The sequence below is a fragment of the Cohnella rhizoplanae genome, from assembly GCF_948329515.1.
GTDB lineage: Bacteria > Bacillota > Bacilli > Paenibacillales > Paenibacillaceae > Cohnella > Cohnella rhizoplanae.
In genome coordinates this window covers 57672-113878 of record NZ_CAOJCN010000012.1, presented here as the reverse complement: position 1 = coordinate 113878, position 56207 = coordinate 57672, and the positions used below count along the sequence as shown (strand labels likewise).

Here is a 56207-nt window from a genome sequence, read left to right as displayed (position 1 = left end):
AGAAGGCGTCCCGCACCTGTCCGAGAATCTGCGTCTCGCCGATGACCATCGAATCGAGGCCGCAGGCGACGCGGAACAGGTGACGGTTAGCCAGGTCGTCCTCGTACATGTACAGATGCCGGTTAAACATCTCGCGGGGCAGATTAAACCACTGCTCCATAAAGGTTCTGATATAATGTCCGCACAGCGTGTGGCGGTCGACCACCGCGTACAGTTCGGTGCGGTTGCAGGTCGCGACGACGACGCATTCCAGAATGCCCGTTGTGGCCTTCAGGGCATCGAGCGCCAGCGGCAATTCCTCGTCCGGAATCGCGAAGCGTTCCCGGACTTCTACCGGGGCCGTCTTGTAATTCAAACCGACGACGATCAGATGCACGGGACTTCACCTGCCTTTCCTGAGGTCATGACGCTTCATACGTGGGAACAAGCGCGCCCGGCCTGTCCGCTAACTAGCATATATTATAGCACAGCCTGGCGTGCCGGCCTTGAAGATTTGATGAAGATTTTGCGACATCCCGTCGATTCGGATACTGCCTATTGTCGACGTTAATTCCATATTCTATTCTCGCCGCGGACTCGTGCGATTGCATTTAAAAAGCCATGGGGTCACGGCCCCATGGCTAACATGCTTGATCGTCGTCTGTTAGTCGCTCTACTACTCTTACACCAATTCGGCTTGCTTGATAGCCGGTTCTTCGACCTGCATCTCGCCGACGCCGCGAATGAGCTTCTTGGCGTAAGTGCTCTTAGGCTTCAGTACATTGACCATGTAGTCGATCGCGAGCTGCGGATCGACCGTCTCGCCGCAAGTGTAGCAGTCGATCGCGGCAAAACCCCGCTCAGGATACGTGTGAATGGAGAGATGGCTCTCCGACAGCATAACGAGAACCGTCGCGCCCTGCGGCTCGAATTGTTTGGCTTGAACCGAGAGAACGGTTGCTCCGCAAGCTTCGGCTGCCTCCACCATGTGCGATTGGAGAAGTTCAGCGCTGTTCAGAAGATCGAAATCGACCCCCCAGGTATCAACCGCAACGTGCCGTCCGAAAGTAGAGTATTCCACTGTTCGGTTCCCCCTTCCTAGGAATAAAATGTGAAGCTGATTTCATCCGCTAGGACCTACGTCATTCACTTCTCGAGGGAATCTGCAGAACAATCGCATTCCATTCCTGAGTGAATCCTGGTTCCTATTGTTTTGTCAACGAAACTAAAAATAACATCTATCGGGTTGAATTGCAACTACTTTTTTAGCGACTTTCGCCCCAACGGACGCGCAGACCATAATAATAAAAAACCCGCCTTCAGAGGAGGCAGGTTCTTCAGGGGATTCGTATAGTAGGATTAAGCTTCAAGCGCGAACAGCAGCCGGCTGTGATGCCGCAGACGCTCGTCGATCTCCGCGATGTCGGCCGCGTCCGTCCGCGCGTTGCGCAGGTCGAGCAGCTCGTTGACGGCTCTCCTGACGATCGCGATCTCATCCTCGACCGCGCACAGCTTGTAGCGGGACTCCATCTCGGATAATGCGCTAGTATGCTCGAATACGGTGCGGATCGCGTCTTCCTTGCACTCGACGATGCGCACGACCTTGCCGCCTAAATAATGATAAACCATCGTAAAACCGGGATAAATCCGATTGACGACGGCATCCCCCTTGAACGAGGACACCAATTTGCGCAGCGCGTCGGTGAGACCGGGCTGGACGACTCTGCAGGATAAAGAGCAACGGTAGCGGCCGCCGTGACGCTCAAAGGTTAAACGGATCGTCTCGCCGCCAGCTTCGTCTTCTAGAACCATTTCTTGGTTGCCGTTCTCCAGCACAAAAACTTGCTGGCGCAGCTGCTGCGTTCCGCATAGGGAGGTTAGGCTTCGCATCTCGGCTTCTGTCAATGTCAGACTGGCGTTTACATACTCTGTGGCTACCCGCTTAGCCATAAAAATCTCCTCAATTCCATTTTGTTCACGAAGGTGATGATTCCTTGCCTTCTTAATTATACGACATCCGGATCGATCTCATCTTCCGAAGAAAACCCGATTTAGCCGAAAAAAGCCGTAAAAATCGATTCCTCCCGGCATTGAGCCGTACAATTAACCGTTATCCTCGGTTTCCTGCCGTTCATGCTCCGATTCAGAAGGGGAAGCAACGGGAATATCCGCAGCGTGGGCGATTATGCGCCATAACTCATCTCTACCCTCTCCGGTCTCCGATGAAAACAAAACGAGAGGCGCGCCCTTCGGCATGCCGAGCGTCTCCCGCATGATCCGGCCGTGCTTGGCCACCTGATTGCGCGAGAGTTTGTCGGCTTTGGTGCCGACGACGCAGAGCGGAATGTCGTAATGGGACAGCCACTCGTACATGGAAATATCGAGCGCGGTAGGCGGATGCCGAAGATCCATCAGCTGGATGACGAGACGAAGCTCCTCGCGCTGGCGCAGATAGTTCTCGATCATGCGGCCCCAGGCCTCGCGCTCGGACTTGGACACCTTGGCATAGCCGTAGCCCGGCACGTCCACGAAGTACATCTCTTCATTAATCTTGTAATAATTGAGCTGCTGGGTCTTGCCGGGCTGCGAGCTGGTGCGGGCCAGGTTGCGCCGGAGCAGCAGTCGGTTGATCAGCGAAGACTTGCCGACGTTGGAACGGCCTGCCAGAGCGATCTCCGGCAAGCCGTCAACGGGATATTGCTTGGGTCCTACTGCGCTGATGATAAATTCGCTGGACTTGATCTTCATATGAAACGGTACACTCCCGTCAATGCGCCCCCATCGGGGGCAGCTCTTCCCTGCCGCTCTCCGGCGGCAGCGTTACTTCGGCCGCGAGCGGCTCGTTGCCGCTGGGCAGGTCGCTCAGCTTGGTGGACATCGCGTGCTCGAGCACTTCGTCCATATGCGCGACCGGGATGAAGGTCATCTCGCTGCGCACGCTGTCCGGAATGTCGCGAAGATCGCGCTCGTTGTCCTTGGGCAAGAGCACCGTCTTGATGCCCGCGCGGTGAGCCGCGAGCGACTTTTCCTTCAGTCCGCCGATCGGCAAGACCCGTCCCCGGAGCGTGATCTCGCCCGTCATGGCGACCTCGCGGTTCACCGGACGGTTCGTCAGCGCCGAGATCAGCGCCGTGGCGATCGTGATGCCCGCCGATGGGCCGTCCTTCGGGATGGCGCCTTCGGGAATATGAATGTGAATGTCGTTTTTCTCGTGGAACTGCGGATCGATGCCGAGGGCGATCGAGCGGCTGCGCGTGTAGCTGAACGCGGCCTGCGCCGATTCCTTCATGACGTCGCCCAGCTTGCCGGTCAGCGTCAGCTTGCCGGAGCCCGGCATCACCGTCACCTCGATGACGAGCGTGTCCCCGCCGACCTCGGTCCAAGCCAGTCCCGTGACCGCGCCGATCTGGTCCTCCAGCTCGGCCATGCCGTAACGGAACTTGGACGGGCCGAGGAACTCCTTAAGCTTCGCCGCGTCCACGACCACGGACTTGGTCTCCGGGTCGCCAACGAGGATCTTCGCCGACTTGCGGCAGATGGCGGCCAGCTGCTGCTCCAGATTGCGCACGCCAGATTCGCGCGTGTAGCCGCGCACGAGCTGCATCAGCACGTCTTCTTCGATCTGAAGCTGGTCGTCCTCGAGGCCGTGATCGCGCTTCTGCTTGGGCAGCAGGTGACGCTTGGCGATCTCCAGCTTCTCCAGCTCCGTGTAGCCCGGGATGTAGAGAACCTCCATCCGGTCGAGCAGCGGACGTGGGATCTGATGGGCGACGTTGGCCGTCGTCACGAACATGACGTTGGACAGGTCGAACGGCGTCTCGATGTAGTGGTCGCTGAACGTGGCGTTCTGCTCCGGATCGAGCACCTCGAGCATCGCGGACGACGGATCCCCGCGGAAGTCGCTCGCCATCTTGTCGATCTCGTCGAGCAGGAATACCGGGTTCATCGAGCCTGCCGTGCGCATGCCCTGGATGATACGGCCTGGCATCGCGCCGACATAGGTCCGGCGATGACCGCGGATCTCGGCTTCGTCGCGTACCCCGCCGAGCGAGATGCGTACGAACTCGCGGCCCAGCGATGCGGCGATCGAGCGGCCGAGCGAGGTTTTGCCGACGCCCGGAGGCCCGACGAGGCAGAGAATCGGCCCCTTGAGCTTCTTGACGAGCTGCTGCACGGCCAGATATTCCAGCACGCGCTCCTTCGGTTTTTCGAGGCCGGAATGCGCCTCCTCCAGAATCTGCTCGGCCTTCGAGAGATCCAGATGGTCCTCCGTGAAGTTATTCCACGGGAGGGCGAGCAGCCATTCGATATAATTGCGGATAACGGCGCCCTCCGCGGACGAGGCCGGCATCTTTTCGAGGCGGTCGATTTCTTTTTCCACTTTGGCCGCGATCTTCTCCGGAAGCTTCTTCTCTTCAAGCTGTCCGCGCAGCTCCTCGACCTCGCCGGCCCGGCCTTCCTTCTCGCCGAGTTCCTTCTGGATCGCCTTCATCTGCTCGCGCAGGTAGTATTCCTTTTGCGTCTTCTCCATCTGCTTCTTGACGCGCTGGCTGATCTTGCGCTCCAGCTCCAGCACCTCGCGCTCGTTGTTCAGGAAATCGAGGAGCTTCTCCAGCCGGCTGCGCACTTCGACCGTCTCGAGAATCTCCTGCTTGTCCTTGATCTTGAGCGACAGGTGGCTGGTGATCACGTCGGCAAGGCGTCCCGGCTCGTCGATATCGGATACGGCGGCGAGCGTCTCGGGCGTGACCTTCTTGGAGAGATTGATATAATGCTCGAACTGGCTCAGCACCGCGCGCATGAGCGCATCCAGTTCGGAATCGTTCGAATCCGGCTCCGGGAGTTCCCGGGCGACGACTTCGTAGAAGCCGTCATTGGGCAAATATTGCTCGATCTCGGCGCGGATGACGCCTTCGACTAGCACGCGGATCGTACCGTTCGGCAGCTTCAGCATCTGCCTGACCTTGGCGATCGTGCCGACGCGGTAGATGTCCTCCTGCGTCGGTTCTTCGATATTGATCTCCGATTGCGAGCAGAGCAGGATCATGTGATCGTCGATCATGCATTGCTCGAGCGCCTTGATCGACTTCTCGCGGCCTACGTCCAGATGCAGCACCATGCTGGGGTAGACGAGCAGCCCGCGTAGAGGGAGCAAGGGCAGTGAACGGCTTTTCGTCTTGTTCGAAGCCATAAGGACGGCACCTCCTCAAGCCTAGCCGGTAACGGCATGGCCCGGTATGGTTAGAGTCGCCAGAAGCCTGCGGCGAACCCTGTAGTCATTGTATCAAAAGAAATTGCGCGCCGCAAAAAACGGCCCGCGCCGATAACGCGGCGATGCTTTAAGCGAGCGCCGCAGCACGGCGCGATGACGTGACGGCGGCGCAGCTAGAGCGACGATGCGAATCGCCCGCATGACGCCGGACGAACAAGGGGCGCCGCCCCGTGGGACGGCGCGGATACCCGCGTTCGGGAGCTACATGCCGGCGCCGGGAGCGGGTCTGCCATCCCCATGGAGCGGTGGACGGGCGCCTTCCGGCGTCGCCTGCGACGCGGGGGAGCCGGCGTGCAGAATGGACAACGGAGCCGCCGCAGCGTATCCGTCGGCCGGCAGCGGCCGCTCGGCTGACTCGAGCTCGCCCGTCAAGCGCAGCGGAGCCGAGCCGAATACGCGCACGAACACTTCCTCCACGGTCTCGACCGGTATAACCTTGACGCCCTGCAGGCCTTCGAAGATGGCCTGCCAGTTTTCCTTCGGAATCAGCACGGTGTCCGCGCCCGATTGGAAGGCGGCCTCCACCTTGGCCAGCACGCCGCCGACAGGCTTGACCCGACCGTGAATACTGATCTCGCCGGTCAGCGCGAGCTTGTTGTCCACAGGCTGGCCGGTGATGGCCGAGGCGATCGCCACGGCCATGGCGATGCCGGCGGACGGTCCGTCGATCGGCGTCCCGCCGGGAAAGTTGATGTGCAGATCGTAATTCTCCGGCCTGAGGCCGAAGGTCCGCAGGACGGTGAGCACGTTCTCGACGGAGCCCTTCGCCATGCTCTTGCGGCGCAGCGTGCGCTGACCGCCGCCGATCTCTTCTTCCTCCACGACGCCCGTGATCGTATATACGCCTTTGCCCGGAACAGCCGGGATGGAAGTGACCTCGATCTCCAGCAGCGTGCCCATGCTCGGACCGAACACGGCCAGGCCGTTGACGAGGCCGACCGCGGGCTGATCCGGCACCTTGCGGTCCGGACGCGGAGGCAGTTGGCTGCTGTTCACGACCCACTCGAGGTCCGACGCCGCGATTCGCTGGCGATTCTCCGACAGCGCGAGTCCTGCGGCCAGTTGGATCATATTCACGGCCTCGCGACCGTTGGTCGCGTATTGCTTGACGACTTCCACCGCCTCGGGATCGCTCGGCATGCCGAGCTTCGCGATCGCGTTCTGCGCGATCTCGCCGATCTCGCCGGGCAGCAGCGGCCTGAAGAAGATCTCCATGCAGCGGCTCCGCAGCGCGGGCGGCAGCTCGCTCGGCGAACGAGTCGTGGCGCCGACCAGCCTGAAGTCCGCGGGCAGCCCGTTTTGGAAGATGTCATGAATGTAGAGCGGAATGTTCGGATCCTCCGCATGATAATAGGCGCTTTCCAGGAATACCTTGCGGTCCTCGAGCACCTTCAGCAGCTTGTTGATCTGGATCGGGTGCAGCTCGCCGATCTCGTCGATGAACAGAATGCCGCCGTGCGCCTTGGTCACCGCGCCCGGCTTGGGCTGCGGGATACCGGCGACGCCCATCGCGCCCGCGCCCTGGTAGATCGGATCGTGCACGGAGCCGATCAGCGGGTCGGCGATGCCGCGCTCGTCGAAGCGGGCGGTCGTCGCGTCGATCTCCGTAAATCTCGCCTCGAGGCGGAACGGTGACGAAGGATTTTTCTTGGCTTCCTCCAATACGACGCGCGCGGCGGCCGTCTTGCCGACGCCCGGGGGACCGTACACGATGACATGCTGGGGATTGCCGCTGCACAGCGCGGCCTTCATCGCGCGCAGCCCTTCGCGTTGTCCGACGATATCGTTCATCGAGACGGGTCGCGTCTTTTCGGAGAGCGGCTTCGTCAGCGTGATGGATCTCAGCTTGCGCAGCTTGTCCATCTCCTTGCGCGACTCCCGGTCGACGGCCGTCTTGTTCGTTTTCTGATTGCGGAGCAGATTCCAAAAGTAAATCCCGATTACGACGGCAAAAAAAACTTGAACGAGCATCAAAACGGTGCCCAGTGCCATATCCCTCATCCTCTCTACTAGCGTCGTGGGTCCCCATGTCCATCCAACAGGCAAGCTGGCAGCATAATTCATAGTATTGCCCGTTTGCAGACGGATATAGTCATGCGAGGATGAGGTTGGCAAAGGACGGCGCCCGACGGACAAAAGCGCAGCCGGACCTTCTGTCGCGAACGCGCCGCAGTGCGTAATTCGATTAGACGGCAGCCGCAGCCCTCTGCTGCATGCTCAGCCGTTGGACCATGGCCAAGCAGGTCTCGGCGCATTTGAAGCAAGCCTCCGCGCATCGCTTGCAGTGCTCGTGCTCATGCTTCGCGCAGGTCTCGCCGCACAGCTGGCACGTTTCCGCGCAGAGCATGCAGAGCTCGGCGTAATAACTGCTGCGCAGCGTCATGGCGTGCGCCGCGAATGCGCACAGGTCCGCGCACTCCCTGTCCAGGCGGATGCAGTCTCGCATCATGTCGATCCCATCTTCTCGCAGACAAGCGTCGTAGCATTCGTTGCACGCTTCCGCGCAGGCCAGGCAAGTCTCGATGCACGCTCTCAAATCCACGTTCGTCGTCATGTTCGTCATGCGGCATTCCTCCGTTTCGGTTGAGGCGATTGGGCGACGCGTTCTATTCTTTACCCGTTCGCGCGTTACGTTACACCGCCGGATATGCATGCGACAACGAACAGCGCCCTCCCCGCAATCGGGAGGGCGCTAGCAAGTATGTGTCTTTATTCAAGAAATACTGGCGCCGGCCGCGATGCCCGGCTTGGGCAGGTGCTGCTTGCGCCCCGGAATCTCTCCCGTCTCGTTGTAGACGGCCGCGATGTGGTCGATCTCTTTCTTCAATTCGCCGACGAGCTCGGCCTCCGGCACCTTGCGGATCATCTCGCCGTAACGGAACAGCATGCCTTCGCCGCGCGCGCCCGCGATTCCGATGTCGGCTTCGCGCGCTTCGCCCGGTCCGTTGACCGCGCATCCGAGTACGGATACCTTAATCGGCACCTTAAGCTTGGACAGGTACTCCTCCACCTCGTTAGCCACGGAGAACAAGTCGATGTCCAGCCGCCCGCACGTCGGACAGGAGATCAGCGTAGGGGCGTCCGTGATCAGCCCGAACGTCTTGAGCAGTTCGCGCGCGACCTTGATCTCTTCGACCGGGTCGGCGCTGAGCGAGATGCGCATCGTATTGCCGATGCCGGCGTTCAGCAGCACGCCGAGTCCCGCCGCGCTCTTGACCGTACCGGAGAAAAGCGTGCCCGCCTCGGTAATGCCCAGGTGCAGCGGATATTTAATGACTTCCGCCGCCTTGGTATAGGCCTCGATCGCCATCGGAACGTCGGATGCTTTAAGAGAAACGATGATGTCGTGAAAGTCCAGCTCTTCGAGAATGCCGATATGAAATAACGCGCTCTCCACCATCGCGTCGGCGGTCGGGTAGCCGTATTTCTCGAGCAGGTGGTTCTCCAGCGAGCCGGCATTGACGCCGATGCGGATCGGAATGCCTTTGTCCTTGCATGCCTTGACGACGGCCTCTACCTTCTCCCGGCGGCCGATGTTGCCCGGATTGATCCGGACCTTGTCGATGCCGTTCTCGATGGCCAGCAGCGCGAGCCTATAATCGAAGTGAATGTCGGCGACGAGCGGAATGCTGATCTGCTTCTTGATCTCCTTGATCGCCTCGGCCGCTTCCTTATTGTTCACCGTGACGCGGACGATCTGGCAGCCGGCTTCCTCGAGACGCTTGATCTCCGCCACCGTGGCCGCGACGTCGGCAGTCTTCGTCGTGCACATGCTCTGCAGCACGACCTGATTGTTGCCGCCGATCGTCAGATTGCCGACGCGGACCGGCACGGTATCCGTACGCAAATACATGATCAACATTCTCCCCGTATATGCCAAAGTCCACCCCGCCTCCGCACGGCATACGCGAGGGGGCGGGGTGGAACTTGAGCGGAATAGAGGCGCTTATGCGCTCTCTTCTTTTTTCTTGGTTTTCTTGTTCGTCAGCTCGGGCGCGATCTTATCCCGCACGACCTTCTCCGTAATGACGCAGGTGTTGACGTCGTCGCGGGAAGGCACCTCGTACATCACCTCGAGCATGATGCCTTCGATGATGGCGCGGAGACCGCGGGCTCCCGTGTTGCGCTTGATCGCTTCGCGAGCGATCTCTTCAAGCGCGCCCTGCTCGAAATCGAGCTTGACGTTGTCCATCTCGAGGAGCTTCTGGTATTGCTTGACCAGCGCGTTCTTCGGCTCGGACAAGATGCGCACCAGAGCGGGTTCGTCGAGCGGCTCCAAGGAAGAGATAACCGGCAGACGACCTACGAACTCGGGGATCAAGCCGAACTTCAGCAGGTCCTCGGGCTGCACGAGAGACAGATATTCGCCTGGCTTAAGCTCCTTCTGGCCTTCGAGCGCCGCGCTGAAGCCGATGACCTTTTTGCCGATCCGGCGCTTAATGAGCTGCTCGAGACCGTCGAATGCGCCGCCGCACAGGAACAGAATGTTCGTCGTATCGATCTGGATGAACTCCTGGTGCGGGTGCTTGCGTCCGCCCTGCGGAGGCACGGATGCGACGGTGCCTTCGAGAATCTTCAACAGCGCCTGCTGGACGCCTTCGCCGGATACGTCGCGGGTAATCGACGGATTCTCGGACTTGCGAGCCACCTTGTCGATCTCGTCGATATAGATAATGCCGCGCTCGGCCTTTTCTACGTCATAGTCGGCAGCCTGAATCAGCTTGAGCAGAATGTTCTCGACGTCCTCGCCCACGTAGCCGGCCTCGGTCAGGGAGGTGGCGTCCGCGATCGCGAACGGAACGTTCAGGATCTTGGCCATCGTCTGCGCGAGCAGCGTCTTGCCCGAGCCCGTAGGGCCTACGAGCATGATGTTGCTCTTCTGAAGCTCGACGTCCTCGATCTTGCTCTGGGAGTTGATGCGCTTGTAGTGATTGTAGACGGCGACGGACAGCGACTTCTTCGCCTGCTCCTGGCCGATGACGTATTGGTCGAGAATGTTGCGGATCTCGATCGGCTTCGGAATATCCTTGAGATCGAGCTCTTCCTCGTGGCCGAGCTCCTCCTCGACGATCTCCGTGCATAACTCGATACACTCGTCGCATATATAGACGCCCGGTCCGGCTACCAGCTTGCGAACCTGATCCTGCGACTTGCCGCAGAAGGAACACTTCAGCTGGCCCTTCTCGTCGTTGAACTTAAACATGTAATCACTCCTTATACGTTGGTCGGAGAAGAGATGACCTTGTCGATGAGCCCGTAAGCCTGGGCTTCGTCAGCGCTCATGAAGTTGTCGCGGTCGGTGTCCCGTTCGATCTTCTCATAAGGCTGGCCGGTACGCTCCACATAGATCTTGTTCAGCTTCTCCTTGGTCTTGACGATCCAATCGGCGTGAATCTTGATATCCGAAGCCTGCCCCCGCACCCCGCCGAGCGGCTGGTGGATCATGATCTCGCTGTTGGGGAGGGCGAAGCGCTTGCCCGGGGCGCCCGCCGTCAACAGCAGCGATCCCATGCTCGCGGCCATGCCGACGCAGATCGTGCTAACCGGAGGCTTGATATACTGCATCGTATCGTAAATACCCATGCCGGCCGTGACCGAACCGCCAGGGGAATTAATGTAAAGATGGATGTCCTTCTCCGGGTCTTCTGCGGCGAGGAACAACAGTTGGGCCATGATGAGATTGGCGACATCGTCATCAATCGCACTGCCCAGAAATATAATTCTGTCCTTCAGCAACCGCGAGTAGATGTCATAAGACCGCTCGCCGCGGTTGGTCTGTTCTACGACCATAGGGACCAATGCCATACGCGCCAACCTCTTTTCTGAAATGGACTTCGCGATTCGGTAATATTCTAACATGTTCATACCCGAATGTCATGTCGGCGGAAAAAGCCCGCGGTTCGAGGATATGTAGGGTTAAAAATGAGGCACGCGATGATCACGTGCCTCATGATTATAAGCCGGAGGGCGGCCTCGTACCGGGCCTCTCGGCAGTTTATGCGGTCTTGCCGTTCTCCAGCAGGAACTTGACGGCCTTGCGGACCTTGAGGTCGGCGTTCAGCGTGTCGATGTAACCGTTGGAGCCGAAGATCGTGCGCAGCTCGTCCGCGGAGCGGTTGTACATGCCCGAGAGATTGTCCAGCTCTGCGGACAGCTCCTCCTCGGAGATCTCCAAGTTCTCTGCGTTCGCGATCGCTTCGAGCACCAGATTGTTGCGGACGCGCTTCTCGGCGTCGACGCGCATCTGGCCCTTCAGCGCTTCCTCGTCCTGGCCGCTGAACTGGTAATAAAGGTCCAGCGTCATGCCCTGCATGCGCAGGCGGCTCTCGAAGTCCTTCAGCATGCTGTCGATCTCGGACTGGATCATGGCATCCGGAATCTCGAGCTCGGCGCCTTCGGCGGCCTTGTCGATCAGGGCGTTTTCTTTGGCGGCTTCGGCTTCTTTTTCCTTGCGTTCCTTCAGCTTGCTCGCCAGGTCCGCTTTGTATTCGTCGAACGTGTCGAACTCGCTGACGTCCTTCGCGAACTCGTCGTCCAGCGCCGGCAGGTTCTTGCGCTTGATCTCATGCAGCTTGACCTTGAACACGACTTCCTTGCCGGCCAGGTTCTCGGCTTGGTAGTTCTCCGGGAACGTGACGTTGATCTCCTTGTCCTCGGCGATGTTCAGGCCGACGACCTGCTCTTCGAAGCCGGGGATGAACGAACCGGAACCCAGCTCGAGCGAATAGTTCTCGCCCTTGCCGCCTTCGAACGGAACGCCGTCGAGGAAGCCTTCGAAATCGATGATCGTCGTGTCGCCGTTCTGCGCGGGACCTTCGTCGACGACGACCAGCTCGGCATGGCGGTTCTGCAGGCGCTCGAGTTCGGCTGCGATCTCTTCTTCCTTGACTTCAGTGTCGGCGGCAGGCACTTCGAGGCCCTTGTACTCGCCGAGCTTGACTTCGGGCTTAACGGTTACTTTGGCTTTGAAAATGAAGGTCTGTCCTTTGCCGAACTGCTCGACGTCCACGTCCGGACGGTCGACGGGCACGATGCCCGTCTGCTCGACGGCCTCGCTGTATGCGCCCGGAAGCAGAATGTCGATCGCGTCCTGGTAGAGGCTCTCGATGCCGAAGCGGGATTCGAAAATGCCGCGCGGGACTTTACCCTTGCGGAAGCCGGGTACGTTTACTTTTTGAACGACTTTCTTGAAGGCTTTGTCGAGCGCTTCGGCGACCTGCGCCTCGTCGATCTCGACTTCAAGAACGCCGAGGTTCTTCTCTATTTTTTCCCATTTTGCTTGCATAATATTCAATCCCTCCGAAGACGTCTTGCCGCCAGATGCGGCCGATTGACATAAACCATTCTATTATAGAACAACTCTCGCAGCGAATTCAAGGCAAAAAAGGATACGGTCAGCCCTTATCCGCGCCGTAAGCCCGGAGCCACCGCAGCGCCTGCTCGTACCGGAAACGCAATTCGCCCGTAATGCCGTACTGCTCCCGCGTCCACTCGTCCCCGGCCTGGCCGTGGAGCTTCTCCAGCAGATGCTGGTGCAGGGCGGCCGCCCACAGGTCCGCCGCGCCGTCGTCCGCCTCCATCATCCACTTGAAAACGTTGGAGCCGTACGCCGCCTGCACGCATTCGCGCCACATCTCGTCCGCGAAGTAGGACAGCGCAGGATCGGACACCTCCGCCATTCGGCCCAGCCTCTCCGGCACCTCCAGCACCGCCCGGGGAAATTCCTCGAACGACAGCGGCGTCGCCTCGATCTCGAGCGTCAGCGCCTCGCCGTCCCGCAGCACGACGGCCGGTCCCTCGGCGCCGAACCCTCGCAGCAGTTGAAGCGCGCGGAATTGCACGAGCGGATGGCGCTCGCGCTCGGACAGCCATCGCCGCAGCGCCTCCTCCGTCTCGGGGCCCGGAAGATGGGCCATCTGGCCGAGCGCGAGCAATTGCTGCTCCGGATCCTCGTTATCGAAAAGAATAGAGATCAGCCTCGGCAAGTAAGCCGGATCCTCGGCCGCGCGGTCCAGCACGCGCTGCCTGAGCACCGCGTCGGCCTGCTCGTCTTCCTCGGCGCCGTCTTCGGCGTCCGTCGGCAAACCCTCGGCGGTCGCCTCGGGGAACGCCGCGTCCAGCCAGCCGAGCAGCGCCTGCCATTCGGTATGGTGGCGTTCCGCCTCTCCGCCGCACTGCAGCAGGAAATTCAGCAGCCCCTTCGCTTCCCCGTAGCGCTCCGTCTCGAGCATCCGCGTCAATTGTATCTGATAATAGTCCAAGGTCTTGGGAAACAAGACCAGATTGTCGCCGGTGAAGTCCGACACGCGCGCGAACCCCTTCCTCCATCGCTGTCCATACGCTACCTGGATCCGTCCGATGCATCGAATTATATCACGAAGACGCTGCAAATAAAAAAGCGGTCACGTTGCCTAAACCGGTCAAGCTATGCTATTATACTACTGCCATGCGGGTGTAGTTCAATGGTAGAACGCCAGCTTCCCAAGCTTGAGGCGTGGGTTCGATTCCCATCACCCGCTCCAACCCCTTAACCGACCGGCCTCTGCAACCGCAGGGGCTTTTTATTTTTCCGCCGACCGACAGAAGAAAGGAGGCATCCCGCCTTGCCAATCAGACCTGCCGGACGCGCCGACGCCCTGGCCGTATCCCGGCTCGTGCTGCTGGCGATCGGCGACATCGCCTGCAAGCTGACAGGCCAAAGGGGCGAAGCCGCCGTGGTCGCGAAGCTGATCGAGTATTACCTTAAGCCGGGCAACCGGTTCAGCGCGGAGCGTCATGCGCTGCTGACGGCGGAGAACGGAGAGATCGCCGGCACCATCCTGTGTTACGGCGGCGCGGAAGCACCTGCGCTATACGCGCCTATCGCCGATCAGCTGCGCAGCGACGGCTGCGGCGATGTCGTACAGGACCGGGAGGCCGACGCGGACGAATATTACATCGACGCGGTCGCCGTCTTCCCGGCGTATCGGGGCCGCGGCTACGCCAAGGCGCTCATCGGCCGTGCCGAGACCGACGCGGCCCTCGGCGGATATGCCGGAATCGCCTTGAACGTCGACGTGGACAATCGGGACGCGCACGCCTTGTACAGCCGTCTCGGGTTCGAGGAAGACAAGCGCATCTCGATCAACGGCCATCCCTTCCGGCATATGCGCAAGCTGCTTCCGGGACCTGGCGGCCAAGCGGACGATTTTTAATTTTGGACTTGAGCGAAGCCCCGCCCCTGTGGTAATATAATCAGGCTGTGTCCCAATAGCTCAGCTGGATAGAGCACACGCCTTCTAAGCGTGCGGTCGGGGGTTCGAATCCCTCTTGGGACGCCAGTTCTTACTTCCCCCCCTTTAACGAATGAATCCCCGCATCCTCCTTCGAGAGGACCGCGGGGATTTTTTGTTATTACCGCTCCATGTCGGACAGGCCCGGGCTATGCTCGTTCGGCATATCCGGCATCTGCGGCACGGGGAAGCCTTGGGGAGGCGGCGTGACCGCCAGCGGACCGCCGTTGCGGCTCGGCGATTGCCCCTGGAAAACCTCGGCGGCACGATGAGGATCGAGGCGGAAGTTGAACAGGGCGTTGTGGAAGCCCATGTCTACGAATTTGCGGCATTCCGGATATTTGTTGATATCGTAATTCGGAATGGGCAGCGTCTTGCCCCAGTCGACGCCAAGCGTCTCGAGCGCCTTCGCGAATGCGTTTTGATGGGCATTGTCGCGCACGATGAGGAAGGCCAGCGTTTCCCGGAACGTCTGGTTCGAGCTCATCTCGTAAATTCTCGTTTTTTGCAGCACGCCCGTCGACTCGAGGACCAGGTTGTCCAGCATGTCCGCGATCAGGTTGCCGTGGCTGTACACCCACGAGCCGTTCCACGGGTTGCCCGACGCGTCTACCGGCAGAGAGCTTTTGGCGCCCATGATAAAATGATGCGGGTTGGCGTGCTTGATCGCTTCGTCAAGCGGCGCTTGGTCCATGCCTGCGTCGCCCGGCTCAGACAGGCCGGCGTCGTTCAGCAGCTGGTTGATCGTGTTCTGCACGAGCTCCACGTGCGCGATCTCCTCCAGGAACACGCCGCGCAGCAGGTCGCGGTACTGTTTGTCTTTCCCCCTGAAGTTCGAGCTCTGGAAGAAAAATTGCATCATGGTGCGCATCTCGCCGAAGCGGCCTCCCAGCGTCTCCTGCAGCACCTTGGCGGCAGAAGGATCGGGCTTGTCCGGCTTAATCATATTAATGAGCTCTTCCTTGTAATAGTACATGCGGTAGCCTCCAGTCGGACACGCCGTCCCGTTTGTTCGAACTGGGGTTATCCTTATCGTCGTCCCCTGTTTTTATTCTCAGTAAAGAAAAAGAAAGGATCCCCGGCTTCCGCATAAGCGGAAGTCCCGGGGATCGTCTATGCTCCCGGCTATACCGGCTTAGAGCCCGCCCTGGAACGTTTTGCGGTAGCAGCTGCGGCACACCGGCTTGTAATCGTCGTTGCCGCCGATCATGATCTGGTCGCCTTCGCTGACGGGCACGCCGTTCACCGAGCGGACGACCATCGTGGCCTTGCGGTCGCAGTGCCAGCAGATCGTCTTGATCTCCTCGATCTTGTCGGCATTGACGAGCAGGTTGTAGCTGCCCTCGAACAGCTCGTTGCGGAAGTCGTTCTTGAGTCCGAACGCCATCACGGGGATATCGAGTTCGTCGACGATCCAAGTGAGCTCCAGCACCTGCCTCTTGTTCAAGAACTGGGCTTCGTCCACGAGAACGCAGGAGATGCGCTGCCCCTCGCCGCTCTGCTCGCTGCGTACCAGCTCGAACAGATCGGTATCCGCCTTCACCGGAATCGCGGGACGGGTCAGCCCCGTGCGCGATCCGACGATGTTCTCGCCGATGCGCGTATCGATGGCCGGCGTAAAAAGAAGCACGCGCTTGCCTTGTTCTTCGTAATTGTGGGCGACTTTGATGATTTCGATCGATTTGCCGCTGTTCATTGTGCCATACTTGAAGTATAAGTGTGCCAAAGCCGTAAGCCTCCAGGATGCCGTGATCTAGCGCTCAATCGCTACGTTACATTATAGCACCGATTGACGGATGCGGTGACTGCGCGGGGCGGGGGCAGCATATAATCGTAAACGGAGGTTTTCCTGCAATGGGCGCTTGGCTGATCTACGCACTGCTCTCCGCCGCCGCCGCCGCGCTGGTGGCGATCTTCGGCAAGATCGGACTTCAGAACATCGACTCGAACGCGGCGACGGCCGTACGTTCCGTCATCATGGCCGCGTTCATGCTGGGCGTGGTCGTCATCCAGGGCAAATGGAGCGAGCTGGGGACGATCTGGGGTCACAAAAAAGCATTAGCCTTCGTCGCGCTCAGCGGCGTGGCCGGCGCGGGGTCCTGGATGTTCTATTTCCTGGCGCTCAAGTCCGGCAAAGTCGCGCAGGTCGGTCCCGTCGACAAGCTCAGCGTCGTCATCGCCGCGCTGCTCGCGTTTCTTTTCCTCGGGGAAAAAATCTCCCTGCTGAACGGCATCGGCATCGGTCTGATCACGGTCGGCGTCATTCTGACGGCGCTGAAGTAGGCGCCTTCGCGCGAAAACGCCGAGGGCTCGGCATATGCCGTTCCCCGGCGTCTTCGTATCGGCATTCATCGCCCGTTATCGATTGTGAGGCGTCGCTGGCGCGTTTTGCGCGGGGTGGTTGCCTTCCGTCGACTTGATTACCGCTTCCGCGAATTGTTCGCCTTGTTCGGCGTAGCTGTTGCCTTTGTTTTTCTTTCTTTTGCCCGGCATGTTCGTCCCCTCCTTTCCGGTATGGACCGGCTCCCATTAGACGAGCGCCCGATCGAGCGCTTCCCGCACCTCGCCGATCGCGGCGATCTGCCTGCCGAATACGTGACGGTCCTCGAGCGCCGCGTGATCCGGTCCGCCGAACAACTGCTCCGTCACGTCTTCGGCCGCGGCATAGACCGGGAGGTCGACGACGCCTATCAGGCCAGGCTCGAGATAGGAGTCCTCCTTCATCACGCGGACGAGCTGCAGGCGACCGTCGTCCTCCTTGCGGAAGTAAGCGAGCAGCCGGGGCGCGCGGGGATGGTCGGTGTGCACCTCCACCTCGCCGTACAGCTGCCTGCCCCTCGCAAGCACCCTCCGAAAAGCGGCGTACCTGATCGTCAACATGGCCGCATCCCACTCCTTTCGGCGTCCGTTCTTATTTTTTCCGCAAGGACAGACATTTTACTCTGAATTCCGCATACACATCTTATGATTGGTCCTGCCCCATTCTTTAGGCAGCCAGGCAGATACCAGCGGGGAGGTTGCGATAGGCCATGTGCGGAATAACAGGCTGGATCGATTGGAATCGGGACTTGACGCAGCAGGCCGACGCGCTCGAGCGCATGACGGAGACGCTGGAGCTGCGCGGCCCCGACGCTTCGGGCACGTGGCTGTCCCGCCACTGCGCGTTCGGACACCGCCGGCTGTCCGTCATGGACCCGGCGAACGGCGCGCAGCCGATGGTGCGCCCGTCCAAGGAAGCGGACGACCACGATTGCGTCCTCGTCTATAACGGCGAATTGTACAATGCCCCCGAGCTCAAAAAGGAACTGCTCTCGCTCGGCTACGCGTTCAAGACCAGCTGCGATACGGAAGTTCTGCTGCAGGCATACGTGGAGTGGGGACCGGCTTGCGTGGAGCGGTTCAACGGCATTTTCGCGTTTGCCGTCTGGCATTCGCTGGATCAGACGCTGTTCGCCGCGCGCGACAGACTCGGCGTTAAGCCGTTCTTCTACCGCCGCGACGAAGGCCGGCTGCTGTTCGGCTCGGAGCCGAAGGCGATCCTGGCCCATCCCGACGTCGAGCCGGAGATCGACGGCGAAGGACTCGCCGAGCTGTTCGTGCTCGGCCCGGCCCGCACGCCCGGCCACGGCATCTGGCGCGGGCTGTCGGAGCTCAAGCCGGGGCAGACGCTTACTTACGACCGGAACGGCCTGCGTATCCGAACTTACTGGCAGCTCGAGAGCCGGGAACACGAGGACGACGAGGCAACCACCTCCGCGCGCATCGGCGAGCTGCTCGCGGATACGCTCGAGCGCCAGCTTGCCTCCGACGTGCCCGTCTGCACGCTGCTCTCCGGCGGACTCGACTCCAGCGCGCTGACGGCGCTGGCCGTCGCTTATTACGATCGTACCGGCCAAGGCAACGTCGATACGTACTCGGTGGATTACGTGGACAACGACAAGCATTTCAAAGCGCATGACTTCCAGCCGAACGCCGACGCGCCGTGGATCGCGCGCATGGTCGAGCATTTGCGCACGGCGCATCATTCGATCCAGTTCGATACGCCCGAGCTCGTCGACGCGCTGGAGATGGCCGTCCGGGCCAAGGATTACCCGGGTATGGCGGATATCGACGCTTCCTTGTACCTGTTCTGCCGGGAGATCAAGAAAGGCGCGACCGTCGCCGTCTCCGGTGAAGCCGCGGACGAGGTATTCGGCGGCTACCCCTGGTTCCACCGCAAGGATGCGCTGGAAGCCGGCACGTTCCCTTGGTCGCTGTCCGTCGATCTGAGAGAGAGCATCCTCTCTCCCGGGCTCGTAGAGTCGATCCGTCCGCGGGAGTACGTGGCCGACCGGTACGCCCAGGCCGTGAGCGAGGTGCCGCCGCTGCCCGGGGAAAACGAAGAACAGCGCCTCATGCGCCGCATGTCGTACCTCAACATCACCCGCTTCATGCCGACGCTGCTGGACCGCAAGGACCGGATGAGCATGGCGGCGGGACTCGAGGTGCGGGTGCCGTATTGCGATCACCGCCTGGTCGATTACGTGTTCAACGTCCCTTGGAAGATCAAGCAGGCGGGCGACCGGGAGAAGGGCATCCTCCGCAAGTCGCTCGAAGGCGTGCTGCCGCATGACGTTCTGTACCGCAAAAAGAGCCCTTATCCGAAGACGCATAATCCGAATTACCTGTCTGCGGTCAAAACGCGGCTGCTGGAGCGTCTCGACGATCCGTCTTCCCCGATGCTGCAGCTGATCGACCGCAAAAAAGTGCGCCATATCGCCGAGACCGCCGACGCCTCCACGAACCTGCCGTGGTTCGGTCAGCTCATGAGCGGTCCGCAGCTGTTCGCTTATCTGCTGCAGGTCGATTACTGGCTGCGCGCGTACAAAGTCAGGCTCGTCTAGCAAAAGGAAAAAGGGATGGAGCAGCGTTTCTCTCTGCTTCATCCCTTTTGCGCCTTGCTCTGGATAGATCGCCCCCTGGTCTCCGGTCAGACCTCTGTGCCGGACGCATCCAGCAGGCGAAGTAGCGCGGCCAACGCCTGTCCGCGGTGGCTGATCGCGTTCTTGTCGGCGACGGTTAGCTCCGCCATCGATCGCCCGTGCGACGGCAGCCAGAACAGCGGGTCGTAACCGAACCCGCCCTCGCCGCACGGCGAGCCGGTGATGATGCCCTCGACCTCGCCAGCCGCGCAGAGCGTGTCGCCGCCCGGCTTGTAGATGACGAGGCAGCTGACGAAGCGGGCGGCGCTAAGCGGCTCGGGCGCTCCCCCTGCCGCGTCGGCCGGCACGGAAGCGCCAGCCGCGCGAAGCTCGCGGACGAGCTTCGCGTTGTTGGCCGCGTCGCCGGCTCCCTCGCCCGCGTATCGGGCGGAGTAGATGCCCGGCGCGCCGCCGAGCGCGTCGACGCACAGACCCGAGTCGTCCGCCAGCGCAGGCAATCCGGTCGCGAGCGACACCGTCTTGGCCTTGATGGTCGCGTTGGCCTCGAACGAGTCGCCGTCCTCCACGATCTCCGGGATGTCCCGCCCGCTCTCGATCTCGGTCAGATCGGCGACCTTCACGCCGAGCTCGGCGAATGCCGCCCTGAACTCGGCCGTCTTGCCCTTGTTGCGCGTCGCGACGAGCAGCGTGTCGCCTGCCGCTAGCCTCACGCCCGCACCGTGCCGATCCGCGCCCCCGCTTCGCCCAGCGCTTGGCGCTGCAGCTCGATCAGCCGCGCGATGCCGGATTCCGCGAGCGCCAGCATGCCGTCGAGCTCGGCGCGCGAGTACGGTTTCTCCTCGCCAGTGCCCTGCACCTCGACGTACGCGCCCGCGCCCGTCATGACCACGTTCATATCCACCTTGACCTTGGAATCCTCCGCGTAGTTCAGATCCAGCAGCGTATCGCCGCCGAGAACGCCGACGCTGACCGAAGCCAGGTAATCCGTCAACGGATACTTCGCGAACGCGTGCGTGCCCGCGAGCTTGTGCACGGCGAGCGCGAGCGCGATAAAGGCGCCCGTAATCGAGGTCGTCCGCGTGCCTCCGTCCGCCTGGAGCACGTCGCAATCCAGCGTGATCGTGCGTTCGCCCAGCGCCCCGAGATCGACGACCGAGCGCAGCGCGCGCCCGATCAGCCGCTGGATCTCCATCGTGCGGCCGACCTGTTTGCCCTTGACCGACTCCCGCTGATTGCGCGAATGCGTCGCTCTCGGCAGCATGGCGTACTCCGCGGTCACCCAGCCTTTTCCTTGTCCCTTCAGAAAGGGCGGCACGCGCTCCTCGACCGTAGCCGTAACCAGCACCTTCGTATCGCCCATCTCGATCTGAACCGAGCCTTCGGCGTATTTGTTCGGATTCAGCGCGACGGCCAGCGGTCTCAGCTCGCCCCGTTCTCTCCCGTCCGATCTCATCGTTGCCATTCCTCCTTGAGCTAACGCGGCGGGACAAGCGTCCCCCCGACAAAATCCATCCCATTTTACCAGAGTGCAAAGCCAAAAGCATCTAAGGGCCTCTCAATCGCCCCGGGCGCTCCGCCAACGCATGAGTTCCCCGATTCAGGGCACGCTATCTCCCGACTGGAAATGAAAGGAGAAGGCGCAATGATCGAGGCGATCCAAGATCAGCTCGGCAATCCCTCCGACTTCACGGCCGAGACGATGGACAACGGCTACGCGAAAATGCAGATCTGCTTTTTTCCCGGCATGTGCGACATGGATCAGCTCAAAGACGCCGTGATCGTGCCTTTCTCCTACCGGTTCGACCCCGACGAGTTCCGCAGGATGCTGCACACGAGCGTAGCTTTTATGAAAGACGTCCCCGCCAACCACCTGGCCGACTACCTGCTCAAAGGCTACGTGATCCTGGGATACGAAGGTGAAGTGTTCGTGTTCCGCGCGATCCGCAGAATGCAGACGGCGCCGGACCAGACGCAAGTGGAAGCTTCCCTGCAGGGACCCCAATCCGCGTTTACCGAAAATCTCGACCTCAACCTGACGCTCGTCCGAACGCTATACAACGTGCCCGACCTATCCGTGGAAAACTACGAGCCTGGCAACCTGTCCAAATCGAAAATCGTCCTGTTGTACGACCGCACCAAGTGCAACGACGCAACCCTGAAGGAAGTCCGAAAAAGACTTGAAAACCTGGACCATGGATTGCTGCTCTCGGCCGGCCAGCTCGCCAAGCACCTGTCGCAGGCCAAATATCGGCTGTTCCCGATCACGCAGCTGACGGAGCGCCCCGACCGGCTCAGCATGCACATCAACAAGGGCAAGCTCGCCGTACTGATGGACGGCAGCCGGTTCGCCATTCTGCTTCCGGTGCACTTTTTCGATTTCATGTACGCCATGGACGACCATTACGAACCGTCCTGGATGAGCAACTTCATGCTCGGACTGCGCTATATATCGATGCTGCTGACGCTTACCCTGCCCGCGCTCTACATCTCGATCGTCTCCTACAATCCCGAAGTTTTCCGCGTGCAGCTCGCGTTCACGATCGACGGGAGCCGCGCGGCCGTGCCGTATCCGTCCTTTATCGAAGTGCTGCTCATGCTGTTCATGATCGAGGTGCTCATCGAAGCCAGTCTCCGCCTGCCCCGCGCGGTCGGCTCGACGGCCGCTACGGTCGGCGGCCTGATCCTCGGGCAAGCGGCGCAGCAGGCCGGTCTCGTCAGCAGCGTCATGATCATCGTCACGTCGGTCGTCGCCATATCCAACTTCGTGATTCCGAATACGACGTTCAGCTATTTTATCCGCATCTTAAAATACGGGTTCGTCGCGGTCGCCGTGTTCGCCGGCCTTGTGGGCGTGGTCGTGGCGCTGTTCATGATGGTCGTCTACCTGTGCAATATGCGAAGCTTCGGCGAGCCCTACTTCGCGCTGTTCCAGAGCAAGGCAAGAGTAGCCGGCAGCAAAAACAGATAAGCGCGGGAAGGGATGGTCGCCGATGATCCGGTATTACTATTATCACATCTTCTACGTGGGCATGATGAACATCATGGTGCTCGTTCCCTACGTACTGATCAGCCATCGATTCGACGGCGCCGTCTCCTCGTTCCCCCTCGCGATCGCCTGCGGAACGCTGTACAGCTTCGTGACGTCCTCCGTCTTTCAGCGTTTTCCCGGCCTCGGTCTCCCCGAGATCTACAAGCTCTTTTTTCCCGTCTGGCTGGCCAATTGCCTCAATATTATAGGCGTCGTCATATGGAGCAGCGCGGGAATCATCGTCTTGTTCTCCTACTCGAATACGATCGGCATCTTTTTCGACCCGGAGGCCAGCTCTTACCTGAATCTCGGCATCATGGCCATCGCTTCGCTCTGGGCGGCAACCCGTTCGTCCCGTTCGGTCCAATTCGCGCACGAGGTGCTGCTGGTCGTCAGCTCGCCGATCGTTCTGTGGATCTTGAGCAAGGCCTTGTTCAGCGATTGGCTCGATTGGGACGCCATTCGGCTCGTCGCCGGCGCGGGCATCCGCAAGCCGCCTTCCATGGCCTGCTTTTTCGCGGCTTCCTTCGTGTTCTCCGGTCATATGAATATCACGCTGTTCAACCGGCTCCACCCGCCCGACCTCAAGTTCCGCTTCCGATGGATGATCCCGATCGTCGGCACGTTTTTTCTGCTGGTCTCCTTCTTCGTGCCCATCGGCTTCCACGGCACGCAGGCGGTCGGCAACTACCTGTACGTATGGAGCGTCACGACGGACAGCCTCATGATGAAGTACGGCTTTATCCAGCGCGTGCTGTATTTGTTCTTGCTGCTCTACACGTTCCTGTCTCTCTTGTTCGTCATGAATACGTGGCATACGGGGATGGAGTTCTTAAAAGCCTGCTTCAAACGGTACAAGCCGCTGACGGACGAGGTGAACGTACCGGCCGTCAATTGGTGGATCTGTTCGTTCTGGGTGGTCGTAACCTTCGTTTACGCCTACTACACCAATGACCTGCTGAACCGGGTCGTGGCGGAGATGTGGCTGATCACGCATTTTATCGTCGAATCCATTCTTGTCTTTATGCTGCTGGCGTTCTGGTACATGAAGAAAAAAGGGCGCATGAGACGATCTGAGGCATCGCTGGCGCCCCAAGGCGGAGGTTCGTGACCATGACGGGAAAACGGATGCTGTCCTGCATCGTTTGTCTGACGCTCCTTCTCGTCCTCGGCGGCTGTCAGCTTAAGGACATCGACAAACGGTATTTCGTCGTCTCCGCGGGCTTCGATTATTCGAACGATCCCGCCAAGCCTTATCGCGTGACGCTCCGGCTGGCGCTTCCTTCTTCAAAGGTCGAGGAAGGCGGCGCCATGTCCGTCGTCCAGACCGTGGACGCGGCCTCGATCGCCGAAGCGGTGCGCCATCTCAAGGCGACGGTCGACAAGGAGCTCGAGTTCGGCCACTGCCGCGAGTTCGTGCTCGGCAAGGAGCTGGTCGCAAAGGACGGCATCTATAATTCGATGCAATGGCTGTCCCGCCGCCGCGATATCCAGAGCGTGTCGAACATGATGATCGGCGATCCGGACGCGCTGTCCGTGGTGAGCCTAAAGCCCAAGTCCGAGCGGTATCCGGGCAATTCCCTGTTCCTCTCCTTCGGCAACGAAGGGACGGAATCCGCCCATACGGTGACGACTTACCTGTTCGACCTGTACCGTCGCCTCTACGAGACCGGCCTGGATCCGGCTCTTCCGGTCGCGAGCGTTTTCCTCGACGCCTACAAGATCGACCGCGCCGCGCTGCTGGACAAAAATAAAGCGCGCCTCTACCTGGATCCGGAAGAGACGCTGCTGTTCAATATGACGGCCTTCGGCGTGGACAATACGATCATCGTGCTCCCGGACAAGCCGCTTAACATCGTGCTCGCGGCCACGAGAAACACCTCGAGCATCGATCTGAAGGGAGGCAGCGATCCGGTAGCCGTCGTCAATATTCGCATCGAAGGCTTCCTCGAGCAAAGCCCTCCCCACTTGCTGGAGGAGGACTGGAGCGGACTGGAGCGGAAGATGGCCAAGCACTTCGCCGAGGAAGCCGAGCGGATGCTCTACAAGATCCGCGACGCGGGAGTCGATCCGTACGGCTTTGGGCTGCACTACCTGGCCGATCGTCATAATGCCAAAGGGAGCTGGGAAAAATGGAAGAGCCTCTACCGGGAGATCCGGTTCGACGTGCGCGCCAAAGTATCCATTCAGGGTTCGGGGCTGATCCGTTAGACGAACGCGGAGCGGCCGGCTCAGCCGGTATAGGCGTTGATCTGCGTCGGACGCTCGACGGGCTGCTCGTAAGTCTCGTTGTTGGTGCCCGTCAGCTCGCTGCTGCCGTTGACGGCGACCGATACCTTGGGAGCGCCGGTCGCCTCGGTCAAGGTCAGCACCAGGCCTTCCATCATCTCGGTCGGCATCGACAGCCCCGCGGTCCAGCCTTGTTCCTGAAGCTTGACCTGCACGGTGTCCGACTTCAGGGCGAGATCTTCTACGGTGGTATTCGCGAGCATGACGGAATTCAAGCTATTCGTGTCCTGAGGTCCCTTGATCAGCTCGCCGAGCGCGGCGCGCGCGCGGTCGCTCTGCCGCTCGACCAGACGCGTCACGGGCACGAAGTAACCGTCCCCCTGCTCGTTCTTCGCGGAGAAATACAGCGTTACGGCCATCGAATCGCTGGCTTTGACCTGCGGCGAGCGCTCCAGGTTGATGCCGATGTTGCGCGTCAGCACGCCGGGAACGGGCACGCCGGTGGCCGGCAGCTCGGACATCGGCTGTCCTGCGACGGTCAGATGCACCTTGTCGATGCCCGGCAGCTCCGTCATCGTCCAGACGATCGCCTCCAGCGCCTTGCGCTCGTCCGATGCCGGGATTCCGGCTAGCGGCTGCGCGAAGTCTACGGTGACCGATCCGGCTTCCGGATTCTTGACGACGGAGGAGACGACGGTGCCCTTCGGCAGCACGGGCGTGAATCCCGGCGGGAGCTGCCCCGCAAGCTTGGCGTCGGAGGTCATCCAGGCCAGCGCCTCCAGCTCGGGCGCGCTCTGGCCCGGCTTGCCTTCTTGCTTGGACCTGTCCAGCGTCATCGGCGCGATGTAGCCCCGGCTGTCCTTCAGATAGACCGTCAGCCCGTCGGCGATCGCCGAGCTGCCCATGGGCGCCATGGCGTCGTCCGCCAGCTGGAGCATCTGGTTCTCCACGGAGGCCGGCGGCGCGTCGATCGATTCCGTCGCCGTCTTTTCCACGCCCGACATGCTGCAGCCCGTGACCGCGAGGGCCAGTCCGCCCGCCGCCAGCAGCTTCCACAATGGTTTGCGATAATCGATAGGTATCATAGTCGCATTTTCCTCCCGCAGGGGCGCCGCGCTTTATCGCTTCCCTCGTATTGTAGTACTATGTATACGAGCCCCCGGTAGAAATATGTACGGTTTGTCCGGGCGCCGCGAAAGAATATAAATGACGTATATCGCTTCGCGCCATGCAGGGAAGCGATAACAAGAAAGAGGTGTTCGCATTGTCCAATCCGGCTAATTACCGGCTGAATAGCAAGGAGGTCGCGCAGGCGACCATGGAGTGGCTCGGCAAGCGGGGGGTGGCCAAAGAGCAGATCGGCCAGCTCGTGATGCTGCTGCAGAAGGATTATTATCCCGAGCTGACGCTGGACGAATGCGTGACGAACGTCGAAGCCGTCCTGTCCAAACGGGAGGTGCAGAACGCGGTGCTCACCGGCATCCAGCTGGACATGCTCGCCGAGAAGGGCGAGCTGCTGCCGCCGCTGCAGGACATGATCTGGTACGACGAAGGGCTGTACGGCTGCGACGAGGTGCTGGCGCTCAGCATCGTGAACGTATACGGCAGCATCGGCATGACGAACTTCGGCTACGTCGACAAGTTCAAGCCCGGCGTACTGAAGAAGCTGAACGAGAAAAACGGCAAGGACGTCCACACCTTCCTCGACGATATCGTCGGCGCGATCGCCGCATCGGCTTCAAGCCGGATCGCCCACCGCAAGCAGGCGGAGCGCGAAGCGATGCAGGAGGCGCTGGGCAGCGAAGAAGGGAAGCAGTAATCGAAAAAGCCGAGAAGGCCCCGCTGGGCGCCTTCTCGGCTTTTTCGCGTGCGCTTGATTGCTGCGGTTGCGCGTCGCCGCCGCTGCTGGTGCGGCGCATAGCACCGTTTTGGTGCTAATGCGCGGAGTTCGGCCGGGCGCGGCGTCGCGGCCGCGGGCGCATGGCACCGTTTTGGTGCTAATGCGCGGAGTTCGGCCGGGCGGGGCGCTGCGGCTGCGGGCGCATGGCACCATTTTGGTGCTAATGCGCGGAGATCGGCCGGGCGGGGCGCCGCGGCTGCGGGCGCATCGCACCATTTTGATGCTAACGCGCGGAGATCGGCCGGGCGGGGCGCTGCGGTTGCGGGTGCATGGCACCATTTTGGTGCAAATGCGCGGAGTTAGATGGGGTGCGGCGCTGCGGCTGCGGGCGCATGGCACCATTTTGGTGCTAATGCGCGGAGCTTGGCCGTGCGGGGCGCCGCGGCTGCGGGTGCGGCGCATGGCACCGTTTTGGTGCTAATGCGCGGAGATCGGCCGGGCGGGGCGCCGCGGCTGCCGGCGCATCGCACCATTTTGGTGCTAACGCGCGGAGATCGGCCGGGCGGGGCGCCGCGGCTGCGGACGCATGGCACCATTTTGGTGCTAACGCGCCGAGTTCGGCCGGGCGCGTGCCGCGGCTGCGGGCGCATCGCACCATTTTGGTGCTAATGCGCGGAGCTCGGTGGGGCATGGTGCCCCGGCAGTCAGCCTTCAGTCGGTCGATAATAAACCTGGCCGCCGGCCGAAGCTGGCTCCGTCTCGCGAATCAGCATGCCCGACAGGGCCATTCGCTCCAGGTGGGCGATCGTCTCCGCCATCGCAAACCGCAGATTGTGCGGATTGCCTAGGACTCGCTCGCCAAACAGCGTCTCGCACATCGCGAACGATTGGAATCGGCCAGCCGAGCCCGCCGCATTCATGCGCACGGAGGCTTCCATACTTGCTGCGCCCGCGCTCGCTTGGTCCATACTTGCTGCGCCCACACTCGCTTGGTCCATACTTGCTGCCCCCGCACTCGCCGCGTCCACGGTTGCTGCGACCGCTCGGGCATCCCCCGCGTCAGATGTATCCGCGCTCCTTATCGCCAACTCCTCCGCGAGCTCCGCCATGCGCGCAAGGCGCCTCGCATGATGGTCGCGCAGCTCCGCCACTCTTCTGCCGTATTCGGCGAAGGGCTCCCGGTGCCCCGGGAACGCGGTATCCACCTCGATGGCCGCCATGCGCGCCAGGCTCGACAGATAGGATCCGAGCGGGTCCGGGTCCCCGTCCGGCATCCAGCCGATATTGGGCGTGATGTCCGGCAGCACCTGGTCGCCGCATAGCATCATCCGGCGATCGCGGTCGTAGAACGCCAGATGGCCCGGCGCGTGTCCCTCGCCGCCGACCGCCTCCCACTCCGCGCCTCCGAACGACAGCTTGTCTCCCGCGCGAATGATGCGCGTACGCGCCGGGTGCGGCAGCACCTGCCGCTTCACGCTCTCCAGATGCGCCAGCACGCCCCCGGACAGCGTTTCCGGCAGCCCGTGCGCGCGGAAGGCGCCCGCGAGCGACGCGGAGAATGTCTCCCCCTCTCCCCACAGTCGATGCGCATAAAGAGCCGCTGTCTCGGACAGATACACTTCCGCGCCGGTCCTCGACTGCAGCCAGCCCGCCAGACCGTAATGATCCGGATGGTAATGGGTCAGCACGATCCTTCCGATATCGCTCCACCCGATGCCCAGCTCGTCCATGACGATTTCCCATGCGGCCTCCGACTCTTCCGTTCGCAAGCCCGGATCGACGACCGTCCATCCCTCCTCGCCTCGAAGCAGGTAGGCATTGACCCACTTCAACGCGAACGGAAGCGGCAGCCTCAGCTGCACGATGCCGCTCATTCGCCTCGTCCACAGGGGCTGCGAATCCCTCATCTTGCCCGCCTCCCCGATCGCTCGTTTCTTCCCAGTATAGTGTTTTTAGGCGGAGTCGGCCAATCACCTATGGATAGATGTCCTCATATGATGGTGTATTCTCGCCTGCGTCCGCATCGTCGCCCACCCGGGCCGCGCAAGGGCGGACAGCGAGCACGTTGGAAGGAGCCGTCCACATGACTACCCCAAAGGTCGACGTCCAGGTCGTAAGCTCCGGCATAATGGCCGATGACGTCCTGATGCTGGGGGATTCGGTGATGAAGGCAGCCAAAATCCCGGCCCAGCAGCAGCTCATTCTGCAATTCGGTTCCCTCCGCCAATCCGTCACCGCGGTCTCCGTGCCCCGGTACGACGGCCTGCGCATCGGGCATGCGCTGGCCAGGCGCATGGGCCTCGCCTCGGGCACGCCGCTGCGGCTGCAGTACCGGCCGGGCTCCCGCACGCTGTCGATCGGCCCCATCATCGGGGTGCTGGTCAGCCGGGACTACCCTGCCCAGCCCGACAAGCCGTTCGGGAGCATCACGATGTTCTGCCGGGAGCTGGTGGACGCATGCCGCAGCCAAGGCGCGTTCGTGTACTTCTTCACGCCGGGCGGCATCGGGGCGAGGAGCGGCGGCGTAGAAGGCTGGGTATACCAGGGCGGCTGGCACCAGGCGGTCCTGCCGGCGCCGGACGTCGTGAACAACCGGCTGACCTCGCGCAAGCTCGAGAACAAGTCCAGCGTCCAACATTTTCTAAACGACATCAAGCAGCGATACGGCGCCCAGGTGTTCAACGAGAAATTCCTCGACAAATCCGAAGTGTTCGAGGCGCTCAAGGGGGATACGGCGGTGCTGCGCTATCTGCCCGAATCCCATTCGCTCATGAGCTATACGACGCTCAGAAGCATGTGCTCCCGCTATGCGTCCGTGTTCCTGAAGCCCGTGCGGGGGAGTCTCGGCAAAGGCATCATCCGGCTGAGCCGGTCGGGACAGGAAGGCTGGACGGCCTCGTTCACGACGCCGCTAGGCACGCGCAAGCAGGTGTACCCGAATCTGGTCAAGGTATTCTCGGCGATCAGCGGCAAGATGAAGTCCGTCCGCTACTTGATCCAGCAGGGGCTGACGCTCATCGAGATCGGCGGCAGGCCCGTCGACTTCCGCGCGCTGACGCAGAAGAACGCTTCGGGCAAATGGGTCGTCACCTCCATCGTGGGGCGTATCGCCGGCAGCCAGCATTACGTGTCTAACCTCGCGAGAGGCGGCACGCTGTCCACCGTAAAGGAAGCGGTCGCCAGGTCGAACATGGCGCCCGGCGCCCGCAAGGATGTCTCGGCCCGGCTCCACAAGGCCGCGCTCGATATCTCGAAGGGCGTCGACGAGCGGATACCCGCCCATTTCGGCGAGCTCGGCGTCGACCTCGCGCTCGACACGTCGGGGCGCGTATGGCTGCTCGAAGTGAATTCGAAGCCTTCCAAGAACGACAATACGCCATTAAACGAGGGGAAAATCCGCCCGTCGGTGCGGATGATGATTCAATATGCCCGTTACCTTGCAGGATTCTAACGGAGATCGGCACGGCGACCGGCGCCGCGCGCGCGGCTTGGCCGGCAGCCCCGCACGGGACCGCGCGATGGACCCAGGCGCCGCGAACGGCGAAGCGCTGCGTCCGATCGGCATTCTGGTCAGCGAACGAACGGAACAATCGGAAGAGGGGGCGGCCGCGCCGTTCGCCGAAGCGGACTTCATCCGGCGTCTGATGGCCGCCGCGCCGAAGCATGCGCTCGAAGCGTATGCCTTCGATCCCGCGACTTGGGATGCCCGCACGGGCACGGTCGCCGGCTGGCGATATGCGGGCGGCGGCTGGCGGCGGGCCATCGTGGAGGCGCCGGTCCTGCTGTACGACCGGATATGGCCGGACGACCGCGAAGCCAGGGATCGCAGCCTCGCCGCGCTGCGCACAATGCGGGAGCGAGGCGGCTTCAAGCTGCTGAACGGCAGCCTGCCGGGCAAGACGGCCGTGTTCCGGACATTGTCCCGCTATCCGGAGATTCGTCCGCTGCTCCCGCCGTCGGCCGCTTACCGGGGCGCCGCGTCGCTCGCGGCCTGGATCCGGGCGAGAGGCGGCTCCGCCTTCCTTAAGCCCTCGGGCGGCTCCCAGGGCAAAGGCGCGCTCGTCGTCGCAGCGTCCGGGGACGGCAGCTGGACGCTCGGCGGGCGCGACGCCGCGGGACGTCATGTCCCGGCGCGCAGGCTTCCCCGCCGCGACGCGCTGCGCGAGATCCGCGCCTGGATCGGTATACGTCCCTATCTCATGCAGCCGCTGCTCGAGCTGCGGGGACCGGACGGAGAGCCCTTCGACCTGCGCGCGCTCATGCAGAAAGACGGCACCGGCGCCTGGCGGCTGACGGGCATCGCGGTCCGGACCGGCTCGCACGACTCCGTGACGGCCAATCTGCACGGCGGAGGCATCGCCCGGCCGCCAGGTCCTTACCTCGCCGCGCTGTACGGCGAGCGGGCCGCCGACCGATTGCTTCGGCGCGTGCGCGAAGCTTCCGCGGAGATCGTGGCCCGCCTGGAGCAAATGTACGGACGCTTCGCGGAGCTCGGCCTCGATTACGGCATCGACCGCGGGGGCCGGATCTGGTTCCTAGAAGCGAATACGAAGCCCGGCCGCGCTTCCATGGCCGAGGCCGGTACGGATGCCATGTCGGATGCGATCCACAACCCCTTGGCCTATGCGCGTTACATCCTGCTTGTATCTTCTGGGAGGGTATGTCATGAGTTTGACCTTGTGCAACGTTCACTTCACGCAGCAGGCGGAGAAGGTCATATGGCTGTCGGGCCCGCTCGCCAAGATGCTAAATATTGACGGCCGCAAAACGATAAACGTGAAACTGGGCCGGGATGTCGTTCCGGCCGCCCTGAAGACCGTAAAGCGCAAGGGAAACCACGTCTTTCTGTCCGCCGGACTTCGCCGGTCCATGCGAATCCCCAAGTCGGGGAACGTCTATCTGGCCGGCGCGGACGGCGACGAGATCCAGCTTGGCCCGCTTATCGGCGTGCTGACGGACGGCACCCGCTCGCAGACCGCTCCCTTCGGCTCCCGCACCGGGTTCGTCCGGCAGCTGCTAGCGATCGGCCAGAAAAAGGCTTATTTCTTCGCGTTCACCCCGAAGGACATCAACTGGCAGCAGGAAACGGTGCACGGCTGGTTCCTCGACGGCGGAGGCGGCTGGGTGCGCCGCGTCGTGCCGCTGCCCGATGTCGTGTACAACAGGCTCCCGAGCAGGCGCGCGGAGACGGGAAGCTATATCACCTCGCTGCGCGAGAAGTTCGTAAGAAGGCGGATTCCGTTCTTCAACTGGAGCTTCTTCAATAAGTCCGACGTCTACAGCCTGCTGGACAACGATCCCGAAGCGCTCGCCCACCTGCCCGAGTCGATCAACAATCCGACCTCCGAAAAAATCAAGGAGCTGCTCGAGAAACACCACTTTCTCTATTACAAGCCGACGGGCGGCAGCCTCGGCATGGGCATCTACCGGCTCACCTACCACCCGAAGCGGGGTTATTTCGTCCGATACAGGCGAGGCACGAGCAACGTGCTGCTGCGTTTCACGAGCTTCTCGAGCCTGATGAAGATGCTGCGGGCCAGGCATGGCGCGAGGCTGGCCGGCTACGTCGTGCAGCAGGGCATCCGGCTGATCGAGATCGACCACTGTCCTATCGACTTCCGGTTCCATATGCACAAGGACGGCGACAACCGCTGGGTCGTGGCCGGCATCGGCGCCAAGAAGGCGGGACGCGGCAGCGTGACGACCCACGTCAAGAACGGCGGACAGCTCATGACGCCTGAGCAGGCGCTGAGCAGGACGTTCGGGGACCGCTCGTCCGAGGTGCTGCAGGATGCCAAGAACGCGGCCGTCAAGCTCTCGGAGGCGATCGAGCGCAACTACAACCACACCCTGGGCGAGCTCGGCCTCGACATCGGCATCGACAAGGACGGGGAGATCTGGATGTTCGAGGCGAACGCCAAGCCGGGCCGTTCCATCTTCAAGCATCCTGCGCTCAAGGAGCAAGGCAAGGCGTCGCTCGGGTATATTCTCGACCACTGTCTGTACCTCAGCAAATTCCGCAGGAAGGATGAGTCCTGATGCTACGACCAGCCGCAGCCGATCCGGGCGTGCTCGCCGTGGCGCCCGCCGGCGCCACCGTGCAGGCGCAGGCGCAGGAGCGGCCCGTGCTCGCGATTCTGACGATCGACGACGATCTCCAGCTGTTCAGGGGCAACCGACAGAACTTCGCCGATCTGCTTAAAACGGGCGAGGATCAGGGTTTTCTGGCCTATGTCGTGACCGTCCGCAACTTGAAGCTCGGCGCGCCTCGCGTGCTGGGCTTCACCTACAACGCCGCGAAGGATATTTGGCTCAAGTCGTGGTTCCCCCGCCCCTCCGTCGTATACAACCGTATCCCGCTGCGCGAGGACGAGAGGCTGCCCTGGGTCCGCAAGAAGCTGGCCCGGATCGCCAGCCAGCCCGATATGGCTTTTTTTAACCGCCGCTTCTTCAATAAATGGTCGCTGTTCAAATGGCTGAGCGAATACAAAACGACGCGCGCCTATGTGCCCGAGACGAAACGCCTGACCGAGCAGAAGGTGCTGTCCGGCATGCTGCGCCGCCATCCGCTCGTGTATCTCAAGCCGGTCATGGGCAAGGCCGGCGTCGGCATTATGACGGTGAAGATCTCGCCGGAGAAAAATCTTCCCTACCGTCTGCAGGTGCAGGACGAAAAAGGGAGCAGCACCTACCACTGCTCGACGCTGAACCGGCTGTGGACGCGCGTGCGGTCCAACGTGAAGTCCCAGGCCGAGCCGTATATCGCGCAGCAGGGCATCTCGCTGGCCAAGGTGAACGGAAGGCCGTTCGACCTGCGCGCGCTCGTGCAGAAGAACGCGGACGGGGCTTGGGAGCTGACCGGCATCGGCGCTCGGATGGCGGGCACGTCTAGCATCACGACCCATGTGCCCAGAGGCGGGTCCATCGAGGACCCGGAGCGGCTGCTCGCGGCCGTATTCGGCGCCGAGAAGGCGCAGCAGGTGTTCGATAAAGTCCGTCAGACCGTACTCGTGCTTGCCGCCCGGATCGAGCGTGCCTCGCGCTGCCGTTTGTTCGAGATGTCGATGGATCTCGGGATCGACGAGGAAGGCCACCTGTGGTTTTTCGAGGCCAACTCCAAGCCCATGAAGTTCGACGAGCCGCATATTCGCAAGAAATCGCTCGAACGCATTTTCCAGTACGGCCATTATATTCATCGCCGGCGGTTCCAGGAGCGAAGGTAAGGACGCTGCGCCTGCAATGCTGGAATACCGGAGCCGGAGGTGGCAAACTTGGCGGCGCAGCCGACGCTAGGCATATTGACGCTGTACCTGAACGAACGCAAGGCCTTGGAGGAAAAACCCGTCTACGCGAGAATGACCGCGATCGGACGCAAGCTCGGCCTTACCGTATTCGTATTCACGCCGGACGACGTAGACGAGGACGGCGACCGCATCCATGCGCTGTTTTACCATCCGGAATCTCGGTCCTGGGACCGCAAGTGGGTGCGGTTCCCGCAGCTGATCTACGACCGCTGCCGCATTCAGCGCAGTTCGCGATTCCAGCGGCTGCTCGCGTTTCGGCGGAAGTACGGCCATCTGACGTTTCTGAACCGGCCGCTGCGCAACAAATGGACCGTGCACCGGACGCTGGGCAAGGTCGCCGCATTCGAATCCCACCTGCCGGCCACCCGGTTCTACGATACGCCCGAGGATGTTCACGCCATGCTGCGCAAGCATTCCCTCGTCTACGTGAAGCCGATCAACGGCACGGGCGGACGCGGCATTCTGCGGGTCGAGCGGATGAAGGACGGCAGCTATGCCGTCCAGGGCCGCGACCACGGACGCCGCATCGTGACGCCTCGCCGGGTGTCCAAGGAGCAGCTCTCCGGCGTGCTGCGGTCATGGGATAAGCACGGAGACCGATATATCGCGCAGCAAGGGCTGCATATCCGGCTGCCGAGCGGCCGGGTGCACGATTACCGGATGCTCGTGCAGAAGAACGGCGAGGGCGAATGGACGCTCACCGGCTGTGCCGGACGCGTCGGCCCGCCCCGCAGCATCACGAGCAATCTGCACGGCGGCGGCAGGGCGGTGCCCATGAAGACGCTGCTGCGCGAGTGGATCGGCAGCGAGGAGCGCATCGGCCAGATCCGCCGGACGGCGGAGACGCTCGGCATCGGCGTGGCGCGGCACCTCGAGCGCACGTACGGCGCGCTGTGCGAGCTCGCGCTGGACCTGGCGATCGACCGCGAGGGCCGCGTCTGGCTGCTTGAGGTCAATCCGAAACCGTCGCGCGAGGTGTTCATTCAGGCAGGCGAGCGGGACGTGTACCGGACGGCGCTGACCCGGCCGCTGGAGTACGCCCAGTGGCTGCACCGCCAGCGGCGGCTGGCGCGTACCGGCAAGAGCCGCACGGTAGGCGGCGTCGGCACGGGCAGCGGCGGCGCCGGAGGCAACGGAGCTGGCGGCGGCGCGGGCGGCAGCTTAGCGACGGGACGGCCGCAGTCGGCCGCAGCCGCGGCAGGCCACGGCTCCGCGGCGGGCATGCGGCCGGCAGGCGGTTACGAATCGGAGGCATCCGGTGGCGGTGCCGAGTTCGGATGAGCGGCCGGCTCCCCTTGTTCGAATCATGAAGACAGGAAAAGGAGTAAGCTCCCCGGGAGCTTACTCCTTTTTCTCATCCGCCGCTTCGGCCCACCAACGTCAGCAGCTCGCTAAAACTCGCGATCCGCACGTCCGCTCCGTCCAGCTCGCCTTCGCGCCGGAAGCCTGCGTAGTCGCAGCCGACCGTGAACAGGGCGTTGCCTTTGCCGGCCTCGATGTCCGAGTTGCGGTCGCCCACCATCCAGGCCGACTTCGCGCCGCTATCGGTCAGCAGCAGCTTCACAAGGTCGACCTTGGAGCTCGTACCGTATTCGCCGGCGCTGTAGAACCCCTCGAAAAGCTCCCCGATGCCTCTTAGGCGCGGCACTTCTTTGACGTAGCTCTCCAGCCCGTTGCTGGCGACGAACAGCCGCACGCCGCGCGACCTCAGCTCGTTCAGCACTTCGGGCACGCCTTCGTACAATTCGCCCCGTCCGTTCTCGAGCTCCTCCAGCTCGTACTGCAAGAGCAATTCGTTCGCCCGGTCCTGCGCAGCTGGAGAACCGTCCGGCATCACCCGCTGCCAGATATGCTCCAGCAGCATGCCGAGCGAGCCCAGCAGTCGCCCGACGGGCGGCTCCGGCGCCAGGTACAAGCCTTCCTCCCGCAGAGTGGCGAATACGCGACGGTGAACTTCTTCCAGCAAAGTCTCGGTACGGAACAGCGTTCCGTCCAGATCGAACAGCATGGCTTCCGGCAATTCGTATCGTTTCATAGATGACTCCTCGGCGTTTTTCATCCATCATACCGAAGCCCGGCGTACGCCGCAACCCGCTCTCCCCTTAGGAAAGCTGCACGGAAGCGCGCATACGAGCCGAATTCAAGAACGAAGCCGCCGCTTTTTTAAATGCCAAATCTTGACCCATAAAGTTTGATCTTCATCCTTATACAATCGGATCCCGATGAGCTTGAACGGCGTCCATATTTCATTAAAATAGTAATAGGGCATGACGCGTACCATCCTTTACAATATTTCCTATAATAATGGTTCTATAATACCACCTCTCAATGATAAATAAATGACAAAAGTCATAGGACTTATAGCGAGGTGAACTTGAATGCGGGCAGTCAATCGATCGGTCTTCGTCTTGCTTGCGTTGGCCGTTTGGCTGGCTTCAACGGGCTGCGATGCGAAAAACAGGCTGAAGGACGCCTTAAATGCGTGCGGCGAATACGAGTGGGGCGATTTTCTAATCATTGGCGGCGTCGATTATCTATATAACCAGGACGGTACGCAGGCAGTGGCGGATGAACAACGGGGAAAGAAAATCGGAGAAGTAACGTACACGCTGGATGCGCACCCCTGCTCGGAACATAAGACAGCCGATGGCGTCGCGTCCTACTTGCCTGCGGGAACGCCCATCTACGCGTTGATCGGTTACAAGACGTCCTACCGGGTCGTTGCGGACGGCAGAGTGTATGAGGCGGTCCGCAATCCGCATGCCGGCACGCTCGGCGAGCTGTACGATCTGGACGGCAATTTCTCCAAAGTGAGCCTGGAGAGCGGTATCGACGGCAGTCCGATCGGCGACTTCGCGCCCGAAGCATCCGCCGTCTTCGGCCGAGAGCTGCCGCGGCTCAAGATCGTAGGCTCCGATACGATCCATAAAAACAATAAGCCCGAGTACGGCATTTTCCTGCGGGTGCATCTGAAGGACGGAACTTCGTTCCGGATGGTTTTTTATGAAAATGCGAATGCCTTTACGGGTGCGGGCGCATACGGCACGGAAGCGTTAAAGGCAGTCATCGTCGGCGAAAGGGCGCGAATTAAAAAAGCAGCCGGCTTGTAGCGGCATCATGCGCGAATAGCCGCTCCCAAACGCGGACAGCCGGATCTCCCGGCGGTCCGCGTTTGCGAATGAGCCCGCTTGTCGTTCAAGACGCTCGAGGCGTTCGCTATCAAAATACCTTTTTCTGCTCCCGGTCCGCCTTGATGATCTCGACGGCCTCGCGGAAGCGCAGCGAATGCACGATCTCGCGCTCGCGCAGGAACTTAAGGCTGTCCTGAATGTCGACGTCGTCCGTCATGTCGATGAGCCATTGGTAGGTCGCCCGGGCCTTCTCTTCGGCGGCGATGTCTTCATACAGATCCGCGATCGGATCTCCCTTGGCTTGGATATAGGCAGCGGTCCACGGCACCCCGCTCGCGTTCTCGTAAAAGAGCGCGCTGTCGTGGTTGACGTAGTGAGGCCCAAGCCCCGCGGCTTCCAGCTGCTCTACGGACGCGTCCTTGGTGAGCTTATAGATCATGGTGGCGATCATCTCGAGATGGGCGAACTCCTCGGTCCCTATATCGGTCAGCAAGCCGATGACTTTGTCCGGGATCGTGTATCGCTGGTTCAGGTAGCGCAGCGCCGCAGAGAGCTCTCCGTCCGCCCCGCCGTACTGCTCGGTCAGATACCTGGCCATGCGGATATCGCATTTGCCGACCCTGACGGGATACTGCAGCTTCTTCTCATAAACCCACATATCGCGCCTCCCCTCCTACACTTGCCACGGCCAGGGCGTATCGTTCCACTGCCATGGATACCGGCTGAAGCTGTTGCCGAACCCCATCTGCGGCCCGTACTTCTGCTCGAACGTCGCCATGAGCTGCTTGCGAAGCTGGGCCAGCTGATTGAACTGCTGCAGCGCCTGCATGTCCGCGGGATGCGTATCGAGGAACAAGGAGAGCTCTACGAGCGCGAAGTCGACCTTCTGGATCTCGAGCAGATCGCGTTTGTAGGCCTCGCCGCCGCGCTCTGGCATATGCTGCGCATAGGCGTTTTCCCCGGTTCGGTTCAAGACCTCTTCTCTGTCCGCCAAGCCTCTCAGCCTCCTTTGCGGTTGCAGCGCGACGTATAGGGGCTATACAACGCCGGCCACAGCGTTCCTTTGAACAACGCTTCGTCTAGCGGAAATTGCGGAAGGTTGGACGGCTGAAAGTAAATATACTGATTGGGCGGCACGATATACCTTTTGACCGGCACGGGGGGACAAGGATCGTCCGGGCTGGCGTAAGGGCGCCATTCCCGCCACTGGTTGTCATACATGAGGATTCCCTCCTTCGGCGTGACCGTACGCCATACTGCTCTAGCGTATGCGCCCATGGGCGCAATCTGAACGTTGCATATGGATATATTTGGATGGCCTGTCTCATAAAAAAAACCCCGCCGGAAACTTCGGCGAGGGCTGGCGGATCTATCCCGTGCAAGAGCCGGGTACCGGCTACAGCTTGATCTTGAGGTTAATCAATCCGACCTTGCGCGCCGCCATGTACACGATGACGACGACCGGGCCGAGGAATACGCCGACGAGACCGACCAGCTCGAAGCCGACGTAAAGACTGATGAGCGCGGGCAGCGCGCCGATGCCGACGGCGTCGCCAAGCACCTTGGGCTCCACGATCCGCCGGACGACGGTGATGACGAGGAAGAGCAGGATAAGTCCTACGCCGGCGTACGTATCGCCGGTCAGGAGCATGTAGGCCGCCCAAGGCACCAGAACCGAGCCGGTCCCGAGGATCGGCAGAATATCGACGACGACGATGAGCAGCGCGATCGCGAGCGGATAACCGGTGCCGATGATCAGCAGTCCGACGAAGGAGATGATGTACGTCATCAAGCTCAGCACGAACTGGGCACGCAGGAAGCCGAAGATCGACTTGCGCAGATTCTCCATGACCTGCGAGACCTGACTCCTGGACTCCTCGGCGAAGATGGACAGGAACGAGGCCATCATCGTAGGAAGGCTCAGGCTGAACATATACACAGCGACGAAAAACACGATCAAGACGACGAAAAAGCTCGGTATGCCGGCTGCGAACCCGACGAGCGGCTTGGAGATCGACGTCGCGAGACCGGACAGCCAATCGGTCAGATTGTTCGTCAGGCTCTCCAGCTTGATCGGCAGACCGTGATCGCCGCCCTGCCCGTTGTAGGAATTGCTCGCCTTTTCGAGCGCGTCCTGGATATAGTCGTTGGCGCTCTTCAGGTACGATGGCAGGTTGCTCCAGAACGAAGTCAGCTCGGCGAATATCTTGATGCCGATCAGCCCCATCAGCCCGAGCAGGATGACCGTGAACAACGTGCTCGTGACGGTCGACGCCGCCAGACGGTTCATTTTAAGCCGCGTCATGAAGAGCTTGGTCATCGGCTCGAGGAAAATGACGACGATCAGGGCCAGCAGGAACGGCGCGCCGATCGTGAACAGCAAATAGAGGAAGCCAAGTCCCAGAACCATCAATAATACTGTGCGCAGCGGCATGCGTTCACACCTTTCAAGGTCGGTCGCCGCCTATGCGGCGAATTCGGAATAAGGTCAGTCCTGGTCGGGCGGCGGGTCCGTCAGGTCGTCCGCATCCGACTGTATATACCGATAGATATGTACGCGTTGGACTCTTAGACGTTCCACTTCGGTGATCTCGAACACGAATCCCTGCTCCACGATCTTGCGGCCCTCCGCGACGTTGCCGTCCAGACCCTTGAACAGCCAGCCGCCGATCGAATCGACCTCTTCCTCCTCGATCTCGATGCCCAGCAGATCGTCGACCTCCTCGATCAGCATGCGGCCGTCGACCGAATATCCGTCTCCCTGGATCTCCACGCTCGGCGGCTCGTCGTCGAACTCGTCCTGCATCTCCCCGACGATCTCCTCGAGGATCATCTCGGCCGTCAGCATGCCCGCCGTGCCGCCGTATTCGTCGATGACGATCGCGACCTGCGACTTGTGGCGCTGCATCAGCTTGAGCACGCGGCTGATCTCCATCGACTCGGGCACGCTCAGGATGGGGCGCAGGTAGGCGCGCAGATCTTGCACCTCGTCCGGATCGGCCGTGAGCACGTCCGTGATATGTACGAAGCCGATGATCTGATCCTTGTCCTCCACGCCGACCGGATATCGGGTATGCTTCACCCGATAGGCCATCTTCATATTTTCTTCGTACGGCAGATTCACGAACATGCAGTCCATGTCCGTGCGCGGCAGCATCACCTCGCGGGCCACCCGTTCCGAGAATTCGAACACGTTGTCGAACAGCGTCATCTCTTCCTTGTCGATGATCCCGCTCTTGGCGCTCTCGTTCATGAGAATGCGGATCTCTTCCTCGGTATGCGCCGCGTCGTGCTCGCTCGCCGGTCTCACGCCGACCAGACGAAGCAGCAGATTGGCCGCGTTGTTCAGCAGCCAGATGACCGGAAGGAACAGTCTGTAAAAAAACAGAAGGGGGATCGACAGCCACAGCGAGACGCCCTCCGACTTCTGGATCGCGAGCGACTTGGGCGCGAGCTCGCCCAGCACGATGTGCAGGAACGTAATAACGCTAAACGCGATGATGTAGGAGATCGTATGGATCGTCGTCTCGTTCGTCACGCCGTATTGGTGGAGCAGCGGGATGACGATCAGGTCGGCGATCGCAGGCTCGCCCGTCCAGCCGAGCCCCAGCGACGCGAGCGTGATGCCGAGCTGCGTGGCGGACAGGTAGACGTCGAGCTTGCGGTTGACCTTAAGCGCGTACTTCGCCCTGACGTTGCCCTCGTTGGTCAGCTGCGTGAGCCTCGACTGACGCACCTTGACCAGCGCGAATTCGGCCGCCACGAAAAAGCCGTTCAGCAGCACGAGGAACAATACGAGGGCGGCATGCCAGAAGATCGAGCCCCACAGCAATTCGGTGTTCAAAAAGCTTCAGCTTCCTTTCGTACGGCATCTGCGGCAAGGCGAGCGCTAAGCGCAGCCCGCCTCTTGCGATCAGACGATCGCGCTGCGTCGGGTGAAGTCGACGTCCTTGTAGTACATATCGGTCACCAATAGATTCGGACCGCAGCAGCCCGCGGCAGGACAATGACAATTGAGGCCGCGCTGCATCGGATGGGCCTGCCAGCGGGCGAACACGTCGTCCAGGCGCTCCGTCTTGACGTTGCCGAACGGCGGGACGGCCGCGAAGTCGGTCACATAAACATCGCCGCTGAACAGATTGACGTTCACGCGGTTGCGGCCGTCGGGGTCGTTGCGCACGGTGACGCCGGGCTCCGATGCGAGCCGGCGCAGCAGCCGGCGCTCGAGCGGGTCGTCGCCGCACGCGTAGAAGGGCAGCGTGCCGAACAGCATCCACATATCGCGGCGCCGGACGTCGAGCAGCTCCTCGACGGCTTCGAGCATCTGGCGCTTCGTGATGACGGGCAGGTTGGAAGCGAAGGAGCTCGGATACATCGGGTGAACCTCGTGCCGGCTGCAGCCCATCTCGCCGACGAGCCGGTGGATTTCCTTCATTTTGCCGTGCGTCCGGTAGTTGATCATGGATTCGGCGGAGACGAACAGGCCGCCCTCCGAGAGCCGCCGCGCGTTGTCCATCATGCGCTCGTACATGCGGCCGGCTGCCCCCGCTCCCACCTCGCGCCCCGTACGCGCGAAGCCGATGCGGTGGAAGTCCTCCGCTTCCGTATAGTTGAATGAAATATGCATGACGTCCAGATGGGGCGCGATCAGCTCGTACCGGCCGTAGTCCAGCGTTACGTTGGAATTGAGCTGCGTGCGGATGCCGCGCGAGCGCGCGTACTTGAGCAGCGGGATCAGCACGTTGTTCACGGTAGCCAGGCTGAACGTCGGTTCTCCGCCGGTAAGGCTGATCGTCTCCAGGTGCTCGACCTCGTCGAGCCGACGGAGCATCATGTCGATGGGCAGCGCCTCGGCTTCGGTCATCGTCAGGCTGTCGCCGACCGCGCAGTGCTCGCATCTCATATTGCATAAATGGGTAACTGTAAATTCGACGCTCGTGAGCGCGTGCTTGCCGTACGCCTGCAGCGAACGGATCGGATCCCACGGATCGTACGCAGGCGACAGCGGGGTGAGATCGGCCGGCGGCGCGAAGGGGGCGCCCGTCCCGGCTTGGGCGGAGCCAATCATCGGTCATACTCCCTGTCTTGTCGGAATGTAATGCTATTGTACCGGGTAAGCGGCGGCTAAAGCAAACGAAAGCCCCCGGATCCATGCCGCTCCGAGGGCTCTCGCTTGCCGTTATGCTTGGGTTAAGGCCGGACCGTTCGTCACGACGCGGGAGATCATGACGGACAGGTGCTTGGACAGGTCCATGTCGTACGGGCTCTTCAGCTCTTCGCCGCCCTCGTTGGTCAGCACCCGCACGATCGGGCGATGGAGCGTCATCGTATTCACGTCCACGATGACGCCGCTCTGGCCGCTCGACAGCTCCACGGTCATGCCGACAGGGTAGATCGCGACCTTGTCGCGGAACTGACGCAGCATCTCCGTGTCGTACAGCGTATCGCTGCCCGCGTACAGCAGCTCTACGGCCTGGTGGGGCAGCATCGCGTTGCGGTATATCCGGTGGCTCGTCATCGCGTCGTAAGAGTCGACGATGCCGATCCACTTGGCGTAATCGTGGATCTCGCTGCCGCCGATGCCGCGGGGATACCCCGAGCCGTCCAGCCGTTCGTGGTGCTGGTATGCGCAATGAGCGACGATCAGGGGCAGGTTGGGCTCGTCCTTAAGCAGCACGAAGCCGCGCTCGGTGTGCCGCTTCATCTCCTCGAACTCCTGCTTGGACAGCGCCCCCGGCTTCAATAGAACGTCCAGCGGGATCCGCGACTTGCCGACGTCGTGAAGCAGCGAACCGAGACCCAGCGTCATCAGCTCGTCGCGGCTGTACCCGCGCGCGATGCCGAGCAGCGAAGTATAGACGCAGACGTTCAGCGAGTGAAGGTACAGATAATGGTCGACGCTCTGCAGATTCAGGAGCATGATCATCGCGTCCTTGTGGGCGTACAGGTCGTCCAGGATCGTCGCCATCGCCTCCCGCACGGCTTTGCCGACGTAGGGGTAGACGCCGCGACGGGAATTATCGGACATCTCCCGGAATACGTTCTTGACCGTCATGAGCGCGCGCCGCTGCGTCTCCTCGCTGATGAGCTCCGGAATCTCGATGCCTTCCGTCCGAGGATCCTCTATATAGACGTAATGAATGCCCATACTGCTCAGCCGATTCAGCAGACCCTGGGTTAACTCGACTCCTTCAGCTAGCAGCACGATGCCATCTTCGGAGAAAATCCTTTTACCCAGCCTCATTCCCGGGAGGCAAGCTGTCACTGGCATCAAGCGCATAGTCCCTTAATTCCCTCCTTGCTGCTGCGTAATACGCCGACAGCGTCTCTGGCTATATCATCGGAATCTTCTTATGATAATGTAAGAGATTTAGAGGGCATTGACAAGATATTCCTTCCTAAAATCGACAGTATTCGCCAATCCCCGTCCTAACAAACAAAATAAGTCCGCTAATTCGTCATGCGCGACGATCGAAGCGGACTTATTTTGACTTCGCTCATGCTGTTATCCCAGGCTTTGGTCCTACGGAGGAGTCCTATAGAGCCTTGGCGGCGGCGCTCGCCGTCCATCGCGGACGGAGGCAATCCGCTACCGCCGCTTCGTCGCCGAGCGACTCGGCCAGCAGATCGCGGATGAACTCCGGCAGGAAATATCGCGCCACCCGGCCTTGCTTCAGTCCGACGTACCCGATGCCGAAGGTGAACATGTCGAGCGTGCCGACCTTGTAAATCCGGGATTCGTCCAGCGGCTCTCCGTTCACGAGGACGGCGCGGATGCGGGCGCGGGGCGCAGCCGCGGGATCGTAGACCACCTCGGCCCCGTCCGTGCACAGCCGGCCCAGCACCTTGCCCCTGAAGCCGAAGCCCTGGAACTGCAGGCCGATGAACTCCGGCAGCAGGCTCTCCTCGAACGCTTCGACGAGCCGGGCGCCCGAGAGCTCGATGAGACACGGATTGATCGGCGACGGACATACGGCGTGAATCCGCTCGCGCGTCACCGGTCCCGCCGCCAATCCGTCCAGCAGCTGCCCGGCGTTGGTCAGCCCGATCTCGGCGCCGGTCGCGCGGCGCAGCGCGCCGGCGAGCAGCGTGCCGAGCGGGCTCTCGGCGTCCGCGTCGCCGCCCAGCGGCATGGACAGCTCTGCGACTGGCGAGGCCATCGCCAGCTTGGCTTCCTGCAGCGCGGCCGCGACGATGCCGGCCGTCTCCGGGTCGGCCGGCCGCCCCTCCGTCGGCACGGCGCGGCCGGAGATGACGAGCCCGCGGCCGTCCGCGCGCCGCTCGATCTCTACTACGCCGACGTGGCGAGCGAACTTGCCGGCCGCGCAGACGGTCGTGCCGGAGACGACGAGCGGCACCTCGAGCAGATGATGCGTATGCGCGCCGAGGATGAGGTCGATGCCCGGCACGGCGCTCGCCAGCCGCTCGTCCTGGCGAAGGCCGAGGTGCGAGAGCGCGACGACGACGTCGCAGCCGGCCCGCAGCTCGGCGACGCATGAGGCGGCTTCTTCGAACGGATCGGACACTTCCCAGCCCAGTTGTTCGTAGAACTCGCTGAACTGCACCGTGAGTCCGAATATCCCTACTGTAAGTCCCGCTTTTCGCACGATCAGCGACCGCTTCATCCACTCAGGCGGACGGCCGCCCGCAGCGAGCTTCAGATTCGCGCAGACGACCGAGAACCGCGATCCGGCATACAGCCGGTCCAGCTCGTCCGGCGAGTAAGTCAGGCCTTCGTTGTTGCCCAGCGTCGCCGCCTCGTAGCCGAGGCGCGTCAGCAGCTGCCGGTTCACGGCGCCGCCCGTGCCCTCGGTCTCGATGCGCACGCGGTCCAGATGGTCCCCGCAATCGACGAGCAGCAGCCGGTCTTCCGGCACGGAACGCCGGACTTCGTTTATATAATCGGCCGCGCGGGCGGCTTCTTCGAAGTGACTGTGAATATCGTTGGTATGAAGCAAGATCAGCTTGCCGCTATGCACAGATAACGCCTCCTACCCCCCGATTTGAGACATCCTGCGCCCGGTCGGCACATGCGACTGGGCGTCCCCCGCGAGCAGGGCCGCCATCTCGTGGTTCTCGGGCTTGATGCGCATCGCCCTCATGAACACCTCGGCCATGGCCGCCGGAGATCCCAGCGCGGGCCGCACGCTCAGCTCGTCCACCCAGTACAGGCACGGCTTGAGATCGCCCTCCGCCGTAAGGCGCAGCCTGTTGCAATTGGCGCAGAAATGATTGCTGACCGGATGGATCAATCCGAAGGAGCCGACGCCGCCGGCGATCCTGAAGTTCTCGGAAGGCCCGTTGCCGGCCGGTCCCTCGGGCAGCGGCTCATAGGAGAGGCCCAGCCGCTCCGCCTCTTCCATAACCCGCGTGAGCGGCAGGTAATGATCACGCCAGCCCGCGTCGTCATGGCCGATCGGCATGTATTCGATGAAACGGACGTGCAGCGGCTTGTCCGCGGAGAGGCGCAGAAACCGTCCGATCTCGTCTTCGTTCACGCCCTTGAGCAGCACGCAGTTGAGCTTGATCGGCCCGAGCCCCGCTTCGGCGGCGGCCTCGATGCCCTCCAGCACCTTGTCCAGCCGGCCCCTGCGGGCGATAAACCGGAATCTGGCGGCGTCCAGCGTATCCAGGCTGATATTCACCCGGTCCAGTCCCGCGCGCTTCAGCTCGGCCGCCTGGGACCCGAGCAAGAGCCCGTTGGTCGTCATCGAGATCTCCTCGATGCCCGGTATGGACTTGAGCTGCGCGATGAGATCCGCGATCCCCGGCCGGACGAGGGGCTCTCCCCCCGTGATCCTCAGCTTCGATATCCCGAATGCCGCGGCGGTCCGCACCACCTCGGCGATCTGTTCGTACGTAAGAAGGCTGTCCCTGTCCATGAATTGCATGCCTTCCTCGGGCATGCAGTACAGACAGCGCAGATTGCAGCGGTCCGTGACGGAGATGCGCAGATACGTATGCTTGCGATTGTAGCGGTCCGTTAATTCCGTCAATGCACGGCCCTCCTTCCGGAAGCTCTTCATCTTATAGTTGTGATACTAGCTGACATGGCTATAGCATAACATTTTCAAAGGCATTATGGTATGCTTGGACAAGGCAACCCCCTTGTGAATCGTATGGAAGGCAGGGCATGTTCATGACCGTATATCAGTGGAAAATATATCTGTTCGCGGGCCTTGCGGAGCGTCTCGGAACGCGCGCGCTCGAGGCCGAATACGCGGAGGAGCGCCTCTCGGCGGCCGAGCTCAAGCGGCGGCTGGCTGCGGCCTATCCGGCCCAGGCGGACCTGATCGAGGTGTCATTCGTCGCGCGCAACCAAGCGTTCGCGTCGGACGAGACCGAGCTGTACCGCGAGGACGAGCTCGCGCTGCTGCCCCCGGTATCCGGCGGTTCGGGCGCGGGCGAGGACGCGGCGGAGGAAGGCCCCATCGCCCGCTACGCGGTGACGGAGCTGCCGCTCGCCGCGCAGGACGTCCTCTCGCTCGTGCATCACCCCGACCACGGAGCGGCGCTGCTGTTCGCCGGCACGACGCGCGAGCTGACGGCCGGCCAGCGCACGGTCACGCTCGAGTACGAGGCGTACGAGCCGATGGCGCTGTCCGCGCTCCGCCGGATCGGCGAGGAGATCGACGCCCGCTGGCCCGGCACGCTCTGCGCGATCCATCACCGGATCGGGCCGGTCGGCGTCGGCGAGACCAGCGTGCTGATCGCCGTCTCTTCCCCGCATCGGGCGGCCGGCTACGACGCGAGCCGCTATGCGATCGAGCGCCTGAAGCAGACGGTGCCGATCTGGAAGCGCGAGGTCTACGAAGACGGCTCGGAGTGGAAGGGCCATCAGACCGGGCCGTGGGACCCGCTGGCGCCTCCGGCGGGCGAGCTGCCATGACCGGGCCCGGAGACGCCGGCATGGACCGCTATGCGCGTCAGGTCCGCTTCGCCGCGTTCGGCGCCGAAGGCCAGTCGCGCTTGTCGGCCGCGACCGCGGCGATCGTCGGCGTAGGCGCGCTCGGCTGCGTCTCGGCCAACCATCTCGCCCGCGCGGGTATCGGACGGCTCATCCTGATCGACCGCGACGTCGTCGAGACGACGAATCTGCACCGTCAGTTGCTCTACGACGAGACGGACGCCGCATCCGGCATCCCCAAAGCCGTCGCCGCGGCACGCAGGCTGGCCTCGATTAACGGCGGCGTCGCGTACAAGCCGCACGCGGTCGACCTGAACGCAGGCAATATCGAGACCCTGCTGCAGGGCGCGGACGTCGTGCTGGACGGCACGGACAGCTTCGGCGTCCGTTATCTGCTGAACGAGTGGAGCGCGAAGCACGGCAAGCCCTGGATCTACGGTGCCGCCGTCGGATCTTCGGGCATGACGATGACGATCCGCCCCGGCACGGGCGGCCCCTGCCTGCGCTGCCTATTCCCCGAGCCGCCCGGCGCGGGCGCCCTGGACACCTGCGAGACGGCCGGCGTGCTCGGCCCGATCGTCGATCTCGTCGCGTCCGTGCAGTCGATGGAAGCGATCAAACTGCTCGGCGGCCGGGAGGACGCGCTGCACGGCGCGCTGCTGCAGACCGATCTGTGGCACACCGGCTGGCAGCAGCTTCAGATCGGCGGCGCCCGCAGGCCGGATTGTCCCGTATGCGCGGCCCGCCGGTTCGAACTGCTGGAGGGCGAAGGCGCAGAGCCGCTGACCGCGTCGCTCTGCGGGCGCCGGACGGTTCAGGTCTCCCCGGCCTCGGATACGGAGATCGATCTCGGGCGGCTGGCCGCGCGGTGGACGCAGCTCGGCATCGTGGAGCTCCACGATTACCTGCTCAGGCTGCGCCGCCCGGACGGCCTCGTATTCGCGCTCTTCCCAGACGGGCGCGCGCTCGTTTCCGGCACGGACGATCCGCTGACCGCCAGACGGCTATACGCCGAGCTGCTTGGCGAGTAACCGGCCCTTTTCGACAAAAATCCATTGCGCACCCTCCCATTACTTGGTAACATGTGGGTTGTAAGCGGTTATCCGACGTTGATGCCGCACAAGACCATTCGACGGGGTGCGCGATGCGAATCCATATTACCGATCTGCAAGCGGGCGACCAGATCTCCCAAGACATCTTCAATTCCTACGGATTGCACGTCCTGTCCTGCGGCGCCATCGTGAACGAGCACGACCTTTCCCGCCTCTATCAGCACCGGATCGACTACGTGGATATCGAGCAGCGCGTCCCGCCGTCTTTCGAAGCCTCGGAGACCGCGGCCGACCTGCTCCCGCCCGAGCTGCAGTACAAGTTCGAAGATGCCGTCGCGGGCTGCGAGCTGCTGTTCAAGCAGGCGCTCGCGGACGGCAAGATCCGCGAGGAAGACGCGAAGGAGAGCTTCCAGCCGCTGGTGAAGCACTTCCAGGAGGAACGGGACGTCGTCTCGCTCATGCTGAGCATGCATACCCAGGACCAGTATACGTATCAGCACTCGGTCCAGGTCGGCATGCTGTGCTTCTACATGGCCAAGTGGCTCGATTGGAGCGAAGACGATCAGATTCGCATGGGCATGGCTGGATTCCTGCACGATATCGGCAAGAGCCGGCTGCCCGAAGACATCATTAAAAAAAGCGGCAAGCTGACCGACGAGGAATTCGAAGAAATCAAGAAGCATCCGCTCCACAGCTATCAGATCCTGACCGATTCGTACGCCGACGCCGACATCGCCGTCGCCGCCCTGCAGCATCACGAACGCCGTGACGGTACAGGCTATCCCGAGCGGCTGCGGGACGAATCGATTCAGCCGATGTCGAGAGTGGTCGCGATCGCGGACATCTACAGCGCGATGAGCTCCGACCGCGTCTATCAGCAGAAGCGCGATCTGCTCCACGTGCTTAAGGAGCTGTACCGTCTGAGCTTCTACGAGCTGGACGCGGAGATGACGCTTACGTTCATCAACCGGATGATCCCGAACTTCATCGGCAAGCGCGCGAAGCTGTCCGACGGCCGCTGGGGCACGATCATCATGACGCATCCGACGGATCCGTTCCGGCCGCTCGTCCATGTGGACGGCGCATTCATCGACCTCTCCGTCGAACGCGACCTGGAGATCGAACAAATCTCGGTATAAAAAGACATATAGACGGCAAGCCCCGGTCCACTTCGGCCGGGGCTTTGCTATCGGTCACTAAGCCGCAGGGTGTCTAGAGCAGCCTTTTGGCATACAGGAAGGTCTCCTGCCAGTAGTCCTTGTTGATATCGGTGATCTGCACGCCGTCCTCCGGCTCCGGGCTCGAGTGCAGCATATTGCCGCCGCCCATGTAGATGCCCACATGGCCGACCGTCTTGTCCGTCTTGAATCTTCCGGGCACGTAGAAAAACATCAGGTCGCCCGCCTGCAGGTTGTCCCTGCTCACGGCCGTACCGTAATTCGCCTGCTCTCTGGCTGTCCGCGGCAGATTGATGCCTTTGTCCGCGAAGAGAAACTGAACGAAGGACGAACAATCGAACAGCCCCGTCTTCGCGTAATCGCCGGTCCCGAAGTCGTATTTAACGCCCAGATATTTCCGACCCCGCTCAATGATATCCGACGCATCGCCCGCCGTCGAAGCAATCCGCAGCTGGCCGCCGCCGGACCCGGTCCGAGAAGCCTTCGGCGCCCCGTCGCCGAAGGCCATGCCCGCTCCGCCGTGTCCCGCCTCGTGTCCGAATGCGCGCGGCAGCAGGGAGATCGTGCGCCCGTTCGTCCGCATCGCCAGTTCATTGCCGAAAAGCTCGGTCAGACCGGCCGCGGGCACGTACAGCCGGTCGCTCTCTTTGACGGCAGGCGCGGGCATTTTCCGTTCGCTGCCGTCCTTCAGCACCCGGCTCTCCCCCGTCCGGAACCTCCACCTGGGGTCGTTGTCCCCGATGCCGTAGCTGCCGTCGCCGAGCCATCTGCCCGTATACCCGGCGGCACGAGCCACATCGGCGAGCGAGACGTAACCTGTCCGGTGAATGCTGTGTAGCTGGATGACGCTGGTCTCCGCGGCCTGGTCCGCCTGCGTCTGATCATGGGTCTTGACCCGGACGGGCGCGTATCTCTGGCTCAGATTGGCCGTGTCGCCCGGATTGTCCGTACACCCGGCGACGGCGAGCAGCGCGGCCGCAGCGACGCCCGTGCAAGCGGCCTTGACGAACAAACGATAATGTAACATAACCATCCCTCCGAAGGTTCCATGTGGAATTCCTGTCGTTAGGATGGTTAATGGATAACCGATTTATGCCGTTGTCAGCGGTCGAACTTCGTGGCACGCGGCAATGACTCAGCAGAATTAAAGGCTCTCGACGGTGTCCAACACGGCCAGCAGACGCGAAGCCGCTTGTCGGCAGTCCTGGAACGCGGCCGTCACCTGACGGTCTAATGCATTCGCTTCCTCGACGGCTTGCGCGGCCGCCTCGGTGAGCGTTATTGTCTGCCTTATGGCTTCCCTGCTGGCCGCAGCCAACTTGATGATCTGATGCTTGTCCTGCGCTGCGGCAAGCATTTCGGCTGCGAGCGCGGCCATGTCCGCGGCGCTCGTCGCGTCGAACTGCAGTTTGATCGCACGCTGCCGGGCTTCGAACGCTTTGTCGTTGGCCGAATCCGACGCTCTGCGGGCCGCATTCATCTGCATCATCAGTTCATTGAGTTGTTCGTACATCGCCGTCGCCCCCAGCCGCTTTTTTTTTTACTTAAAATTGTTAATTCATCAACTATTGAACCCCGCGGACCGGGAATCCAAACAGGATCGCCTATGCGGCTCGCAAAACCAAGGAAAAAACCGGAAGCCTGAGGCTCCCGGTTCGATGAACGATATAGCGGCTCGGGTGTCCGGGCGCAAAGCCCTCGATATTAGCCGATGCTGCCTTCCATCTCGAACTTGATCAAGCGATTCATCTCGACCGCATACTCCATAGGGAGCTCCTTGGTGAACGGCTCGATGAAGCCCATGACGATCATCTGGGTCGCTTCGGCTTCGGAGAGGCCCCGGCTCATCAGGTAGAAGAGCTGGTCCTCGGAAACCTTGGAGACGGTCGCTTCGTGCTCTAGCGTGACGTTGTCGTTGAAGATCTCGTTGTACGGGATCGTGTCGCTCGTCGACAGGTTGTCGAGGATGAGCGTATCGCACTTGATGTTCGCCTTGGCGCCCTCGGCATTGCGGCCGAAGGAAGCGAGACCGCGGTACGTCACCTTGCCGCCGTGCTTGGAGATCGACTTGGAGACGATCGTGGACGTCGTGTCCGGCGCCAGGTGGATCATCTTCGCGCCGGCATCCTGGTGCTGTCCTTTGCCTGCGACGGCGATGGAGAGCACCATGCCCTTCGCGCCGCGGCCCTTCAGGATGACGGCCGGGTACTTCATCGTCAGCTTGGAGCCGATGTTGCCGTCGACCCATTCCATCGTCGCGTTCTCTTCGGCGACGGCGCGCTTGGTGACGAGGTTGTAAATGTTCGGCGCCCAGTTCTGGATCGTCGTATAGCGGACGCGGGCGTCCTTCTTGACGATGATCTCGACGACGGCGCTATGCAGCGAGTTCGTGCTGTACACGGGAGCCGTGCAGCCTTCGACGTAGTGAACGAAGCTGCCTTCGTCGGCGATGATCAGCGTGCGCTCGAATTGGCCCATGTTCTCCGAATTGATACGGAAGTAGGCTTGCAGCGGGATCTCGCACTTCACGCCCTTCGGCACGTAGATGAAGCTGCCGCCGGACCATACCGCGCTGTTTAGCGCCGCGAACTTGTTGTCCGCCGCAGGCACGACGGTAGCGAAGTACTCTTTGAGGATCTCCGGATGCTCGCGCAGCGCCGTGTCGGTGTCGGTGAAAATAACGCCTTGGGCTTCGAGATCGGCTTGCATCGAATGGTAGACGACCTCGGACTCATACTGGGCCGAGACGCCCGCCAGGAACTTCTGCTCAGCCTCGGGGATGCCCAGCTTATCGAACGTCGCCTTGATCTCCTCCGGCACTTCTTCCCACGTCTTGCCTTGTCTTTCGGACGGCTTGACGTAGTACTGGATGTCGTTGAAATCCAGTTCGTCCATGTCGCCGCCCCAAGTCGGCATTGACATCTTGTAGAACTGCTCCAGCGACTTCAGCCGGAAGTTCAGCATCCATTCCGGTTCGCCCTTCATCTCCGAGATCGTGCGTACGATCTCGGGGGTCAGGCCTTTGCCGGATTGAAATACGGCCTTGTGCTCGTCGCGGAAACCGTATTGGTATTCTTCCATATCTGGCATTTGCTTCGCCATGACGATGTCCCTCCTTTATCTTGATCGTGCTGTAAATGGTGCTGCTCAAGCTTATTGTTCGACGTTTTCTTCGACTTTGCCCTGACCGTCGTGCTCGACGCCCTTGCGGAGCGCGTTCCAGGCGAGCGTGGCGCACTTGATGCGGGCCGGGAACTTGCCGACCCCCGACAGCGCGTCGATATCCTCGTACTCGTCGAACTCGACCTGCTCGCCCTTCATCAGGGAGGAGAACTTGCCGGCCAACGCCAGCGCCTCCTCCGTAGACTTACCCTTGACCGCGTCCGTCATCATCGATGCCGAGGACATGCTGATCGAGCAGCCTTCGCCGGTGAAGCGCGCGTTCTGGACGACGCCGTCCTCGATGTGAAGCTGCAGCGAGATGCGGTCGCCGCAGGTCGGGTTGTTCAGGTTGACGGTGACGGATTCGTCGTCCATCGTCCCGCGGTTGCGCGGGTTTTTATAGTGATCCATGATGACGCGACGGTATAAATCGTCCAACTGGCTCATAACTGGAAAAACTCCTTTGTCTTGACCAGCGCGTCCACCAGCCGGTCGACGTCTTCTTCGGTGTTGTACAAGTAAAAGCTCGCCCTCGCTGTCGCGCTCACCTTCAGCCAGCGCATAAGCGGCTGGCAGCAGTGGTGGCCGGCACGTATGGCGATGCCTTCCGTGTCGAGCACTGTCGCGACGTCGTGCGGATGAACGTCGCCCAGATTAAACGTGACCAGCCCCGAGCGGTTGCCGCTCGGCCCGTAGATCGCGATATCCTCGATCTCCGATAGACGGCCGTACGCGTACCTCGACAACTCTCTGCCATGCCGGTCGATCTCGTCCAGCCCGACCGATTCCAGGAAATCGATGGCCGCGCCCAGTCCCACCGCGCCGGCGATGATCGGCGTGCCGCCCTCGAACTTCCACGGGATCTCTTTCCAGCTCGAATCGTACAGCTCGACGAAGTCGATCATTTCGCCGCCGAATTCGATCGGCTCCATCTTCTCGAGCAGCGCTTCTTTGCCGTACAGCGCGCCGATGCCGGTCGGCCCGCACATTTTGTGGCCGGAGAACGCATAGAAATCAACGTCGAGATCCCGCACGTCGACCTTCATATGCGGAGAGCTCTGGGCGCCGTCGACGACCATGATCGCCCCGCGCTTGTGCGCGATCCCGGCGATCTCCTTGACAGGATGGACGGTCCCCATCACGTTGGACACGTACGCGATCGACACGATCTTGGTACGCTCGGTGACCGTCGCCTCTACGTCGGCGAGCGTCAGGGAGCCGTCTTCCTGCAGCGGGATAAACTTCAGCGTAGCGCCGGTGGCCTTGGCCGCCTGCTGCCAGGGAATCAGGTTGCTGTGGTGCTCGGACTGCGTGATGACGATCTCGTCGCCTTCGCGCAGATGCTGGCGGGCGTACCCGCCGGCCACCATATTAAGTCCGGTGGTCGTGCCGCGGTTGAAAATGATCTCGCGCGCAGAAGCGGCGTTCAGGAACCGGGCCACCTTCTCGCGGGCGCCTTCGTAGGCGTCCGTCGCGCGCGAGCCGAGCGTGTGCACGCCGCGGTGGACGTTGGCGTTGTCGAACTCGTAGTACCGCTTCATGGCGTCGAGGACGCTGCGCGGCTTCTGCGAGGTCGCGGCGTTGTCCAGATAGACGAGCGGATGACCGTTGATCTCCTGATCCAGAATCGGGAATTCGCTTCTTAAGGCGCGAGCGTCCATTTTAACCCAACTTCCTCTCTAAGATACGCTGCAGCTGCTCGCGGACGCTCTCGAGCGGAATCTCGGATACGACCGGATCGAGGAAGCCGTAAATGATCAGCCGCTCCGCCTGCGTCTTCGAGATGCCCCGCGACATCAGATAGTGCACCTGCTCCGCATTGACCTGGCCTACGCTGGCGGCGTGGCCGGCTTTGACGTCGTCTTCGTCGATCAGCAGGATCGGGTTCGCGTCGCCGCGCGCCTTGGGGCTCAGCATGAGCACCTTCTCGGTCTGCTGGCCGTTGGCGCGCGTCGCGCCCTTCTCGATCTTGGTCACGCCGTTGATGACGGCGGTGCCCTCTTCCTTCATAACGGCGCGCGTGATCATGTCGCTCTCCGTGGAGAGGCCGAAGTGCACGGCGCCCGTCGTCAGGCTCATGCGCTGCTTGCCGTTGCCGACCGTGATGATCTTGGCGTCGGACGTGGAGCCGTTGCCCTTCAGGATCGACCGGGTGTCGGACAGGATATTGCCGTCCTGCAGCTCGCCGACGATCCACTCGATGCGCGCGTCCTGGTCCAGGATCGCGCGGCGATAAGATATGTCGATCGCGCTCGTCTCCAGGCTGTGCACGGCCGCGTAGCGGACCTGGCTGCCGGCCTTGGCGAACACTTCGACGGCGCCGTTCAGTACGAAGCCTGCGGCGGCCTCTCCGATCGCCGTCGCGGCGTTCTCGACCACCGTCACGCGGCTGTTGGCCTCGGCGATGACGAGCACGTGAGGCACGAAGGTCGCTTGGGCGTCGTCGGCGAACAGCAGCGCCTGGACCGGCTCTTCGATCTCGACGCCGCGCGGTACGTACAGGAAGACGCCGCCGTTCCACAGCGCGGCATGCAGCGCCGCGAGCTTGTGCTCATCCGGCGTATAAGCCGTCATCAGATGCTGGCGAAGCAGCGCCTCGTGGCTGCGCGCGGCCTCCTCGAGGCTCGTCAGCACGACGCCCTTCGCCTTCAAGTCTTCGGACAGGTGCGTGAAGACGACGGAGGAGTTGTGCTGCACGATCAGCGCGCCGCCGGCTTCGGCGGGCAGCAGCTTCGCGAGCGCTTCGGGCAGCTGCGAGGCGGATTCGACCTTGGCGCCCGGCCGGTCCGTGCCGTATACGTCCAGCGGCCAGCGCTGTATCGGCGTCTTTTCGGGCTTGGGCAGTTCGAGCTTGGACGCCAGCTCGCCGGCGTTTTCGCGCCAGGCGACGAGCCAGGCGGGTTCGTTTTTGCTACGGGCGATGCCGGATGCGGCTTCGCGGCCAAAAGAGGCGGTAGGCGTACTCATGGTTGTATGACCTCCCTTATCCTCTTAGGCTTGGCCGACCGTCTCGTCGACGATGCCCAGTTCTTCTTTGATCCATTCGTAACCTTCTGCTTCAAGACGCTCGGCAAGCTCCGGACCGCCGGACCTGACGATGCGGCCCTGCATCATGACGTGCACGTGGTCGGGCTTGATATAGTTCAGCAGTCGCTGATAGTGGGTGATGATCAGGAAGCTGCGTTCTTCGGAACGCATTGCGTTGACGCCCGCGGCGACGATCTTCAGCGCGTCGATGTCGAGGCCGGAGTCGATCTCGTCGAGAATGACGAGCTTCGGCTCGAGCAGCATCATTTGGAGAATCTCGTTGCGCTTCTTTTCCCCGCCGGAGAATCCTTCGTTCAGGTAGCGGTGCATGAACTCGGGGTTCATCTCGAGCTCCTTCATCTTGCCTTCCATTTGGCGGACGAACTTGATCAGGGAGATCTCGTTGCCCTCGCCGCGGCGCGCGTTGATCGCGCTGCGCAGGAAGTCCGCGTTCGTGACGCCCGTAATCTCGCTCGGATATTGCATCGCCAGGAAGAGGCCGGCCAGCGCGCGCTCGTCGACGCCCATCTCCAGCACGTCTTCGCCGTTCAGGAAGACTTGACCTTCCGTTACTTCATATTTGGGATGGCCCATGATCGAGGAAGCGAGCGTGCTCTTGCCTGTGCCGTTCGGGCCCATGATCGCGTGCACTTCGCCGGCCTTGATCGTCAGATCGAAGCCCTTCAAAATTTCCTTGCCTTCGATTTCCGACTTCAAGCCCTTGATTTCGAACAGATTGGACATTTTTTTCCCTCCAGGATATACGGACGCCAAGTGGGGCTGACCCCTTTTGCAAGCAACCTGCGGTCGCCACTTAAGATCCATTTCTTATTTATAACTATTCTAAAGTGATTCTCAGTGATTCTCAACCACCATTTTATGAAAATGTCATGAAAAATGCAAA

53 protein-coding genes and 2 tRNA genes (1 of these 55 only partly in view) are annotated in these 56207 nt (G+C 61.8%); 18 read left to right on the top strand and 37 right to left on the bottom strand.

The window, feature by feature from the left end:
- The 12 genes from hemA to PQG80_RS17935 form a co-directional block, all read right to left on the bottom strand.
- On the bottom strand, positions 1 to 376 hold the 5' portion of the coding sequence (gene hemA / locus PQG80_RS17990) for a glutamyl-tRNA reductase (RefSeq protein ID WP_271752819.1). Its footprint begins 1043 nt before the window's first position; only the first 376 of its 1419 coding nucleotides appear in the window; the start codon lies at positions 374 to 376; the stop codon falls past the left edge of the window.
- A gap of 285 nt (positions 377 to 661) precedes the next feature.
- Complete coding sequence (gene speD, locus PQG80_RS17985) at positions 662 to 1060, bottom strand: adenosylmethionine decarboxylase (RefSeq protein WP_271752818.1); 399 nt, start codon at positions 1058 to 1060, stop codon at positions 662 to 664.
- Positions 1061 to 1338: 278 nt separating this feature from the next.
- On the bottom strand, positions 1339 to 1929 hold the full coding sequence (locus tag PQG80_RS17980; RefSeq protein ID WP_271752817.1) for a non-ribosomal peptide synthetase module: 591 nt from the start codon (positions 1927 to 1929) through the stop codon (positions 1339 to 1341).
- Positions 1930 to 2082: 153 nt separating this feature from the next.
- Positions 2083 to 2727, bottom strand: coding sequence for a ribosome biogenesis GTP-binding protein YihA/YsxC (gene yihA, locus PQG80_RS17975; RefSeq protein WP_271752816.1), 645 nt, complete (start codon positions 2725 to 2727; stop codon positions 2083 to 2085).
- Between the two features lie 19 nt (positions 2728 to 2746).
- Positions 2747 to 5170, bottom strand: coding sequence for an endopeptidase La (lon, locus tag PQG80_RS17970; RefSeq protein WP_271752815.1), 2424 nt, complete (start codon positions 5168 to 5170; stop codon positions 2747 to 2749).
- A gap of 282 nt (positions 5171 to 5452) precedes the next feature.
- Positions 5453 to 7243 carry an ATP-dependent protease LonB gene (lonB, locus tag PQG80_RS17965; RefSeq protein ID WP_271752814.1) on the bottom strand — a complete coding sequence of 597 codons (1791 nt, stop codon included), beginning with the start codon at positions 7241 to 7243 and terminating at the stop codon, positions 5453 to 5455.
- Positions 7244 to 7436: 193 nt separating this feature from the next.
- A complete protein-coding gene (locus PQG80_RS17960; protein WP_271752813.1) occupies positions 7437 to 7814 on the bottom strand; it encodes a four-helix bundle copper-binding protein in 378 nt (125 codons plus the stop codon).
- A 150-nt stretch (positions 7815 to 7964) separates the two neighbouring features.
- The gene (gene ispG, locus PQG80_RS17955; protein WP_271752812.1) at positions 7965 to 9104 is read right to left on the bottom strand and encodes a flavodoxin-dependent (E)-4-hydroxy-3-methylbut-2-enyl-diphosphate synthase; all 1140 of its coding nucleotides are present in this window, start codon (positions 9102 to 9104) and stop codon (positions 7965 to 7967) included.
- A 93-nt stretch (positions 9105 to 9197) separates the two neighbouring features.
- Positions 9198 to 10454, bottom strand: coding sequence for an ATP-dependent protease ATP-binding subunit ClpX (gene clpX, locus PQG80_RS17950; protein WP_271752811.1), 1257 nt, complete (start codon positions 10452 to 10454; stop codon positions 9198 to 9200).
- An 11-nt stretch (positions 10455 to 10465) separates the two neighbouring features.
- Positions 10466 to 11056 (bottom strand): ATP-dependent Clp endopeptidase proteolytic subunit ClpP, encoded by a 591-nt coding sequence (clpP, locus tag PQG80_RS17945; RefSeq protein WP_271752810.1) that lies wholly within the window; start codon positions 11054 to 11056, stop codon positions 10466 to 10468.
- A gap of 190 nt (positions 11057 to 11246) precedes the next feature.
- The gene (tig, locus tag PQG80_RS17940; RefSeq protein ID WP_271752809.1) at positions 11247 to 12536 is read right to left on the bottom strand and encodes a trigger factor; all 1290 of its coding nucleotides are present in this window, start codon (positions 12534 to 12536) and stop codon (positions 11247 to 11249) included.
- A 109-nt stretch (positions 12537 to 12645) separates the two neighbouring features.
- Positions 12646 to 13557, bottom strand: a complete 912-nt coding sequence (locus tag PQG80_RS17935; protein ID WP_271752808.1) for a HEAT repeat domain-containing protein — start codon at positions 13555 to 13557, stop codon at positions 12646 to 12648.
- A gap of 142 nt (positions 13558 to 13699) precedes the next feature.
- Between PQG80_RS17935 and PQG80_RS17930 the strand changes: the two genes are divergently transcribed.
- The 3 genes from PQG80_RS17930 to PQG80_RS17920 all read left to right on the top strand — a co-directional run bounded on the left by PQG80_RS17930 (position 13700) and on the right by PQG80_RS17920 (position 14571).
- Positions 13700 to 13773: transfer RNA gene (locus tag PQG80_RS17930), tRNA-Gly, on the top strand.
- An 81-nt stretch (positions 13774 to 13854) separates the two neighbouring features.
- Positions 13855 to 14445, top strand: coding sequence for a GNAT family N-acetyltransferase (locus PQG80_RS17925; protein WP_271752807.1), 591 nt, complete (start codon positions 13855 to 13857; stop codon positions 14443 to 14445).
- A gap of 49 nt (positions 14446 to 14494) precedes the next feature.
- Positions 14495 to 14571 (top strand) — tRNA-Arg (locus PQG80_RS17920).
- Between the two features lie 73 nt (positions 14572 to 14644).
- Here PQG80_RS17920 and PQG80_RS17915 read toward each other — a convergent pair.
- Together PQG80_RS17915 and PQG80_RS17910 are read right to left on the bottom strand one after the other, a co-directional pair.
- A complete protein-coding gene (locus PQG80_RS17915; protein WP_271752806.1) occupies positions 14645 to 15499 on the bottom strand; it encodes a manganese catalase family protein in 855 nt (284 codons plus the stop codon).
- Positions 15500 to 15658: 159 nt separating this feature from the next.
- Positions 15659 to 16249, bottom strand: coding sequence for a thymidine kinase (locus tag PQG80_RS17910; protein WP_271752805.1), 591 nt, complete (start codon positions 16247 to 16249; stop codon positions 15659 to 15661).
- 128 nt (positions 16250 to 16377) lie between these two features.
- Here PQG80_RS17910 and PQG80_RS17905 point away from each other — a divergent pair, with 128 nt between their 5' ends.
- Entirely contained in the window at positions 16378 to 16806 is a 429-nt protein-coding gene (locus PQG80_RS17905) for an EamA family transporter (RefSeq protein WP_271752804.1), read from the top strand.
- A 75-nt stretch (positions 16807 to 16881) separates the two neighbouring features.
- On the opposite strand, the gene PQG80_RS17900 is transcribed toward PQG80_RS17905, so the two are convergent.
- Positions 16882 to 17016, bottom strand: coding sequence for a hypothetical protein (locus PQG80_RS17900; RefSeq protein WP_271752803.1), 135 nt, complete (start codon positions 17014 to 17016; stop codon positions 16882 to 16884).
- Positions 17017 to 17052: 36 nt separating this feature from the next.
- Positions 17053 to 17403 (bottom strand): hypothetical protein, encoded by a 351-nt coding sequence (locus PQG80_RS17895; RefSeq protein WP_271752802.1) that lies wholly within the window; start codon positions 17401 to 17403, stop codon positions 17053 to 17055.
- 149 nt (positions 17404 to 17552) lie between these two features.
- On the opposite strand from PQG80_RS17895, the gene asnB reads away from it, so the two are divergent.
- Positions 17553 to 19406: an asparagine synthase (glutamine-hydrolyzing) gene (gene asnB, locus PQG80_RS17890; RefSeq protein ID WP_271752801.1), complete on the top strand. Its 1854-nt coding sequence runs from the start codon at positions 17553 to 17555 to the stop codon at positions 19404 to 19406.
- An 86-nt stretch (positions 19407 to 19492) separates the two neighbouring features.
- On the opposite strand, the gene rdgB is transcribed toward asnB, so the two are convergent.
- Together rdgB and rph are read right to left on the bottom strand one after the other, a co-directional pair.
- A complete protein-coding gene (gene rdgB, locus PQG80_RS17885) occupies positions 19493 to 20155 on the bottom strand; it encodes an RdgB/HAM1 family non-canonical purine NTP pyrophosphatase (RefSeq protein WP_271752800.1) in 663 nt (220 codons plus the stop codon).
- Positions 20152 to 20898: a ribonuclease PH gene (gene rph, locus PQG80_RS17880; protein WP_271752799.1), complete on the bottom strand. Its 747-nt coding sequence runs from the start codon at positions 20896 to 20898 to the stop codon at positions 20152 to 20154. The genes rdgB and rph overlap by 4 nt, the downstream gene beginning before the upstream one ends.
- Before the next feature lie 189 nt (positions 20899 to 21087).
- Between rph and PQG80_RS17875 the strand changes: the two genes are divergently transcribed.
- The 3 genes from PQG80_RS17875 to PQG80_RS17865 are packed head-to-tail and all read left to right on the top strand — an operon-like array spanning position 21088 to position 24684.
- Entirely contained in the window at positions 21088 to 22413 is a 1326-nt protein-coding gene (locus PQG80_RS17875; RefSeq protein ID WP_271752798.1) for a spore germination protein, read from the top strand.
- A gap of 22 nt (positions 22414 to 22435) precedes the next feature.
- Positions 22436 to 23584 (top strand): hypothetical protein, encoded by a 1149-nt coding sequence (locus PQG80_RS17870; RefSeq protein WP_271752797.1) that lies wholly within the window; start codon positions 22436 to 22438, stop codon positions 23582 to 23584.
- A gap of 2 nt (positions 23585 to 23586) precedes the next feature.
- Positions 23587 to 24684 (top strand): Ger(x)C family spore germination protein, encoded by a 1098-nt coding sequence (locus tag PQG80_RS17865; RefSeq protein ID WP_271752796.1) that lies wholly within the window; start codon positions 23587 to 23589, stop codon positions 24682 to 24684.
- Between the two features lie 20 nt (positions 24685 to 24704).
- Here the strand turns inward: PQG80_RS17865 and PQG80_RS17860 are convergent, their stop codons facing one another.
- Complete coding sequence (locus PQG80_RS17860) at positions 24705 to 25787, bottom strand: GerMN domain-containing protein (protein WP_271752795.1); 1083 nt, start codon at positions 25785 to 25787, stop codon at positions 24705 to 24707.
- A 233-nt stretch (positions 25788 to 26020) separates the two neighbouring features.
- On the opposite strand from PQG80_RS17860, the gene PQG80_RS17855 reads away from it, so the two are divergent.
- Positions 26021 to 26521 carry a phosphatidylglycerophosphatase A family protein gene (locus PQG80_RS17855; RefSeq protein WP_271752914.1) on the top strand — a complete coding sequence of 167 codons (501 nt, stop codon included), beginning with the start codon at positions 26021 to 26023 and terminating at the stop codon, positions 26519 to 26521.
- Between the two features lie 725 nt (positions 26522 to 27246).
- Here the strand turns inward: PQG80_RS17855 and PQG80_RS17850 are convergent.
- Positions 27247 to 28449, bottom strand: a complete 1203-nt coding sequence (locus tag PQG80_RS17850) for an MBL fold metallo-hydrolase (protein ID WP_271752794.1) — start codon at positions 28447 to 28449, stop codon at positions 27247 to 27249.
- A gap of 176 nt (positions 28450 to 28625) precedes the next feature.
- On the opposite strand from PQG80_RS17850, the gene PQG80_RS17845 reads away from it, so the two are divergent.
- Genes PQG80_RS17845 through PQG80_RS17825 form a run of 5 tightly spaced genes read left to right on the top strand, consistent with a single transcriptional unit; the run spans position 28626 to position 35127 of the window.
- Positions 28626 to 29993, top strand: coding sequence for a YheC/YheD family endospore coat-associated protein (locus PQG80_RS17845; RefSeq protein ID WP_271752793.1), 1368 nt, complete (start codon positions 28626 to 28628; stop codon positions 29991 to 29993).
- Positions 29968 to 31299 carry a YheC/YheD family endospore coat-associated protein gene (locus PQG80_RS17840; RefSeq protein ID WP_271752792.1) on the top strand — a complete coding sequence of 444 codons (1332 nt, stop codon included), beginning with the start codon at positions 29968 to 29970 and terminating at the stop codon, positions 31297 to 31299. The genes PQG80_RS17845 and PQG80_RS17840 overlap by 26 nt, the downstream gene beginning before the upstream one ends.
- Entirely contained in the window at positions 31208 to 32581 is a 1374-nt protein-coding gene (locus PQG80_RS17835; protein ID WP_271752791.1) for a YheC/YheD family endospore coat-associated protein, read from the top strand. The genes PQG80_RS17840 and PQG80_RS17835 overlap by 92 nt, the downstream gene beginning before the upstream one ends.
- The gene (locus PQG80_RS17830; protein ID WP_271752790.1) at positions 32581 to 33765 is read left to right on the top strand and encodes a YheC/YheD family endospore coat-associated protein; all 1185 of its coding nucleotides are present in this window, start codon (positions 32581 to 32583) and stop codon (positions 33763 to 33765) included. Before PQG80_RS17835 ends, PQG80_RS17830 begins: the two co-directional genes overlap by 1 nt.
- A 48-nt stretch (positions 33766 to 33813) precedes the next feature.
- On the top strand, positions 33814 to 35127 hold the full coding sequence (locus tag PQG80_RS17825; protein ID WP_271752789.1) for a YheC/YheD family endospore coat-associated protein: 1314 nt from the start codon (positions 33814 to 33816) through the stop codon (positions 35125 to 35127).
- A 73-nt stretch (positions 35128 to 35200) separates the two neighbouring features.
- Here the strand turns inward: PQG80_RS17825 and PQG80_RS17820 are convergent, their stop codons facing one another.
- Positions 35201 to 35881, bottom strand: a complete 681-nt coding sequence (locus PQG80_RS17820; protein WP_271752788.1) for an HAD family hydrolase — start codon at positions 35879 to 35881, stop codon at positions 35201 to 35203.
- Positions 35882 to 36224: 343 nt separating this feature from the next.
- Between PQG80_RS17820 and PQG80_RS17815 the strand changes: the two genes are divergently transcribed.
- Entirely contained in the window at positions 36225 to 36956 is a 732-nt protein-coding gene (locus PQG80_RS17815; RefSeq protein WP_271752787.1) for a hypothetical protein, read from the top strand.
- A gap of 109 nt (positions 36957 to 37065) precedes the next feature.
- On the opposite strand, the gene PQG80_RS17810 is transcribed toward PQG80_RS17815, so the two are convergent.
- The 9 genes from PQG80_RS17810 to moaA all read right to left on the bottom strand — a co-directional run bounded on the left by PQG80_RS17810 (position 37066) and on the right by moaA (position 45973).
- Entirely contained in the window at positions 37066 to 37635 is a 570-nt protein-coding gene (locus tag PQG80_RS17810) for a manganese catalase family protein (protein WP_271752786.1), read from the bottom strand.
- 15 nt (positions 37636 to 37650) lie between these two features.
- Positions 37651 to 37914 (bottom strand): spore coat protein CotJB, encoded by a 264-nt coding sequence (locus tag PQG80_RS17805; RefSeq protein ID WP_271752913.1) that lies wholly within the window; start codon positions 37912 to 37914, stop codon positions 37651 to 37653.
- Positions 37915 to 37976: 62 nt separating this feature from the next.
- Positions 37977 to 38198, bottom strand: a complete 222-nt coding sequence (locus PQG80_RS17800) for a spore coat associated protein CotJA (protein ID WP_090115542.1) — start codon at positions 38196 to 38198, stop codon at positions 37977 to 37979.
- Positions 38199 to 38373: 175 nt separating this feature from the next.
- Positions 38374 to 39411 (bottom strand): sporulation integral membrane protein YtvI, encoded by a 1038-nt coding sequence (gene ytvI / locus PQG80_RS17795; protein WP_271752785.1) that lies wholly within the window; start codon positions 39409 to 39411, stop codon positions 38374 to 38376.
- Between the two features lie 54 nt (positions 39412 to 39465).
- Positions 39466 to 40821 carry a hemolysin family protein gene (locus PQG80_RS17790; RefSeq protein ID WP_271752784.1) on the bottom strand — a complete coding sequence of 452 codons (1356 nt, stop codon included), beginning with the start codon at positions 40819 to 40821 and terminating at the stop codon, positions 39466 to 39468.
- A 69-nt stretch (positions 40822 to 40890) separates the two neighbouring features.
- Entirely contained in the window at positions 40891 to 42045 is a 1155-nt protein-coding gene (gene yfkAB / locus PQG80_RS17785) for a radical SAM/CxCxxxxC motif protein YfkAB (protein ID WP_271752783.1), read from the bottom strand.
- A gap of 111 nt (positions 42046 to 42156) precedes the next feature.
- Positions 42157 to 43182: an HD-GYP domain-containing protein gene (locus PQG80_RS17780; protein ID WP_334219830.1), complete on the bottom strand. Its 1026-nt coding sequence runs from the start codon at positions 43180 to 43182 to the stop codon at positions 42157 to 42159.
- Between the two features lie 331 nt (positions 43183 to 43513).
- Entirely contained in the window at positions 43514 to 44956 is a 1443-nt protein-coding gene (locus PQG80_RS17775; protein ID WP_271752781.1) for a bifunctional metallophosphatase/5'-nucleotidase, read from the bottom strand.
- Between the two features lie 12 nt (positions 44957 to 44968).
- Entirely contained in the window at positions 44969 to 45973 is a 1005-nt protein-coding gene (gene moaA / locus PQG80_RS17770) for a GTP 3',8-cyclase MoaA (RefSeq protein ID WP_271752780.1), read from the bottom strand.
- Between the two features lie 143 nt (positions 45974 to 46116).
- Here moaA and PQG80_RS17765 point away from each other — a divergent pair, with 143 nt between their 5' ends.
- The 3 genes from PQG80_RS17765 to PQG80_RS17755 all read left to right on the top strand — a co-directional run bounded on the left by PQG80_RS17765 (position 46117) and on the right by PQG80_RS17755 (position 49075).
- Positions 46117 to 46866, top strand: coding sequence for a molybdenum cofactor biosynthesis protein (locus PQG80_RS17765; protein ID WP_271752779.1), 750 nt, complete (start codon positions 46117 to 46119; stop codon positions 46864 to 46866).
- On the top strand, positions 46863 to 47915 hold the full coding sequence (locus PQG80_RS17760; RefSeq protein ID WP_271752778.1) for a ThiF family adenylyltransferase: 1053 nt from the start codon (positions 46863 to 46865) through the stop codon (positions 47913 to 47915). The genes PQG80_RS17765 and PQG80_RS17760 overlap by 4 nt, the downstream gene beginning before the upstream one ends.
- A 113-nt stretch (positions 47916 to 48028) precedes the next feature.
- Positions 48029 to 49075 carry an HD-GYP domain-containing protein gene (locus PQG80_RS17755; protein ID WP_271752777.1) on the top strand — a complete coding sequence of 349 codons (1047 nt, stop codon included), beginning with the start codon at positions 48029 to 48031 and terminating at the stop codon, positions 49073 to 49075.
- 73 nt (positions 49076 to 49148) lie between these two features.
- Here the strand turns inward: PQG80_RS17755 and PQG80_RS17750 are convergent, their stop codons facing one another.
- The 7 genes from PQG80_RS17750 to sufC form a co-directional block, all read right to left on the bottom strand.
- On the bottom strand, positions 49149 to 50141 hold the full coding sequence (locus tag PQG80_RS17750; RefSeq protein WP_271752776.1) for a C40 family peptidase: 993 nt from the start codon (positions 50139 to 50141) through the stop codon (positions 49149 to 49151).
- Between the two features lie 117 nt (positions 50142 to 50258).
- A complete protein-coding gene (locus PQG80_RS17745; protein WP_271752775.1) occupies positions 50259 to 50627 on the bottom strand; it encodes a hypothetical protein in 369 nt (122 codons plus the stop codon).
- A gap of 191 nt (positions 50628 to 50818) precedes the next feature.
- Positions 50819 to 52216, bottom strand: a complete 1398-nt coding sequence (gene sufB, locus PQG80_RS17740) for a Fe-S cluster assembly protein SufB (RefSeq protein WP_271752774.1) — start codon at positions 52214 to 52216, stop codon at positions 50819 to 50821.
- Positions 52217 to 52267: 51 nt separating this feature from the next.
- Positions 52268 to 52723, bottom strand: a complete 456-nt coding sequence (sufU, locus tag PQG80_RS17735) for a Fe-S cluster assembly sulfur transfer protein SufU (protein ID WP_271752773.1) — start codon at positions 52721 to 52723, stop codon at positions 52268 to 52270.
- Complete coding sequence (locus PQG80_RS17730) at positions 52720 to 53937, bottom strand: cysteine desulfurase (RefSeq protein ID WP_271752772.1); 1218 nt, start codon at positions 53935 to 53937, stop codon at positions 52720 to 52722. The genes sufU and PQG80_RS17730 overlap by 4 nt, the downstream gene beginning before the upstream one ends.
- A 1-nt stretch (position 53938) precedes the next feature.
- Positions 53939 to 55243, bottom strand: a complete 1305-nt coding sequence (gene sufD, locus PQG80_RS17725) for a Fe-S cluster assembly protein SufD (protein ID WP_271752771.1) — start codon at positions 55241 to 55243, stop codon at positions 53939 to 53941.
- A 24-nt stretch (positions 55244 to 55267) separates the two neighbouring features.
- Positions 55268 to 56047, bottom strand: coding sequence for a Fe-S cluster assembly ATPase SufC (sufC, locus tag PQG80_RS17720; protein ID WP_271752770.1), 780 nt, complete (start codon positions 56045 to 56047; stop codon positions 55268 to 55270).
- Between the last annotated feature and the right edge of the window lie 160 nt (positions 56048 to 56207).

What these genes read in the sequence shown, in the direction of transcription:
- PQG80_RS17980 (WP_271752817.1), bottom strand. Translation starts at nt 1,929, where the DNA reads ATGGCTAAGCGGGTAGCCACAGAGTATGTAAACGCCAGTCTGACATTG.
- yihA (WP_271752816.1), bottom strand. Translation starts at nt 2,727, where the DNA reads ATGAAGATCAAGTCCAGCGAATTTATCATCAGCGCAGTAGGACCCAAG.
- lon (WP_271752815.1), bottom strand. Translation starts at nt 5,170, where the DNA reads ATGGCTTCGAACAAGACGAAAAGCCGTTCACTGCCCTTGCTCCCTCTA.
- lonB (WP_271752814.1), bottom strand. Translation starts at nt 7,243, where the DNA reads ATGGCACTGGGCACCGTTTTGATGCTCGTTCAAGTTTTTTTTGCCGTC.
- PQG80_RS17960 (WP_271752813.1), bottom strand. Translation starts at nt 7,814, where the DNA reads ATGACGAACATGACGACGAACGTGGATTTGAGAGCGTGCATCGAGACT.
- ispG (WP_271752812.1), bottom strand. Translation starts at nt 9,104, where the DNA reads ATGTATTTGCGTACGGATACCGTGCCGGTCCGCGTCGGCAATCTGACG.
- clpX (WP_271752811.1), bottom strand. Translation starts at nt 10,454, where the DNA reads ATGTTTAAGTTCAACGACGAGAAGGGCCAGCTGAAGTGTTCCTTCTGC.
- clpP (WP_271752810.1), bottom strand. Translation starts at nt 11,056, where the DNA reads ATGGCATTGGTCCCTATGGTCGTAGAACAGACCAACCGCGGCGAGCGG.
- tig (WP_271752809.1), bottom strand. Translation starts at nt 12,536, where the DNA reads ATGCAAGCAAAATGGGAAAAAATAGAGAAGAACCTCGGCGTTCTTGAA.
- PQG80_RS17915 (WP_271752806.1), bottom strand. Translation starts at nt 15,499, where the DNA reads ATGTACTATTACAAGGAAGAGCTCATTAATATGATTAAGCCGGACAAG.
- PQG80_RS17905 (WP_271752804.1), top strand. Translation starts at nt 16,378, where the DNA reads ATGGGCGCTTGGCTGATCTACGCACTGCTCTCCGCCGCCGCCGCCGCG.
- PQG80_RS17900 (WP_271752803.1), bottom strand. Translation starts at nt 17,016, where the DNA reads ATGCCGGGCAAAAGAAAGAAAAACAAAGGCAACAGCTACGCCGAACAA.
- PQG80_RS17895 (WP_271752802.1), bottom strand. Translation starts at nt 17,403, where the DNA reads ATGTTGACGATCAGGTACGCCGCTTTTCGGAGGGTGCTTGCGAGGGGC.
- asnB (WP_271752801.1), top strand. Translation starts at nt 17,553, where the DNA reads ATGTGCGGAATAACAGGCTGGATCGATTGGAATCGGGACTTGACGCAG.
- rph (WP_271752799.1), bottom strand. Translation starts at nt 20,898, where the DNA reads ATGAGATCGGACGGGAGAGAACGGGGCGAGCTGAGACCGCTGGCCGTC.
- PQG80_RS17875 (WP_271752798.1), top strand. Translation starts at nt 21,088, where the DNA reads ATGATCGAGGCGATCCAAGATCAGCTCGGCAATCCCTCCGACTTCACG.
- PQG80_RS17870 (WP_271752797.1), top strand. Translation starts at nt 22,436, where the DNA reads ATGATCCGGTATTACTATTATCACATCTTCTACGTGGGCATGATGAAC.
- PQG80_RS17865 (WP_271752796.1), top strand. Translation starts at nt 23,587, where the DNA reads ATGACGGGAAAACGGATGCTGTCCTGCATCGTTTGTCTGACGCTCCTT.
- PQG80_RS17860 (WP_271752795.1), bottom strand. Translation starts at nt 25,787, where the DNA reads ATGATACCTATCGATTATCGCAAACCATTGTGGAAGCTGCTGGCGGCG.
- PQG80_RS17855 (WP_271752914.1), top strand. Translation starts at nt 26,021, where the DNA reads ATGGAGTGGCTCGGCAAGCGGGGGGTGGCCAAAGAGCAGATCGGCCAG.
- PQG80_RS17850 (WP_271752794.1), bottom strand. Translation starts at nt 28,449, where the DNA reads ATGAGGGATTCGCAGCCCCTGTGGACGAGGCGAATGAGCGGCATCGTG.
- PQG80_RS17845 (WP_271752793.1), top strand. Translation starts at nt 28,626, where the DNA reads ATGACTACCCCAAAGGTCGACGTCCAGGTCGTAAGCTCCGGCATAATG.
- PQG80_RS17840 (WP_271752792.1), top strand. Translation starts at nt 29,968, where the DNA reads ATGCCCGTTACCTTGCAGGATTCTAACGGAGATCGGCACGGCGACCGG.
- PQG80_RS17835 (WP_271752791.1), top strand. Translation starts at nt 31,208, where the DNA reads ATGAGTTTGACCTTGTGCAACGTTCACTTCACGCAGCAGGCGGAGAAG.
- PQG80_RS17830 (WP_271752790.1), top strand. Translation starts at nt 32,581, where the DNA reads ATGCTACGACCAGCCGCAGCCGATCCGGGCGTGCTCGCCGTGGCGCCC.
- PQG80_RS17820 (WP_271752788.1), bottom strand. Translation starts at nt 35,881, where the DNA reads ATGAAACGATACGAATTGCCGGAAGCCATGCTGTTCGATCTGGACGGA.
- PQG80_RS17815 (WP_271752787.1), top strand. Translation starts at nt 36,225, where the DNA reads ATGCGGGCAGTCAATCGATCGGTCTTCGTCTTGCTTGCGTTGGCCGTT.
- PQG80_RS17810 (WP_271752786.1), bottom strand. Translation starts at nt 37,635, where the DNA reads ATGTGGGTTTATGAGAAGAAGCTGCAGTATCCCGTCAGGGTCGGCAAA.
- PQG80_RS17805 (WP_271752913.1), bottom strand. Translation starts at nt 37,914, where the DNA reads ATGCCAGAGCGCGGCGGCGAGGCCTACAAACGCGATCTGCTCGAGATC.
- PQG80_RS17800 (WP_090115542.1), bottom strand. Translation starts at nt 38,198, where the DNA reads ATGTATGACAACCAGTGGCGGGAATGGCGCCCTTACGCCAGCCCGGAC.
- ytvI (WP_271752785.1), bottom strand. Translation starts at nt 39,411, where the DNA reads ATGCCGCTGCGCACAGTATTATTGATGGTTCTGGGACTTGGCTTCCTC.
- yfkAB (WP_271752783.1), bottom strand. Translation starts at nt 42,045, where the DNA reads ATGATTGGCTCCGCCCAAGCCGGGACGGGCGCCCCCTTCGCGCCGCCG.
- PQG80_RS17765 (WP_271752779.1), top strand. Translation starts at nt 46,117, where the DNA reads ATGACCGTATATCAGTGGAAAATATATCTGTTCGCGGGCCTTGCGGAG.
- PQG80_RS17760 (WP_271752778.1), top strand. Translation starts at nt 46,863, where the DNA reads ATGACCGGGCCCGGAGACGCCGGCATGGACCGCTATGCGCGTCAGGTC.
- PQG80_RS17755 (WP_271752777.1), top strand. Translation starts at nt 48,029, where the DNA reads ATGCGAATCCATATTACCGATCTGCAAGCGGGCGACCAGATCTCCCAA.
- PQG80_RS17750 (WP_271752776.1), bottom strand. Translation starts at nt 50,141, where the DNA reads ATGTTACATTATCGTTTGTTCGTCAAGGCCGCTTGCACGGGCGTCGCT.
- PQG80_RS17745 (WP_271752775.1), bottom strand. Translation starts at nt 50,627, where the DNA reads ATGTACGAACAACTCAATGAACTGATGATGCAGATGAATGCGGCCCGC.
- sufB (WP_271752774.1), bottom strand. Translation starts at nt 52,216, where the DNA reads ATGGCGAAGCAAATGCCAGATATGGAAGAATACCAATACGGTTTCCGC.
- sufU (WP_271752773.1), bottom strand. Translation starts at nt 52,723, where the DNA reads ATGAGCCAGTTGGACGATTTATACCGTCGCGTCATCATGGATCACTAT.
- PQG80_RS17730 (WP_271752772.1), bottom strand. Translation starts at nt 53,937, where the DNA reads ATGGACGCTCGCGCCTTAAGAAGCGAATTCCCGATTCTGGATCAGGAG.
- sufD (WP_271752771.1), bottom strand. Translation starts at nt 55,243, where the DNA reads ATGAGTACGCCTACCGCCTCTTTTGGCCGCGAAGCCGCATCCGGCATC.
- sufC (WP_271752770.1), bottom strand. Translation starts at nt 56,047, where the DNA reads ATGTCCAATCTGTTCGAAATCAAGGGCTTGAAGTCGGAAATCGAAGGC.